The organism is Enterobacter sp. UPMP2052 (assembly GCF_053709675.1).
Genome location: NZ_JBSKJR010000002.1, coordinates 1 through 57,671, shown reverse-complemented (window position 1 = coordinate 57,671; position 57,671 = coordinate 1). Strand labels below are relative to the sequence as shown.

The 57,671-nt window shown below is 56.1% G+C and carries 50 protein-coding genes and 3 tRNA genes (1 of these 53 running past the window's edge); 17 read left to right on the top strand and 36 right to left on the bottom strand.

Features of this window, described 5'->3' with window-relative positions; genetic code table 11:
* A protein-coding gene (locus ACWKX3_RS10420) for a DUF1615 domain-containing protein (RefSeq protein WP_454541714.1) crosses the window boundary here: on the bottom strand, positions 1–248 show its beginning. 850 nt of this gene lie to the left of the window's left edge; only the first 248 of its 1,098 coding nucleotides appear in the window; its start codon is at positions 246–248; its stop codon lies off the left edge, out of view.
* A 14-nt stretch (positions 249–262) separates the two neighbouring features.
* Positions 263–1,483, bottom strand: coding sequence for a peptide antibiotic transporter SbmA (sbmA, locus tag ACWKX3_RS10415; protein WP_006176831.1), 1,221 nt, complete (start codon positions 1,481–1,483; stop codon positions 263–265).
* Positions 1,484–1,837: 354 nt separating this feature from the next.
* Between sbmA and ampH the strand changes: the two genes are divergently transcribed.
* Positions 1,838–3,004: a D-alanyl-D-alanine-carboxypeptidase/endopeptidase AmpH gene (gene ampH / locus ACWKX3_RS10410; protein ID WP_006176830.1), complete on the top strand. Its 1,167-nt coding sequence runs from the start codon at positions 1,838–1,840 to the stop codon at positions 3,002–3,004.
* A 1-nt stretch (position 3,005) separates the two neighbouring features.
* On the opposite strand, the gene ACWKX3_RS10405 is transcribed toward ampH, so the two are convergent.
* Both ACWKX3_RS10405 and ACWKX3_RS10400 read right to left on the bottom strand, forming a co-directional pair.
* Positions 3,006–3,632: a helix-turn-helix domain-containing protein gene (locus ACWKX3_RS10405; protein ID WP_006176829.1), complete on the bottom strand. Its 627-nt coding sequence runs from the start codon at positions 3,630–3,632 to the stop codon at positions 3,006–3,008.
* Between the two features lie 84 nt (positions 3,633–3,716).
* Positions 3,717–6,491 carry an autotransporter outer membrane beta-barrel domain-containing protein gene (locus ACWKX3_RS10400; protein ID WP_454541713.1) on the bottom strand — a complete coding sequence of 925 codons (2,775 nt, stop codon included), beginning with the start codon at positions 6,489–6,491 and terminating at the stop codon, positions 3,717–3,719.
* Between the two features lie 431 nt (positions 6,492–6,922).
* Between ACWKX3_RS10400 and hemB the strand changes: the two genes are divergently transcribed.
* On the top strand, positions 6,923–7,897 hold the full coding sequence (gene hemB / locus ACWKX3_RS10395; RefSeq protein WP_042320773.1) for a porphobilinogen synthase: 975 nt from the start codon (positions 6,923–6,925) through the stop codon (positions 7,895–7,897).
* 115 nt (positions 7,898–8,012) lie between these two features.
* Positions 8,013–9,713, top strand: a complete 1,701-nt coding sequence (locus ACWKX3_RS10390) for a lysophospholipid acyltransferase family protein (protein WP_454541712.1) — start codon at positions 8,013–8,015, stop codon at positions 9,711–9,713.
* A 101-nt stretch (positions 9,714–9,814) separates the two neighbouring features.
* Here the strand turns inward: ACWKX3_RS10390 and tauD are convergent, their stop codons facing one another.
* The 7 genes from tauD to ACWKX3_RS10355 form a co-directional block, all read right to left on the bottom strand.
* The gene (gene tauD, locus ACWKX3_RS10385; RefSeq protein WP_454541711.1) at positions 9,815–10,663 is read right to left on the bottom strand and encodes a taurine dioxygenase; all 849 of its coding nucleotides are present in this window, start codon (positions 10,661–10,663) and stop codon (positions 9,815–9,817) included.
* The gene (gene tauC / locus ACWKX3_RS10380; RefSeq protein ID WP_454541710.1) at positions 10,660–11,487 is read right to left on the bottom strand and encodes a taurine ABC transporter permease TauC; all 828 of its coding nucleotides are present in this window, start codon (positions 11,485–11,487) and stop codon (positions 10,660–10,662) included. The genes tauD and tauC overlap by 4 nt, the downstream gene beginning before the upstream one ends.
* Positions 11,484–12,251, bottom strand: a complete 768-nt coding sequence (tauB, locus tag ACWKX3_RS10375; RefSeq protein WP_454541709.1) for a taurine ABC transporter ATP-binding subunit — start codon at positions 12,249–12,251, stop codon at positions 11,484–11,486. Before tauB ends, tauC begins: the two co-directional genes overlap by 4 nt.
* A gap of 10 nt (positions 12,252–12,261) precedes the next feature.
* Positions 12,262–13,224 carry a taurine ABC transporter substrate-binding protein gene (gene tauA / locus ACWKX3_RS10370; RefSeq protein ID WP_454541708.1) on the bottom strand — a complete coding sequence of 321 codons (963 nt, stop codon included), beginning with the start codon at positions 13,222–13,224 and terminating at the stop codon, positions 12,262–12,264.
* A gap of 176 nt (positions 13,225–13,400) precedes the next feature.
* Positions 13,401–14,333: a homocysteine S-methyltransferase gene (mmuM, locus tag ACWKX3_RS10365; protein ID WP_454541707.1), complete on the bottom strand. Its 933-nt coding sequence runs from the start codon at positions 14,331–14,333 to the stop codon at positions 13,401–13,403.
* Positions 14,320–15,717: an S-methylmethionine permease gene (gene mmuP / locus ACWKX3_RS10360; RefSeq protein ID WP_006176816.1), complete on the bottom strand. Its 1,398-nt coding sequence runs from the start codon at positions 15,715–15,717 to the stop codon at positions 14,320–14,322. Before mmuP ends, mmuM begins: the two co-directional genes overlap by 14 nt.
* Before the next feature lie 237 nt (positions 15,718–15,954).
* Positions 15,955–16,863 carry a LysR substrate-binding domain-containing protein gene (locus ACWKX3_RS10355; RefSeq protein WP_006176815.1) on the bottom strand — a complete coding sequence of 303 codons (909 nt, stop codon included), beginning with the start codon at positions 16,861–16,863 and terminating at the stop codon, positions 15,955–15,957.
* A 127-nt stretch (positions 16,864–16,990) separates the two neighbouring features.
* Here ACWKX3_RS10355 and ACWKX3_RS10350 point away from each other — a divergent pair, with 127 nt between their 5' ends.
* The 4 genes from ACWKX3_RS10350 (at position 16,991) to ACWKX3_RS10335 (ending at position 22,518) form a co-directional block, all read left to right on the top strand.
* Positions 16,991–18,178: an MFS transporter gene (locus ACWKX3_RS10350; protein ID WP_454541706.1), complete on the top strand. Its 1,188-nt coding sequence runs from the start codon at positions 16,991–16,993 to the stop codon at positions 18,176–18,178.
* An 11-nt stretch (positions 18,179–18,189) separates the two neighbouring features.
* Positions 18,190–19,371 (top strand): amidohydrolase, encoded by a 1,182-nt coding sequence (locus ACWKX3_RS10345; protein WP_454541705.1) that lies wholly within the window; start codon positions 18,190–18,192, stop codon positions 19,369–19,371.
* Between the two features lie 140 nt (positions 19,372–19,511).
* Positions 19,512–20,621 (top strand): AI-2E family transporter, encoded by a 1,110-nt coding sequence (locus ACWKX3_RS10340; protein WP_058609331.1) that lies wholly within the window; start codon positions 19,512–19,514, stop codon positions 20,619–20,621.
* Positions 20,622–20,733: 112 nt separating this feature from the next.
* Positions 20,734–22,518 carry a diguanylate cyclase gene (locus ACWKX3_RS10335; RefSeq protein WP_454541704.1) on the top strand — a complete coding sequence of 595 codons (1,785 nt, stop codon included), beginning with the start codon at positions 20,734–20,736 and terminating at the stop codon, positions 22,516–22,518.
* On the opposite strand, the gene ACWKX3_RS10330 is transcribed toward ACWKX3_RS10335, so the two are convergent.
* Positions 22,515–22,811 (bottom strand): hypothetical protein, encoded by a 297-nt coding sequence (locus ACWKX3_RS10330; RefSeq protein ID WP_454541703.1) that lies wholly within the window; start codon positions 22,809–22,811, stop codon positions 22,515–22,517. The genes ACWKX3_RS10335 and ACWKX3_RS10330 overlap by 4 nt on opposite strands.
* A gap of 292 nt (positions 22,812–23,103) precedes the next feature.
* Positions 23,104–23,179, bottom strand: a tRNA-Thr gene (locus ACWKX3_RS10325).
* 722 nt (positions 23,180–23,901) lie between these two features.
* Here ACWKX3_RS10325 and ACWKX3_RS10320 point away from each other — a divergent pair.
* Positions 23,902–24,861: a hypothetical protein gene (locus ACWKX3_RS10320; RefSeq protein ID WP_454541702.1), complete on the top strand. Its 960-nt coding sequence runs from the start codon at positions 23,902–23,904 to the stop codon at positions 24,859–24,861.
* A gap of 199 nt (positions 24,862–25,060) precedes the next feature.
* Here ACWKX3_RS10320 and proA read toward each other — a convergent pair whose 3' ends face one another.
* Together proA and proB are read right to left on the bottom strand one after the other, a co-directional pair.
* Positions 25,061–26,314: a glutamate-5-semialdehyde dehydrogenase gene (proA, locus tag ACWKX3_RS10315; protein ID WP_153681473.1), complete on the bottom strand. Its 1,254-nt coding sequence runs from the start codon at positions 26,312–26,314 to the stop codon at positions 25,061–25,063.
* Between the two features lie 11 nt (positions 26,315–26,325).
* Entirely contained in the window at positions 26,326–27,429 is a 1,104-nt protein-coding gene (proB, locus tag ACWKX3_RS10310) for a glutamate 5-kinase (RefSeq protein ID WP_006176799.1), read from the bottom strand.
* 304 nt (positions 27,430–27,733) lie between these two features.
* Between proB and phoE the strand changes: the two genes are divergently transcribed.
* Positions 27,734–28,786 carry a phosphoporin PhoE gene (gene phoE / locus ACWKX3_RS10305; RefSeq protein ID WP_454541701.1) on the top strand — a complete coding sequence of 351 codons (1,053 nt, stop codon included), beginning with the start codon at positions 27,734–27,736 and terminating at the stop codon, positions 28,784–28,786.
* A gap of 84 nt (positions 28,787–28,870) precedes the next feature.
* Here the strand turns inward: phoE and crl are convergent, their stop codons facing one another.
* The 3 genes from crl to gpt all read right to left on the bottom strand — a co-directional run bounded on the left by crl (position 28,871) and on the right by gpt (position 31,137).
* Positions 28,871–29,272 carry a sigma factor-binding protein Crl gene (gene crl / locus ACWKX3_RS10300; protein ID WP_006176796.1) on the bottom strand — a complete coding sequence of 134 codons (402 nt, stop codon included), beginning with the start codon at positions 29,270–29,272 and terminating at the stop codon, positions 28,871–28,873.
* 57 nt (positions 29,273–29,329) lie between these two features.
* Positions 29,330–30,574, bottom strand: coding sequence for an esterase FrsA (gene frsA, locus ACWKX3_RS10295; protein WP_101738188.1), 1,245 nt, complete (start codon positions 30,572–30,574; stop codon positions 29,330–29,332).
* 104 nt (positions 30,575–30,678) lie between these two features.
* A complete protein-coding gene (gene gpt, locus ACWKX3_RS10290) occupies positions 30,679–31,137 on the bottom strand; it encodes a xanthine phosphoribosyltransferase (RefSeq protein WP_003863205.1) in 459 nt (152 codons plus the stop codon).
* A 260-nt stretch (positions 31,138–31,397) separates the two neighbouring features.
* Here gpt and pepD point away from each other — a divergent pair, with 260 nt between their 5' ends.
* The gene (gene pepD, locus ACWKX3_RS10285; protein ID WP_454541700.1) at positions 31,398–32,855 is read left to right on the top strand and encodes a cytosol nonspecific dipeptidase; all 1,458 of its coding nucleotides are present in this window, start codon (positions 31,398–31,400) and stop codon (positions 32,853–32,855) included.
* A gap of 55 nt (positions 32,856–32,910) precedes the next feature.
* Here the strand turns inward: pepD and dinB are convergent, their stop codons facing one another.
* Entirely contained in the window at positions 32,911–33,969 is a 1,059-nt protein-coding gene (dinB, locus tag ACWKX3_RS10280) for a DNA polymerase IV (protein ID WP_006176793.1), read from the bottom strand.
* 241 nt (positions 33,970–34,210) lie between these two features.
* Between dinB and dpaA the strand changes: the two genes are divergently transcribed.
* Positions 34,211–34,951 carry a peptidoglycan meso-diaminopimelic acid protein amidase gene (gene dpaA, locus ACWKX3_RS10275; protein ID WP_006176792.1) on the top strand — a complete coding sequence of 247 codons (741 nt, stop codon included), beginning with the start codon at positions 34,211–34,213 and terminating at the stop codon, positions 34,949–34,951.
* Here dpaA and ACWKX3_RS10270 read toward each other — a convergent pair.
* Together ACWKX3_RS10270 and lpcA are read right to left on the bottom strand one after the other, a co-directional pair.
* Positions 34,922–35,689, bottom strand: a complete 768-nt coding sequence (locus ACWKX3_RS10270) for a class II glutamine amidotransferase (RefSeq protein WP_006176791.1) — start codon at positions 35,687–35,689, stop codon at positions 34,922–34,924. The two genes, dpaA and ACWKX3_RS10270, sit on opposite strands and share 30 nt — an antisense overlap.
* A 57-nt stretch (positions 35,690–35,746) precedes the next feature.
* Positions 35,747–36,325, bottom strand: coding sequence for a D-sedoheptulose 7-phosphate isomerase (gene lpcA / locus ACWKX3_RS10265; RefSeq protein WP_003863232.1), 579 nt, complete (start codon positions 36,323–36,325; stop codon positions 35,747–35,749).
* Between the two features lie 239 nt (positions 36,326–36,564).
* Between lpcA and fadE the strand changes: the two genes are divergently transcribed.
* Both fadE and ACWKX3_RS10255 read left to right on the top strand, forming a co-directional pair.
* The gene (gene fadE, locus ACWKX3_RS10260) at positions 36,565–39,009 is read left to right on the top strand and encodes an acyl-CoA dehydrogenase FadE (RefSeq protein WP_454541699.1); all 2,445 of its coding nucleotides are present in this window, start codon (positions 36,565–36,567) and stop codon (positions 39,007–39,009) included.
* A gap of 108 nt (positions 39,010–39,117) precedes the next feature.
* The gene (locus ACWKX3_RS10255; RefSeq protein ID WP_102891389.1) at positions 39,118–39,888 is read left to right on the top strand and encodes an amidohydrolase; all 771 of its coding nucleotides are present in this window, start codon (positions 39,118–39,120) and stop codon (positions 39,886–39,888) included.
* 55 nt (positions 39,889–39,943) lie between these two features.
* On the opposite strand, the gene ACWKX3_RS10250 is transcribed toward ACWKX3_RS10255, so the two are convergent.
* The 9 genes from ACWKX3_RS10250 to dnaQ all read right to left on the bottom strand — a co-directional run bounded on the left by ACWKX3_RS10250 (position 39,944) and on the right by dnaQ (position 49,051).
* A complete protein-coding gene (locus ACWKX3_RS10250; RefSeq protein ID WP_042320753.1) occupies positions 39,944–41,545 on the bottom strand; it encodes a gamma-glutamyltransferase family protein in 1,602 nt (533 codons plus the stop codon).
* Between the two features lie 9 nt (positions 41,546–41,554).
* Positions 41,555–42,430: an ABC transporter permease gene (locus tag ACWKX3_RS10245; RefSeq protein WP_058609354.1), complete on the bottom strand. Its 876-nt coding sequence runs from the start codon at positions 42,428–42,430 to the stop codon at positions 41,555–41,557.
* A 2-nt stretch (positions 42,431–42,432) separates the two neighbouring features.
* A complete protein-coding gene (locus ACWKX3_RS10240; RefSeq protein ID WP_006176784.1) occupies positions 42,433–43,374 on the bottom strand; it encodes an ABC transporter permease in 942 nt (313 codons plus the stop codon).
* 18 nt (positions 43,375–43,392) lie between these two features.
* On the bottom strand, positions 43,393–44,907 hold the full coding sequence (locus ACWKX3_RS10235) for an ABC transporter substrate-binding protein (protein WP_400402332.1): 1,515 nt from the start codon (positions 44,905–44,907) through the stop codon (positions 43,393–43,395).
* 2 nt (positions 44,908–44,909) lie between these two features.
* Complete coding sequence (locus tag ACWKX3_RS10230; protein WP_454541698.1) at positions 44,910–45,992, bottom strand: ABC transporter ATP-binding protein; 1,083 nt, start codon at positions 45,990–45,992, stop codon at positions 44,910–44,912.
* On the bottom strand, positions 45,989–47,002 hold the full coding sequence (locus ACWKX3_RS10225) for an ABC transporter ATP-binding protein (RefSeq protein ID WP_202561713.1): 1,014 nt from the start codon (positions 47,000–47,002) through the stop codon (positions 45,989–45,991). The genes ACWKX3_RS10230 and ACWKX3_RS10225 overlap by 4 nt, the downstream gene beginning before the upstream one ends.
* Positions 46,999–47,718: a FadR/GntR family transcriptional regulator gene (locus ACWKX3_RS10220; RefSeq protein WP_454541697.1), complete on the bottom strand. Its 720-nt coding sequence runs from the start codon at positions 47,716–47,718 to the stop codon at positions 46,999–47,001. The genes ACWKX3_RS10225 and ACWKX3_RS10220 overlap by 4 nt, the downstream gene beginning before the upstream one ends.
* 395 nt (positions 47,719–48,113) lie before the next feature.
* Positions 48,114–48,190 (bottom strand) — tRNA-Asp (locus ACWKX3_RS10215).
* A 129-nt stretch (positions 48,191–48,319) separates the two neighbouring features.
* Positions 48,320–49,051 carry a DNA polymerase III subunit epsilon gene (gene dnaQ / locus ACWKX3_RS10210; protein ID WP_072208784.1) on the bottom strand — a complete coding sequence of 244 codons (732 nt, stop codon included), beginning with the start codon at positions 49,049–49,051 and terminating at the stop codon, positions 48,320–48,322.
* Positions 49,052–49,115: 64 nt separating this feature from the next.
* Between dnaQ and rnhA the strand changes: the two genes are divergently transcribed.
* Entirely contained in the window at positions 49,116–49,583 is a 468-nt protein-coding gene (gene rnhA / locus ACWKX3_RS10205) for a ribonuclease HI (protein ID WP_006176778.1), read from the top strand.
* Here rnhA and ACWKX3_RS10200 read toward each other — a convergent pair whose 3' ends face one another.
* Positions 49,584–50,300 carry a class I SAM-dependent methyltransferase gene (locus ACWKX3_RS10200; protein WP_006176777.1) on the bottom strand — a complete coding sequence of 239 codons (717 nt, stop codon included), beginning with the start codon at positions 50,298–50,300 and terminating at the stop codon, positions 49,584–49,586.
* Between the two features lie 32 nt (positions 50,301–50,332).
* On the opposite strand from ACWKX3_RS10200, the gene gloB reads away from it, so the two are divergent.
* The gene (gloB, locus tag ACWKX3_RS10195; protein ID WP_454541696.1) at positions 50,333–51,091 is read left to right on the top strand and encodes a hydroxyacylglutathione hydrolase; all 759 of its coding nucleotides are present in this window, start codon (positions 50,333–50,335) and stop codon (positions 51,089–51,091) included.
* Between the two features lie 68 nt (positions 51,092–51,159).
* On the top strand, positions 51,160–52,524 hold the full coding sequence (mltD, locus tag ACWKX3_RS10190) for a murein transglycosylase D (RefSeq protein WP_006176775.1): 1,365 nt from the start codon (positions 51,160–51,162) through the stop codon (positions 52,522–52,524).
* A gap of 52 nt (positions 52,525–52,576) precedes the next feature.
* On the opposite strand, the gene ACWKX3_RS10185 is transcribed toward mltD, so the two are convergent.
* From ACWKX3_RS10185 to ACWKX3_RS10175, 3 genes are all read right to left on the bottom strand, one after another.
* A complete protein-coding gene (locus tag ACWKX3_RS10185) occupies positions 52,577–53,350 on the bottom strand; it encodes a class I SAM-dependent methyltransferase (RefSeq protein ID WP_101738195.1) in 774 nt (257 codons plus the stop codon).
* Between the two features lie 77 nt (positions 53,351–53,427).
* The gene (locus ACWKX3_RS10180) at positions 53,428–54,228 is read right to left on the bottom strand and encodes an endonuclease/exonuclease/phosphatase family protein (protein ID WP_042320745.1); all 801 of its coding nucleotides are present in this window, start codon (positions 54,226–54,228) and stop codon (positions 53,428–53,430) included.
* Positions 54,229–54,365: 137 nt separating this feature from the next.
* Positions 54,366–55,541, bottom strand: a complete 1,176-nt coding sequence (locus ACWKX3_RS10175) for an MFS transporter (RefSeq protein WP_058609362.1) — start codon at positions 55,539–55,541, stop codon at positions 54,366–54,368.
* Positions 55,542–55,645: 104 nt separating this feature from the next.
* Between ACWKX3_RS10175 and yafC the strand changes: the two genes are divergently transcribed.
* Positions 55,646–56,551, top strand: coding sequence for a DNA-binding transcriptional regulator YafC (yafC, locus tag ACWKX3_RS10170; protein ID WP_058609363.1), 906 nt, complete (start codon positions 55,646–55,648; stop codon positions 56,549–56,551).
* 30 nt (positions 56,552–56,581) lie between these two features.
* Here yafC and dkgB read toward each other — a convergent pair whose 3' ends face one another.
* Together dkgB and ACWKX3_RS10160 are read right to left on the bottom strand one after the other, a co-directional pair.
* Complete coding sequence (gene dkgB / locus ACWKX3_RS10165; RefSeq protein ID WP_454541695.1) at positions 56,582–57,385, bottom strand: 2,5-didehydrogluconate reductase DkgB; 804 nt, start codon at positions 57,383–57,385, stop codon at positions 56,582–56,584.
* Positions 57,386–57,546: 161 nt separating this feature from the next.
* A tRNA-Asp gene (locus ACWKX3_RS10160) sits at positions 57,547–57,623 on the bottom strand.
* Between the last annotated feature and the right edge of the window lie 48 nt (positions 57,624–57,671).

Sequence of the window (57,671 nt, the reverse complement as noted above, 5' to 3'; positions counted from 1 at the left end):
ACCGCCAGCACCGAGCAGATATTCGCCTCGGTGGGGGCGATCTTCTGGCTCTCAAAGGTTTTTGCCAGCGCATCAGCCCACTGATTGCGATCCTTCACGCTGGCAGGCATTTTTTGCCGCACCACGCTCGCCACATCCACGGGCTTCTCGCCTTTCTTGAGCGGCTCGGCCCCTTTCTCAGCACAACCCGCCAGCACGAAGGCAGCGAGTAAGGACAGCGGTAACGCACGCGATACGGCAAATGGCATAGCAACTTCCTGTATTAACCTAAAGTAGGGGTAACGTCCTGCAGTTCTTTATCGTCCAGCTCGCGTTCGAAGCTGCGTAAACGTTTATAAATGGACATCAGCTCCACCAGCGTAGTCCATGAGCTGATCAAATACTGGAACGAACCGCGTACCTGACCGAAAACGTTGGTGATCTGCGTCATCAGACCGAGCGTTATCGTACCCGCTACGATTGACGGGAACAGCAGGAACAAACCGAAAACATTATCGACCTGCAGGTAAAGAATACGGGCGATATTGAAATACATATAGTGGAAATAGAGGCGGAAGTAGTTTCTGCGCACCGCACCAAAAAGCTCGCGCACGGTAGGCGGCGACGCGCGATTGGCATCATCTTCGCCATACACCAGCTCTTTACGGTAGGCCGCTTCTACGCGCTGGTTTTTAAACTCCAGGCCCGGCAGCTTGATCCCGACGACCGCCAGCAGGCCCGTTCCCATCAGCGACCAGACGATCGCCGCAATCACCAGCCCGTACGGCAGATGGCCGACAATCGGCAGGTCCGGAACGTGCGCCGAGAGGGTGACCAGCACCGGCAGGAAGGCAATCAGGGTCATAATGGCGTTGATAAAGCTCACGCCCATATCTTCCAGCGTAGAGGCAAAACGCATGGTGTCTTCCTGCACACGCTGCGCGGCACCTTCGATATGGCGCAGGTGCTGCCAGTGCGCCATATAGTGTTCGTTCATCGCGGTACGCCAGCGGAAAACGTAGTGGCTGACGAAGAAGTTGTTCATGACGCCAATAATGACCGCAATCAGGGCAATGCCGAGGAAGATCCCCACCTCGTGATAGAACTGGTTTATCGAGACCTTGTGCGGCGAGCTGAGCGCGGTCTGGATGAGATCGTAGAACGGGGCATACCAGGCGTTAACCGCCACGCCCACCTCAACCAGAAACCAGGTCACAAAGATGATGAGCGCGGTGCCGAGAATCGACCAGTACTGCCAGCGGTGCGGCGAATAGATAAACCAGAACAGCGCGAAAATGCCGACGCAGAGCGCGTAATAGGCATAAAAAAGCAGATAGCTCAGCGACCAGAATCGCGCGGCGCTAATCGGCACGTCCTTCGTTGCGCCGATCAGATGCGACAGCCATGCGCCGCCGCCTGCCTGCCAAAAAATGACGGCAAGAATTGCCCAAATAAATGCCGACAAAAAAAACGGCCCCGGCTTTGGGAAAAAAGACTTAAACATGATGCTTCCTTCTTGTTGTTATGGCTGTTGCTACGTTCAGTAAATCACCACACGAAAACCTTGCCTGCGCCCATCTCATAGCGGAGGCAAAATGGTCAGACCCAACGGGTGAATATTAGTTCGCATCGGCGTTGACGAGAATTGTTTCGGTGCGTTTCAAACCCCGCCCCCTCTGACCGGCCACTATCATAAGCCTGACGTCACAAAATGGGAGACGCGCCGCAGTAAAATTGCGCTTATTTACCCATGGTTACGTTTTTCTCGCTATGGTTATGCTATTCGGGTCATTGCGCCGTGTCGTTTAGTAGTATAAATACCCATTACCGTATTAATTCACTTCATGGATGCTTTTCGTTGAAACGTTGTCTGCTTACTCTTGCCGCGCTGTGTGCGCTAACGCTGTCCACCGCTCACGCTCAGGCAGTCCAGCCGCTGACGGCGCCTGTTCTGGCCTCTGATATTGCCGATCGCTATGCGAATCTGATCTACTACGGCAGCGGTGCAACGGGTATGGCGATGGTGGTTATCGACGGTAACCAGCGCGTGTTTCGCAGCTTTGGCGAAACGCGTCCGGGCAATAACGTCCACCCGCAACTCGATTCCGTGATCCGCATTGCATCCCTGACCAAGCTGATGACCAGCGAATTGCTGGTGAAACTGCTCGATCAGGGCGTGGTGAAGCTCGACGATCCGCTCAGCAAATATGCGCCACCCGGCGCGCGCGTGCCGACGTATCAGGGTGCGCCGATTACGCTGGTCAACCTGGCTACCCATACCAGTGCGCTTCCGCGTGAACAGCCGGGCGGTGCCCCCCATCGTCCTGTATTCGTCTGGCCTACCCGTGAACAACGCTGGAATTACCTGAGCACCGCGACGCTGAAAGCCGCGCCGGGGTCACAGGCGTCTTATTCTAACCTTGCGTTTGATCTTCTTGCCGATGCGTTATCCACGGCCTCGGGCAAACCGTATACGCAGCTGTTTGAAGAGCAGATAACGCGTCCGTTGGGCATGAAGGACACCACCTTTACCCCCTCTCCTGACCAGTGCGGTCGCCTGATGGTCGCCGAGAAAGGTGCCAGTCCGTGTAATAACACGCTGGCGGCAATCGGTAGCGGCGGGGTTTATTCCACACCGGGGGACATGATGCGCTGGATGCAGCAGTTCCTCTCTTCTGATTTCTACTCGCGCAGCAGCCAGGCTGACCGTATGCAGACGCTGATGTATAAGCGTGCACAGCTGCACCGCGTGATCGGTATGGACGTGCCGGGTAAAGCCGATGCGCTTGGAATGGGTTGGGTCTATATGGCGCCGAAAGACGGTCGTCCCGGTATTATTCAAAAAACGGGCGGCGGTGGCGGGTTCATTACCTATATGGCGATGATCCCGCAATCCAACGTTGGCGCTTTTGTGGTGGTCACCCGCTCTCCGAACACGCGGTTCGTCAATATGAGTGATGGTATCAATAATTTAGTGGCTGAATTGAGCGCCAACAAAGCGCAGGTACTTACTGCGTCTAACTGATTTAATATTCCGTGGGCAAACGGTTGACGCTAACCAGTTTGCCCCGGCTCATATTAATATAATTTCCCCGGCGTAGCGCGGCGAGTATTTCCGCAACAACGGAACGGGAAATTCGGGTACTTCGCTGAATATGATTCATTACGCCTATTTTTGAACGCAGGGTTTCATCCCATTCGGCCATTTCCATGAGCATGGCGCGGATCTGGCTATACGAATTATTACCAACCAGCTGCATATCGCGTTTTGCAAGAATATAATTCACCCAGGATAACCAGCCGAATGCTTCACGCCAAAGATATTCTTGCTGAATACGTTGGCGGGCCGTGACGGCGGGTAAATAAAATCCTGAACACGGCGTCTGTGTGACCATTATATATTCTTTTAGGTTATCATTCATTCCAGCGGTCAAACCAAAAATAAACGGTGCCCTTGCAATGCCAATCAGTAATTCATCTGACTGACGGTAAATTTCTATAATGCCGCTTTGTATTACGAAGGTGTAGGGTTCTTCGCCAGAGACATTCTGTGAAATGCGTTGCTGCTTCGCAGTTTTAAAAGGCGTTCCATCGACTTTCAGGCACTGTTCGAGCCGGCTTAATTCAGAAAGTGGTTTAGCATCAACGTTCATGCAGACCTCAAGTCATCTGTATATGTCGGTTCTGTGATTTTTTCTGAAGAAAAAGCGGGGAAAGAAATCCCCGCTTTTCAGATGTTACCAGGTATATTTCACACCCAGGTTAGCGCCCCAATTCTGGTCAACGTCGCCGCCGCCCAGATAGGTTGCATCAGTATAGGTACTGAAGTTTTTGGTGAAGCTGAACTGCGTGCCTAAACCAACGCGGACGGCAGAGCCCTTCACACCATTGTCGATGTTGTCGTTATTAACATCGGCACTGTTGTTGGCATCGTCGTAGACGTACGCCAGTTTGAAGTAAGGCGTCAGCGCCTGCTCACCACCGTAATTGAAGGTGTAACCCGCATCAATACCCGCTTCGTAGCGCAGGCTATCGTAGGATTGACCATCGATACGCATATCGTTGCTCAGCTGGTAATCATCGCCAGACTGGAACAGGCCAGACACGGCCGCATACGGCGTGACGTAACCAGACAGGTTTGGTTTCCAGTCATAACCCAGCTTCAGGCCAAAGCCTACGGCATCGGTCGTGGTATTCCCGTCAACGTACTGACCATTGCTCATGTTAGCAGAGAGGTCGCTATTGAAGCGGGTATAGTTCAGGGAGCTGTCGAGGAACACATCGTTAGCAAATTTCGCCGATGCGTAGATCATCGCAGTCTGGCTATCCTGATCAACCTGACCGGTACGATCGCTAATGTCACCCTTCGCGAAACCAGCCGCGCCGCCGACAATCCACTTGGCATTATTGCCATCAATCTGGGTATCCAGACCGACCATAATGCCGCTGACGTCCTGATCGTAGCTGATGTCGCCATTATCCCCGTCAAAGTTCCCGCCGAAGTAGCTCACCCAGGCACCGCCGTTATCGGCCAGGCCATGACGGCTGTTGGTCAGACGCGTGCCTACGGTGTCCTGCTGCAGGTTCCAGATATTGGTGTTCGCAGAAGGAATGCTCAGCGCCATGTTAGCGGAGTCGGTCAGCTCTTTCTGCTGCAGAACCACGGTGTCGCCTTTCTGCTGTGCCTGGTAAGTATAAGCCCCCAGATCGGCTTTGTTTGCCGCCGTAAAGCTTGCGCTGGTCCCCGCGTTATTGTCGTAAACGCGAATAATTTCTTTGTTTTTGTAGTCCGCAACGGAACCTGCACCGGTCGCATCGTCGATACGCACGCTGTAGTTACCTGCGACATCTCCGTTCACGGCTAAGTGGCCGTCAGAGTTCATCGCCACGACGCCGTGGTCGTATTCCGCTTTGCTCTTATCGTTAGTGATATAGCGAGCGTTGTTCAGATCGGAATTCAGCACGTAATCACGGCTGGCCACGTTCAGCACACCGCCATCGGTCAGCACCATGTTATGGGTATCAACCTGGCCCAGACCCAGCGCCAGCTCAGCGCCGTTATCCACGGTGATGGTGTTGGCGTAGAGTTCTGCCGTTTCTTCCGTCAGCGCTGCACGGCTATCGCTGTCCAGATACAGGCTATCGGTTGCCACCGCACCGCTATCGCCCACGTTCAGGGTAGACGCGTTAGTCAGGGTGATGGAGTCGGCCAGCAGGCCGGAGTTTTCAACGTTAACCTGAGAGTGATTATTCACCGCCAGCTTGTCGATGTTAGAGACCTTGCGGGTATCCCACTCGGAACCGTTGTCCAGCGTCACGTTGAACAGACCGCTCTGATACACCTCTTCACCCGCAACGTGGCCGTTGCTGTCGAAGGTAGAGTCAGGCCAGATGCTGTTCGGGGAGAGCGCTTTCCAGTCAACGTTGTTATAACCCTGACCGTACATCTCAGAGGTGCCGATAGCCTCAACGCTGGATTGCGCTGCACCTACCCACTTGCTGCCGTTCGTCAGCGTGACGTCCAGTTTATCGGTACCATCCCAGCCGTTGGTGGTTGGGTTATACACACCGTCTTCGGTGGTATCGGTTGCCGGATCGCCGTTGTCGTAGAAGTTGTTATCAAAGGTACTGGAGAAGAGGATATCGCCAGTAATGGTGGAGCGATCGAACGTCGCCGTGGTCTGCATGGCGTTGTCAGACGCGCCAGCGGCCACAATCAGCGCTGCATCATCAGCACCGGTCGCGTTAGTTTCGCCGTAATCGCTCGGCTTCGCGGTCTGACCGTAAAAGCCGCTGGTGCCCAGGTCGCTGTAGGCACCAGAGGTCAGAACAGAGTCTTTCACCACCAGCGTATCGGTGAACACATTGCTGTTGTTCGCCACGCCCGTTTCATTGTCGTAAGGCGTGTTATCCAGGTTTTGATAACCCTGCGTCAGGGTAATACCTGCAACGTGAGAATTATTCTGGATAACAATATCTGACTCCACGTCCAGGGTAATTGCATTACCCATATCGTAAGTGTTCAGATAATGCGTTTCGCTGGTCTCTCCGTTCACCACATCATAAGCGTAGTGTTCGTAGGTATCATTGATCGTGGAATTATCGACGGTCAGACTGAAACGGTCATATTGCGCATGCGCCGTGCCGTCCGTATCCACACCGTCAGCGCAGGTGGAGGTCATGCACTTCGAGGTGATCATACCGTTAATGGTACTGTTAGAAATGCTCAGCGCATTCGCACGGCCATTCGCACCATCATCCAGGTAATAGGTTGAAATAACGCCGTTGACCGTCGATTTTTTGATAACAGGATAGATGTCGCCATCGTGTGCCGCCCCGGAGTAATCCCAGTCGGCATAGCCATAATACCATGGCGTCGTGGCCGTATTATCATATCCAAACGTATTAAACGTTGTGCCGGAAATATCTTTCGCATTTGCCTGAGAAGCGATCGCCACGGTGCAGGCTAATGCCAGTTGAGATACAACCAGTTTCTTTTTCCATGTTTGCATTGGGTCATCCCTCCTCAGGGACGTAAGCAAGTTTTTCCATCAAACCATATAGCAATATTTTATTGCGGAGGGAATTATGCAGTTGCACTTCGAAAAGGTTCAATGAATGATTCCATTAAGTCCGTATACAGACAAATAACGAAGAGAATAACCTTGAGAGGCCAAATACTCTAGATAAATATTATAAAAACAGCGCGTTAGAGATAAATCCCATAAATATTGAAAATATAAAAAATTAAAATAGATCATTATTAATTATATAATTTATCTAATATAGATATAATACAAATTATTCAGACTTTCTTTTATCCCTCGCCCATGTTCTCCACCGCGCGGTCGGGCGCTAAAAACAAAAAGCCCACTTTAGTAAAACGCCCCTCCTCACTTTCAGGTAAACTGATCCTCTTTGTTCCACAAACGTCAGGCATATCATGACCGATTTAATTGCTCGTCCCCGTCGCCTGCGCAAGTCACCTGCACTGCGCGCTATGTTTGAAGAGACAACACTGACCTTAAACGATCTGGTGTTGCCGATTTTTGTTGAAGAAGAGATCGATGACTACAAAGCCATCGACGCTATGCCGGGCGTGATGCGCATTCCCGAAAAACATCTGGCACGCGAAATCGAACGCATTGCCCGGGCGGGGATCCGCTCGGTCATGACCTTTGGGATCTCCCACCACACCGATGCCACCGGCAGCGATGCCTGGAAAGAAGATGGCTTGGTTGCCCGTATGTCCCGCATCTGTAAGGACGCCGTGCCGGAGATGATCGTCATGTCCGACACCTGTTTCTGTGAATACACCTCTCACGGCCACTGCGGCGTGCTGTGCGACCACGGCGTGGATAACGATGCAACCCTGTTGAACCTCGGTAAACAGGCGGTAGTGGCAGCCGCTGCGGGTGCAGACTTCATCGCGCCTTCCGCTGCGATGGACGGCCAGGTGCAGGCTATCCGCCAGGCGCTTGATGCCGCGGGCTTTACCGACACCGCCATCATGTCCTACTCCACCAAATTTGCCTCGTCTTTCTATGGCCCGTTCCGTGAAGCAGCCGGTACCGCCCTGAAAGGCGATCGTAAAACCTACCAGATGAACCCGCTCAACCGTCGCGAAGCGATCCGTGAATCGCTGCTCGACGAAGCGCAGGGCGCGGACTGCCTGATGGTCAAACCTGCTGGCGCGTACCTTGATATCCTGCGCGATATCCGCGAGCGCACCGAGCTGCCGCTGGGTGCCTACCAGGTCAGCGGCGAATACGCGATGATCAAGTTTGCCGCCCAGGCGGGTGCCATAGATGAAGAGAAAGTGATCCTGGAAAGCCTCGGCGCGATCAAACGCGCGGGCGCGGATCTGATCTTCAGCTACTTCGCGCTGGATCTGGCCGAGAAGAACATTCTGCGTTAATCCTCATCCCCTCTCCCTTCGGGGGGAGGGGGTGCTCGTCATAACGTCACCAAACTGCAATACCACCGACATCTCCCCCTTCTACTGTCTTCGCAAGACGGCAGGAGGAGTGACCATGTTTAGTCTCGATAGCGTTCTCGATGACCTTTGGCCTCAGGCGAGGCCCGCACCCTGGCAAAAAAATCTCTTAAAAAAGCTGCTCTACGAAGAAGAATTCCAGCAATTTGCCGCCGCCCATCGCCACCTGAAAGGGCTGGATATGGTGGAGCAGGTTCTGGAGCATCTCGATATTCACTGCACCGTTTCAGCCCGCGACCTCGAACAGATCCTCGACCACGGTCCGCTCGTCATTATTGCAAATCACCCTACAGGCACCCTCGACGGGCTGGCGCTCATGTACGCCGTCTCCCGCGTGCGTCGTGATGTGAAAGTGGTAACCAACCGGCTGCTTACCCACCTTGAGCCGCTCGGCTCACTGTTCATCCCGGTCGATAACATCAACGGCAGAACGTCAAAGTCCTCGCTGATGCAGATGGAGCAGCATCTGCACAACGGCGGCGTACTGATTTTCTTCCCGGCAGGTGAAGTGTCGCGACCAACGCGCAAAGGCATTCGCGATAAACAATGGCACTCAGGCTTTATCAAACTGGCCGGTAAGCTGCGCGCCCCGCTGTTGCCGATGCATATCCAGGCGCGCAACGGCCTTTTCTTCTATGCCAGCACGCTGGTCTCGCCCACCCTGTCGATGCTTTTGCTGATGCAGCAGATGTTCCGCCGCCGCCACAGCACGTTGCCAATCACAATCGGCCAGCAGATTGCCTGGAGCCAGTGGTTTAGTGCCGGTCTTTCATCGCGTGAGATGGCCGAGCGATGCCGTCAGCACGTGATGCGTCTTGGCAAGGGCGTGCCGGGCGTTTTCAAAACCCAATGCGCCATCGCCCGAGCGGAAGACCGGGCCACCCTGAAGCGCGCGCTGGCGCAGGCCGAGTGTCTGGGGGAAACCAGCGATGGCAAAACCGTCTACCTGTGGCAGCGCAACGGCCAGGAGGAGGCGCCAGTATTGCGTGAGCTGGGTCGTTTGCGGGAGATTGCGTTTCGCGCGGTCGACGAAGGCAGCGGTAAACGCCGCGACACCGACCGCTACGACGATGACTATCTGCATCTGATCCTCTGGGATGACGACGATCTTGAGATCGTCGGGGCGTACCGCTTTATGCCCACGGCGATGCAAATCGCTCAGCGCGGCGTGGAGGGACTCTACAGCCACAGCCTGTTCCACTATGACCAGCAGATGGAAGAGGTGCTGGAACACGGCATCGAACTGGGGCGCAGCTTTATCCAGCCGCGCTACTGGGGACGGCGTGGCCTGGATTACCTGTGGTCGGGCATTGGTGCCTATCTGGCACGTTATCCGCACTACCGCTATCTTTTCGGGCCGGTCTCTATTTCTGGCGGGCTGCCGCCCGCCGCGCGGGATCTGTTGGTGGCGTTTTACCGGCTCTGGTTTCCGGCAAGCCACCCGCTCGCCGCCTCGCGCCAGCCTTATCCGGCATCGCTCCCGGACGTGCTCGCCCAGTTTGGCGGCGTGGATTACGCCGAGGATCTGACCAGGCTGAAATCCCTGCTGGGTAACCTCGGGTGCGGCATTCCCCCGCTCTACAAACAGTATTCAGAGCTGTGCGAGCCCGGCGGCGTGCAGTTTATCGATTTCGGCAGCGATCCGGCGTTCAGTCACTGCGTTGACGGGCTGGTGCTGGTGGATTTGTGCTATCTGAAGGCGAACCGTTATCAGCGCTATATCGCGGTACACCTTTAGCCCTGTTGCCCGGTGGCGCTACGCATACCGGGCCTGCAAGGAAACCCAGGCCGGGTAAGGCAACGCCGCCACCCGGCAAGAACGGTGTACAAGCGGCGGGGTCAAGGACGATAAAACGGCTTATCCCCCAGAATCGTCGCCCGGTGCATAATCCGCCGCTGTGGCAGATAATCCGCATTTGCATAGTGCTGGGTGACGCGGTTATCCCAGATTGCGAGGTCATTCTCTTGCCAGCGCCAGCGCACCTGAAACTCTGGTTTGGTGATGTGCGCGAACAGGAAGCCCAGCAGCGCCTCACTCTCCTTTTCGCTCACGTCAACGATGCGGGTGGTAAACCCTTCGTTCACGAACAGCGCCTGTTTGCCCGTTACCGGATGCGTGCGCACCACCGGATGCAGCAGCGGCGGATGCTTCGCCACCGCCTCCTGCCAGCGCCGATGCTCCTCGTCGCTGTTCCGGTACTTGAACTCCTGGAAGGATTTTTTAAAGTCATGTTCCGCCCGCAGCCCGCTCAGTAGCGCCCTGAACGGTGCTGAAAGCGCTTCAAAGGCGGCAATCCCGCTGGCCCACAGCGTATCGCCCCCCGTTTCGGGCAGCTGCTTCGCCGCCAGAATCGCCCCGGCGGGCGGCGTCTCAATAAAGGTGACGTCGGTATGCCAGTTGTCGTTATCCGGCGGATTATTGTTGTGGGTGTCCAGGACAATAATCTCCTCGACGCCTTCCGCATGCGGGTAAACCGGGTGGATATGCAGATCGCCGAAGCGCTGAGCCAGCCCCCGCTGCTGCTGGGGTGAGATCGCCTGCTCGCGCAGGAACACCACCTGATGGCGCAGCACCGCGTGGTAGAGCTGTTCAAACTGGTTATCGCTCAGCGGACGGGCCACGTCCAGGCCAGCGACCTGCGCGCCGATGTTTGGCCCCAGCGGGGTAATGATCAAACGTTCACTCATTGTATTTCTCCATGCCAGGGCGTCAGGCGGCGCTGTAACGCGCGCAGCCCCAGTTCTAATCCAAAGGCGATCGCGGCGATGACCGCAATCCCTGCCAGTACGACGTCAGTCGCCAGAAATTCACCCGCCGACTGCACCATAAACCCAAGCCCGCGCGTGGCCGCGATAAGCTCTGCCGCCACCAGCGTGGACCAGCCGACGCCAAGACCAATGCGTAGCCCGGTTAATATCTCCGGCAGCGCGCCGGGTAAAATCACGAACAGCAGCACCTGGACGCGGCTGGCCCCGAGCGATTGCGCCGCGCGGATCCGCACCTGCTGGGCACTCTTCACTCCTGCCAGCGCCGACAGGGCAACCGGCGCAAAGATGGCGAGATAAATCAGCAGGATTTTGGACGTTTCACCAATGCCAAACCAAATCACCATCAGCGGCAAATAGGCCAGGGGCGGAACCGGGCGATAAAGCTCAATCAGCGGGTCGAGAATGCCGCGCACCGTCGGGCTTAGCCCCATGGCGATACCCACCGGCACGCCGATCAGCACCGCCGCCTGCAGCGCGACCAGAATGCGTGCCAGGCTGGCCCCTAAGTGTTGCCAGAGCGTCGCATCCATAAACCCCTGCGGCCCGGCGATGGTGATCAGTTTTTCCAGCACCTGTCCCGGCGGCGGCAGGAACAGCGGGCTGATCCACTGCTGCGCCGCCACGGCCCACCACGCCACCAGCAGCACCAGCAGCGTGCCGACGCTCAGGGTGAGCTGATGTGAAAACGGCCAGCGCAACGCGAGGCGCGTGCGGCGCGCTTTTTCACTGAAAACGATGCTCATGAGAACGCCTCCCGCTGTTCAAACACGCGGCTCAGCACGTATTCACGTTTTTCGATAAACCGCAGATCGGACTTGATGCTGCGCACCGACTCCCCCGCCACGAAGCGGCGGGCAAAGTCGAGCGACAGGCGCTCCACCACTCGCCCCGGCCCCGGCGACAGCAGCACGAGGTGGGTCGCCATAAACACCGCTTCTTCGATATCGTGGGTGATCAGCAGGACCTGCTTACCGGTTTCATGCCACAGGCGTAAAAGCAGGGTCTGCATCTGCTCGCGGGTAAAGGCATCCAGCGCCCCGAACGGCTCGTCGAGCAGGAGCAGTTGTGGGCTGGCGGCTAAGGCTCTGGCAATGCCGACGCGCTGACGCTGGCCGCCAGACAGCTGCCAGATAAAGCGTTTTTCAGCGCCCTCAAGCCCGACTTTTTTCAGCATCTCCCGCGCGGTGGCAAGGCGCTGTTCGCGCCCGACTCCCGCCAGCTGTAAACCGAACGCCACGTTTTCCTGAACGTTGCGCCAGGGAAGCAGGCCTTCATTCTGAAAGACCACGCCGCGCTCGGCGCCCGGCCCGTCAACCTTTTTCCCTTCCAGGTGAATGCTGCCGCGCTGATAAGGGACAAATCCGGCGATCAGGTTGAGCAGCGTGGTTTTCCCGCAGCCGGAGGGGCCGAGTACCACCAGCAGCTCACCGCCATCCAGCGTCAGGTTAATCTCTTCCAGCGCCGGTTTGCCGCCGTAATCCGCAGACAGGTTCGTTATCGTCAGCATGGCAGCCCCCTTATTTCACAAAGCGATCGGTCACGTACTGGCTGTAATCCGCGGCCACCGCAGGCACTTTGCCCTGCTCTTTCAGGAACGTTGCCGTGTCGACGATGGCTTTGTTCACCGGCCCGGTTAACTGCTGTACCTGCTGAGCGGGCGTGAGATAGGTATTGCCCTTCACCAGCCCCGGCACGTCAGCCTCCGGAACGCCGCTCAGACGCGACAGTTTTTCCAGGTTAGCAGGCTCGCTCAGCCACGCATCGGGATTGCTGATATAGGGCTGCTGCGCGTCGAGGGCGCTTTTAGCAAAGGCTTTCACCACCTCCGGGTGTTTTTCGGCGAAATCCTTACGCACTACCCACACGTCGAGCGTGGGCGCGCCCCACTCACCGCCTTTTGCGGAGTCAGTCAGAACGGTGCCGTCTTTTTCCAGCTCGTTCACGGCGGGCGCCCAGACGTAGGCGCCGTCAATATCACCGCGCTGCCAGGCTGCAATAATGGCCGGCGGCTGGAGGTTGAGAATTTGCACCTGTCCCGGCTTAATGCCCCAGTGTTTAAGCGCCGCCAGCAGGCTGTAGTGGGTGGTGGAGATAAACGGCACGGCGATGCGTTTGCCAATCAGATCCTCGGGTTTGGTGATGGTTTTTTTCACCACCAGCGCTTCGGAGTTCCCGAGCTGCGAGGCCAGCAGGAAGACCTCAATCGGCACCTGCTGGCTGGCGGCCACGGCCAGCGGGCTGGAGCCGAGATTGCCAATCTGCACGTCGCCGGAGGCTAACGCCCGGACGATGGCCGCTCCGCTGTCGAACTTGCGCCAGTCGACTTTCGCCCCGCTCTCTTTGGCAAAGGTGTTATCGGCCTGCGCGACTTTCGCCGGCTCGGCAGAGGTTTGATACGCAACGGTGACCTCCACCGCCTGCGCCTGAAATGCCCACAGCGCCAGCGCGCCGAGTAGTGTGATCCGCGATGAAACTGCCATAGTGCCTGCTCCCCTTGTTGTTATGGAGGCAGTATTTCCGGCGCAGGAATTTTGATAAAGGAATAAAAAAGAATCGCTAATGACGATTCGTTTTTAGATAAAAAGCGGGAAAGGATAGTTGGTTTTGTGCGGTTGTTTTGTGCCGGGTGGCGGCTACGCCTTACCCGGCAAAGCACTCAGCGCTGCGCGTTCAGCTCAGCAATGTCTTTCGGCGTGGTGCGGCAGCAGCCGCCAATCAGCTTCGCGCCAGCTTCCAGCCACTGCGGCAGATACCCCGCCAGCGTCTCGCAGGCTTCACCGTGGTGATGCCAGGTTTTCGTCACCGCATCATAATGCTCCCCCGAGTTCGGGTAGACCACCAGCGGCAGCGCCGTCAGGCTGTTCAGGTGTTTCAGGGCCGCCGTGGTGTTTTCCAGCGCGATACAGTTAATCCCCAGCGCCACAATCTGCGGGTAATGACTCAGTGCAGAGACCACCTCGCGCAGCGCCGTACCGTCGCTCAGATGCTCGCTGTCACGCAGCGTAAACGAGAACCACGCCCGGGCGCGGGGATACTCTGCCAACAGTGATGCCAGGGCTTTAATCTCCGCAAACGATGGCAGCGTTTCGCAGGCCAGCAAATCGGCACCCGCATCCAGCAAGGCTTCCACGCGCGGACGGTGGAACCGGGTAAATTCCTCAGCGCTACGCACGTAGTCACCGCGATACTCAGAACCATCCGCCAGGTATGCGCCGTACGGCCCCACGGACCCCGCCACCAGCAGCGTGCCCGCGTTTGCGTTTTCGGCGAGATACGCTTCCCGCGCCTTACGCGCCAGCTCCACGCTTTTGCCGACCAGCGCACGCGATTGCGCCTCGTCCAGCCCACGCGCGGCAAAGCCCGCTGGCGTGGCCTGGTAGCTGGCGGTGATCGCCACCTGGGCACCGGCACGGTAGTAATCCAGATGCACCTCGCGGATAAGCTCCGGGTTTTCCACCAGGACTTTGGCAGACCAGAGGCTGTCAGCCAGGTTACAACCGCGCGCTTCCAGCTCCGTTGCCATCGCGCCATCGAGCACCACGTAAGGCTGCGTTTCAAGGAGGGCGGTGAGCGGATTATTCTGCGACATGTTCAGGCTCCTGCGTCGTCGTTTTTTGGGTCAGATAGTACGCACCATAACACAGGGCGACGAACGGCAGCCCGCAGTAAAGGGCAATTCTCTGGCTCGCGTCAAACGCCAGGCCGATACAGGCCACCACGCACAGAATAAAGCCCAGCACCGGCACCAGCGGATACCACGGCGCGCGGTACTGCAACGCCGAGAGCGGCTGGCCGGACTGCAGGTGACGACGACGAAAGACGAAGTGCGAGGCGCAGATGCTGATCCACACCGCCACCACCGCAAACCCGGAAATTGCCGAGAGTGCGACAAACACCGTGTCCGGGGCCACCACGCTTGAAAAGAGCGCCAGCACGCCGCCGAGCATCGACACGGAGAGCGCCGTCAGCGGCACGCCGTTTTTATTAACGCGGGCAAAGCAGCGCGGCAGGGTTTTCTCGTTGGACAGCGACCACAGCATGCGCCCGGATGCATACAGCCCCGAGTTGGCCGCTGAGAGGATCGCCGTCAGGATCACAAAGTTAAAGATATCCGCAGCATATGGAATACCAACTTTTTCAAACACCAGCACGAACGGGCTTTTTTCCACGCCGGCCTGCTGCATCGGGATCAGCGCTGCCAGTACAAATACGGTGCCGATAAAGAAAATGATCAGCCGGGCGATGGTGGTACGGATCGCCACCGGAATGACCCGGTGCGGATCCTCGGTCTCCCCTGCCGCAATGCCGATCAGCTCCGTTCCCGAGAAGGCAAAATTCACCGCCACCATGGTCATCAGGATCGGCAGGCCGCCGTGCGGGAACCAGCCTTCAGCGGTGATGTTGCTCAGGCCCGGCGCGGGTGAGCCGTCCTGCATCGGGATAAACCCGAAGATGGCCGCGCCGCCGAGGATAATAAAGGCGATGATGGTGATGACTTTAACCAGCGAGAACCAGAACTCCCCTTCGGCAAAGAAGCGCGTCGAAATAACGTTGAGGCCGAAAATCACCGCGCAGAACACCACGCACCACGCCCAGACGGGAACCTGCGGGAACCAGTACTGCATGCAGAATCCGGCGGCGGTAAAGCTCGATCCGAGCGCCACCGTCCAGGTGAGCCAGTAGAGCCACGCCACGGTATACCCCGTCGCCGGGCCAAGATAGCGGGCGGCATAGACGTGAAACGCGCCGGTTTCCGGCATCGCCACCGAGAGTTCGCCGAGGCACTGCATCACCAGCCAGACCACCAGCGCGCCGATCAGGTACGCCAGCAGCGTGCCCGCCGCCCCGGTTGTAGAAATGATGTAGCCCGTATTGAAAAATAACCCTGTACCAATCACGCCGCCCAGCGAGAGCATAATCAGGTGGCGCGTTTTCATGGTGCGCTTAAGCTGTCCGTTTTGTTCTGTTTGCATATTACCTTCTAAACGTATGGACATCTAAACATCCAAAGAAGGTGTGTTATACCGCGATTGTTAACAAAAAGCTAGACGACACGCCGCAACCGGGCGCGCCGGGCGCTGAGTCGGGGATGGGTGGTGAGGATCACGTAAAGGATGGGACGCCAGGCCATAAGCACCTCCGCAGGCAGTTACTGACAGTATGGCGCGGCTGGCTGGCAGCTGCGGTCAGGCGAAAGTGCGAGAACGTCTCTACCAGCTAAACCCCCTGCACGCCTCGCGCAAGCGGATCAAAAACTGTCGGGCGTTGGTGGTCATCGCCGATTTCTGCGACCACACCGCGCAATACTGTGCCGACGGCAGCTGGGTGATCGGCAGCGCCACCAGCTTATCTTCAAGCTGCAGCGGCTGACACATCGCCCGGGCCACGACCGTCAGATAGTCTGCGTTGATGACCATATTTAACCCGGTGATGACGGAATCCGTGCGCAGCGGGGTAACATCGACCTGACGATAAAAATGGCTAAGTTCATTTTGCAGCTGCTGATAGTAGCCCATGGTCGATTCCGGTAGCAGCCATTTAGCCTGACGTAGCGCCATCAACTCGCGAGCCTCCGCCAGCGGATGCCCCTTGCGCGCGACGATGCAAAACGGTGAGGTAAACAGCGGCTCGATCATCACCCCTTCCGGCGGTGCCATCGGATCGACTGAGCCAATAGCGATATCAATTTCACCGCTGCGCACGCCGGGCAGCAGCGAGGACAACTGCCCCTCTTTGGCCGTCAGTAACACCTGGGGCAGCGTCTCCTTAAAAGCATCGGCCACGCCCGGAAACACCGTCAGAGCAATGAGTGACGAGAACCCCACGGTCAGCCGCCCGTGAGTGAAATGGTTGATCTGTTCCACCTCATCGGCCGCGCGGCGCAACTCTTCCAGCACCCACTCCGCGCGCCGGGAAAACGCCATTCCCGCCTCGGTAAGCGTGATGCCCTCTTTGCTGCGCAATAAAAGTTGTGTGCCTAAAGTTTGCTCAAGCTCACGCAATGTTCGGCTCAATCCGGGCTGAGAGACGCCCAGCTCCCGCGCCGCCGAACGAATACTGCCGCTGCGCGCGACCTGACGGAAGGCCAGAAGATGGCCGAGTTTTGGCAGATAGTTCATCCCTCACCCTATAACAAAAAAGCATCACCTATAGAAAAATTATATCTTCCCGCCCCTCCGGTAAACCCCTAGATTCAGGGTGCACACAACACCTTTCATCGCACTCTGACGCCAGGCGGAAAAAAATATGAAAAGCCAGTCACAGATGATTTTTTTGCTCTTTATCGGGTATGTCGTGGTCTATATCGATAAAACCGTGATGGGCTTTGCGCTGCTGCCCATCGAAAAAGAGTTTGGATTGAGCACCGCGCAGCTGGGGTATATCACCGGGATCTTCTTCCTGGCCTACTCCCTGTTTCAGATACCGGCGGGCTGGCTGAACGATAAAATCGGCTACAAAACCATGCTGATCCTCTCCCTGTGCGCGCTGGGGATCTTCGCCCTCTGCTTTGGCGCGCTGGGCATGAGCTTTGGCCTGCTGCTGGTGTTTCGCTTTCTCTCCGGCGTGGGGCATTCGGGCTATCCCTGCTCCTGCGCCAAAGCGGTGGTCAGTAACTTCGCGCTGGAAAAGCGTACCTTTGCCCAATCCGTTCTGCTCTCTTCCGCCGGACTGGCGATGACCGTAGGGCCGATTGTCGCCGTCTGGGCGCTGGAACACCTCGGCTGGCACGCGTCGTTTGTCTCGCTGGGGATCATTGCCTGCGCCATTGCGGTGCTGATCGCCGTGCGCGTGCCGTACCAGAAACCCGCCGCCCGCCAGCACGCGCAGGGCCAGAGCGGCGCATTGTGGCGCAACCCAACGGTCGTGCTGCTGTTTATCTCCGTCTTCTGCGTCAATATTCCCAGCTACGGCCTGCTGGCGTGGCTGCCAAAATTTTTCGTCCAGAGCATGGGCATGCCGCTGGAGATTTCCGGTTATATCGTGGCGGCCGGTGGCGCGGGGATTTGGCTATCCTCATTAGGGACCGGCTGGCTGGTCGGGAAATATTTTCACAACCGCGAGCCGCAGGTGATCCTGACCTGCGCGCTGGTGAGTGCCGCCGCCATTTTTGGCATCTTCCACACGTCCACGGCGCTGACCGCCAGCGCCCTGCTGTTCGTCGGGGAGATCTTCCTGATGGCGACCTTTGTCACCGCCTTTACCCTGCCGATGAAGCGCCTGCCGGAAAACATCATGGGCTCGGCCATCGGACTGATTAACACCGGCGGGACCCTGGGCGGCTTCGTTTCGCCTGTTGTCATTGGTTATCTGGTTGGGCAAAGCCACAGCTATGAGAGCGCATTTATTTTCCTGTCACTGGCAATGGTGTGCGCAGGCGTGGCGATTGCGCCACTGATAAAAAAACCTGCCGCGCCGCTGCCGGTCACTGACTGAAGGAGAGTGTCATGAAAAGTACCCTTGAAAACCTTATCCGCGACGTACACGACGATGTGATCCGCTGGCGCAGGCATATTCACGCCAATCCGGACCTGTCGTTTCAGGAGAAGCCGACCGCTGATTTTATCGCGCGGGAACTGGCAGCCCTGCCCGAGCTGGTACTGAGCCGCCCGGTAGAGAACAGCGTCATCGCGGTATTACAGGGCGAGAAGCCCGGCCCGATGTGGGCGCTGCGTGCGGACATTGACGCCCTGCCGCTACAGGAAGAGAGCGGTGAAGCGTTCAGCTCCACCAAAGCCGGGGTAATGCACGCCTGCGGACACGATGCCCACACCGCGATGTTGATGGGTGCCGCCAAAGTGCTCTGCCGCCTGCGCCATCAGCTGCATGGCAGCATTAAGTTTATCTTTCAGCCTGCAGAGGAAGTGCCGCCGGGCGGCGCGCGCGAACTGGTGGAAAAAGGGGTGGTTGACGACGTCGAGAAGATCTTCGGGCTGCACGTTTTCCCCACCAGCCCGACCGGCAAAATCACCCTGAAAGAGGGAGTGTACGTCGCCTCCAGCGACAACTTCGACATTACCCTTTTCGGCCAGGGCGGTCACGGCTCTATGCCGCAGTTCTGTATCGATCCGGTCGTGATTGGCGCGGAAGTGGTTACCGCCCTGCAAAACGTGGTGGCGCGGAATCTTGACCCGATCAACGCCCCGGTGCTGACCATCACCACCTTCCAGGCAGGCGACAGCTATAACGTCATTCCGGACAGCGCACGTCTGGCAGGCACGGTACGCACGCATAATCAGCAGGTACGTGAGCAGGTGCCGCAGCTGATGCAGCGGATTGTCGAGGGGGTTGTCAGCGCCCACGGTGCCCGCTGTGAGATCCGCTGGCAGCAGGGTTATGTCGTCGGGAACAACCATGCCGATACCAACGCCATCGCCAAAGCCGCCATCGCCGAACACTTTGCTGAAGGAACGCTACAGTTGGCCGATCGCGCGCTGTTCGGCAGCGAAGACTTCTCCTCCTATCAGGAGAAAATCCCCGGCACTTTCCTGTTCATTGGCTGCGGTAACGAGGAAAAAGGCGCGGTATGGAACGTCCATAACCCGCACTTTCGCATCGACGAAGCCGCGCTGGCCGTGGGCGTGAAGACGCATATTGCATTAGTGAGCGCGCTGTTTGAGGAGATGTGAGGCTCTCTTTTCACTGAGGGAGCGATAACGCATGCGGCCTGCCGGTGACACGCAACTGGCAGGCCGCCGCCGCACAATTATTGGTAAATCCTTAAATCAGTTCTATAGTCGACACAGTTTCTTCGTTACCAGGACTTACTATGCGCTTTAATGGACTGACCAAAGGTTTCTTCCTTCTCATTCTCGCCCTCGTTACCTGGGCTTTTTTCGATGTGCTCTCGCCCTACTTCTCCGCGATACTGTGGGCCGCGATCCTGACCATCATCTTTAACCCGGTAAAAAACAAGCTGCGCACTGCGCTTGGTGAACGCAACGGGCTGGCGTCGTTCCTGACCCTGTGCATTATCTGCCTGATCGTCTTTATTCCGTTAACGGTGATCCTCTCCTCGCTCGCCATTGAGCTGAACGTGGTTTACACCAAGCTGCAGCAAAACAATACCCAGTTCCCGGAGGTGGTTGCCGGGGTCTTTAACCGTCTGCCGGACTGGGCCAGCGGATTCCTGGCGGATCATGACCTGACGAACGCCGCCGAGATCCAGAAAAAACTCTCGGACGCGGCGCTTAAAGGCGGGCAATACCTCGCAGGCAGCGCGTTCCTGATCGGTAAGGGAACGTTCGGGTTCGCCATCAGCTTCGGCATCATGCTCTATCTGCTGTTCTTCCTGCTGAAAGATGGGCCGTATCTGGTGCGCCAGATCCTCGACTCTCTGCCGCTGTCTGATTTTGCCAAACAGCACCTGTTTGCCAAGTTCGTTGGGGTCTCCCGCGCGACGGTAAAAGGGACGGCCGTTGTGGCCGTGGTTCAGGGTACGCTCGGCGGGATCGCGTTTGCGATTGTGGGCATCGACGGCAGTATCCTTTGGGGCGCGCTGATGGCGTTCTTGTCACTGGTGCCCGCCGTCGGCTCGGCGATTGTCTGGGTTCCGGCGGCAATTTACCTGTTTGCCACCCATCAAATCTGGCAAGGGCTGTTCATCGTCGGTTTCTTTGTCATCATTGTCGGCCTGGTGGACAACATCCTGCGCCCGCTGCTGGTGGGCAAAGACACCAAAATGCCGGACTACCTGATCCTGATCTCCACGCTGGGCGGCATGGAACTTTATGGCATTAACGGCTTCGTCATTGGTCCGTTGATTGCCGCGCTGTTCATCGCCTGTTGGAACCTGTTCTCCGGTCGCGACCATGAAGGCAACGCCGAAGAGCTGGATGCCGAGTTTATCGAAGAAGGGCGAAACCCGCCGGATTTATAACCCTATCGTTAAAACGAGGCGGCCCCGTGCCGCCTTTTTTTTCACCATAAATCAAACGTTTTCTATAATTTGAAAGAACGCCATCCCACTCTTGTCGCAGAAGGATTAACAGGTGCGAATCGCCACAATCACAAACTGGGCCTACGGCGCCACGGTGTGTCTGACCCTCGCCTCCGGCGTCGTCATGCTGATGGCGTCCCATGCCGACAGCGTTGAGCGCGAGGCCGTTAAGCAGCGGCAGCAGTTCGATCAGCTGACCGAAAATGTGGAGACCGACGCCTGGATGCTCTCCGACCTGGCGCGCCTGTTCGTCATCAAAAAAGAGCCGTATGTCCTCGAAGAGTATCGGGCGAAAGAGCGCGAGCTGAAGGGCATTGAGCATCGGCTCGAAGCGCTCAAAGATACGGGAGCCTCGGTCGAAGAGCTTGCCCTGCTGCAGGAGGGGCTGAAAATCATCGACGAGCTGCAGGATGAACAGCAGGTGGCGCTCGCCAGCATGGCGCAAGGTAACGAGCAGCAGGCCGTTGCGCTGCTGTATGGCAAAAACTATGAGCAGGAGCTGGAGCGCGCGCAGAGCCAGATTGACCATTTTCGCCAGCTTCTGGATAAACGCATCATTGCCGACGTGCAGGCGGCCACAAAAACATCGAAAACGCTGCGTACCGCCTCCGAGGTGATGGTCGGGCTGACTGCCCTGCTCTTTTTGTTCGTGATGGGCTTTATTCTTAAACGCCGTGTTCTGCATCCGGTCGTGCGGCTGAGCGATGTGGTACACCGCCTGGCGTCGCAGGACTATGCGGTTGAGACGCCGAACTTCACCCAAATCGATGAGATTGGCGATATGGCGCAGGCTATCCGTATTTTCCGCGAAAATGGCCTGGCGCGGCAGCGGTTGGAGAAAGAGCGCGACGCCGACTGGGCGATCCGCGAGCTGCTGGCGCGCATGACCCAACGATTTCAAGGCTGCGAGAGTTTCGCGGACGTGATTAACGTGGCGGAGCTGTTCGCCCCCAATATTGCGCCCGGGGTGTCGGGACGCTTGTATATCGTCGATCGCGCGTCGTGGGAGATGCGCTGCGCGGCCGAATGGCTGTCGCCTGAAGGAGAGAAAAAACCGTTCCACCCGGATGCGTGCTGGGCCATTCGACGCGGGCAGAGCCATCCACCGGTAAACGGCGAGCCGGATATCACCTGCTCGCATCTGCCAGCCTCGCAAATGCATCAGTCGCTGTGCGTGCCGCTCATTGCGCAGGGCGAAGCCATCGGCCTGCTCTCTTTCCAGAACATCACCCCGGACACTGCGCCCTCCCGCGCGTATCTGGAGCTGATGGCGGAGGCGCTCGGGCTGGCGCTGGCCAACCAGCGGTTGCGCGATGCTCTGCTGGAAAAAGCCTTGTTTGATCCCCTCACCGGATTACGCAATCGCCATCATCTGGAGGATACCTTACGCACGCAGATGACCCAGGCCATGCGCAATAAAGAGCCGATAAGCTGCCTGATGATCGATATCGATCACTTCAAAAGCATTAACGATCGCTTTGGTCATGAAGCCGGTGACCAGGTGATCAAAAGCGTGGCAACCATTATTCAGCGCGCGGTACACGATACCGGCCTGGCCTTCCGCTACGGCGGTGAAGAGTTCCTGGCGCTTCTCACCGGTGCGGACGAGGAGGCAGCGCATGCCTGCGCAACGAAGATTTACGACGGCGTGCAGGCCCTCTCCCCCCATTACGGGCTGACAGAAATTGGTCCGGTTGATGTCTCTATCGGGATCGCCAGCTATCCGCAGCACGCCCAGAGCGATAACCTGCTGCGCGCCGCGGATGTCGCCCTGTATCGGGCAAAAGAGCTGGGCCGCTCGCGAATTGTGAGCTTTGGAATGCTGGAGGCGGGCTAACCGTTATTTTGCGCGCGCCACACCCTCACCATCTCGTCTGTGACTTCGTTTTTATAGCAAATGGGAGCATAGCCGCCCGCTTTGCTCCAGGCACTGCGTCTTCCACAGGCGCTGCCGTTTCTCGCACGGTTAAAAGGACAGGCGCAAACGCCCGGATACGAAGCGATCGATTCGGTAATAACGTTCTCTTTTACCTGTTCATCGGATACTGAATGACCTTTTGCCGTGGCGTTTCCCGCCAGAAAAAGGCCGCACGCAGCCAAAAGTACCATCCATGATGATTTACCGTTCATTTTAATGACTCGTTTTAACAGAAGGGAGAGGTCCAGAATAAGTATTGAAAACGCGGAATGTACTGATATAGAACAAAGTTATTATGGGAGGGGGTGTGGGATGTTGGCGGGGTATTGGTGGTGTGAAAACTATCAGTTGCCATTATTCACCTGGAATATGTTTTTGCCGTTATTTGGGGATGGAGAGGGAAATACACTCGTGTATTCATTCAGGCATGTCTGTTCTGAAACAGGGATAAATGCTTTTTGATGTTTGTTACGGGGGGTTGAAGTAAGGATTTATCATTGAGAGTGGTGCCGATAATAGGAGTCGAACCTACGACCTTCGCATTACGAATGCGCTGCTCTACCAACTGAGCTATATCGGCCCTGAGAGGCCGGTTACGAGCGTAACCACGGGGCAAAAGAGTAGATCTAACCGGGGGATGCGTCAATGCCCTTTTGAATCGAACGTCTATTTTTGCATCACACGGGTTTTCCTTACGCACAAAAAGTACATTTGCCTCCGGCTTCACCTATCCGGTGGCACGTCTTTGCGTCAGGATCAGGAACAGCCTCACCAGACCACAGCCAACCCAAGTATGTTTTGGGACGCATACTTAAAAAGGGATCAATTGTCGGTCACCCTTTTGCAGATGCCTCTTATCTACAAGGTAAATGTCCAGCCGAGGATGGGAGAGAAGAAATAATATTAATCCCTATATTGCGTTTTCTTAGATCCAAATATCAATAATAGCTGGGGTCGCGGATTATGCAAATGCGTTGTTTCTGATTTTATTGGTGTTTCTATTTTATTGCTGAGTATACCTTTTCGCTCAGGATGATTGATTACAAATATTTACAATTCCATGTGATATTTTTTATGCGCATTTATAGCTAACTGGCAAATTACGACTAGTATCATATAGACAGTAGGAATTATATCTTTTACTGGATATAGACGTTTACTCCACGGTTTTATATTTATCAGGTTTGGCCATTATTATCACGCTATGTTAATTCATGGTGCAAAGGCGTTTGTTTTCGCTCAATTAATTCCCCCTCTCAGCGCGAAGCGTCAGGATTAGCGTTAATTTAAAGGACAACAGATATGAATCAAATTTACGACCAACCCACAACCCTCCGTCGGGATCCCGAGACATATTCATCCCTGCCCGCCGCCAGCAACAGCGCGGTATCATGGGGGGCCATATTTGCAGGTGCAGTCGCTGCGGCCTCTCTTTCCATGATTCTACTTATGCTGGGCGCAGGATTAGGCCTGACGTCTATTTCTCCCTGGGAAAATGATGGTCTGGATGCCTCTACGGTAGGTATCGCTGCCATCGTATGGCTTGCCTTCACCCAAATAGCAGCATCGGGAATGGGTGGCTATCTTGCCGGGCGTTTACGCACTAAATGGGTGGCGACTCACTCAAACGAAGTTTATTTCCGCGATACAGCACATGGCTTTTTGACCTGGGCCGTGGCTTCACTTATCTCGGCAATATTATTAACGACCACCGCTGGCTCTATTATCGGCGGGAGTGCCAAAGCAATTGGTGCGGTAGCAGGTGGCGCAGCCACGGCCACGATGGGTGGCGTTGCAAATGCGACCTCTGGCTCGGATCCCTCTACGCAATATTTTATCCAGTCTTTATTCAGAACAATGAATACTGACACCGCGAATACGTCGGCAGTATCGACAAATACCCAGACACCTGGACCTGCACCGCAACAAGAAGTGTCCCCTGCGGAGTTAGGTGAAGTCACCGGTATTTTCGCCCACAGTATTACGACAGGTTCTCTGCCAAAAGAAGACCAGCAATATGTTGCCCAGCTGATTTCTCAGAAAACGGGCATTAGCCAGAGTGAAGCTGAACAGCGAGTGACTGCTACTTACGAAAAAGCGCAGAACGCGCTGAAAGAGGCCAAAACCAAGGCCCAGCAGGCCGCTGACGAAGCGCGGAAAACCACCAGCTACATCACTCTCTGGACATTCATCTCACTGCTGATTGGTGCTTTCGTCGCCAGCCTGTGTGCGACCTTCGGTGGTCGTCAGCGTGACTTATAATTATTGATAATTTGGGAGGTTCACATGCGTTCGATATTGCTGTTCTTTTTAGGCGTTCCTATTCCAATCATTATTCTGATTGCCTTGTTTATGCACTGATACCCGGCTTTTGATGGGGTAAAACAGAGTGAAGGGATGGCGCGGGTGATGCATTAAGGCCTTTGGAATCCGTTGGCTACTTGCATCGCCCGCCCGTTATTTACGCACGGATGGTATCATCGCCGAAGCCAATCCACTTATACGTGGTCAGTGCTTCCAGCCCCATCGGGCCGCGCGCATGCAGTTTTTGAGTGCTCACGGCCACTTCCGCGCCCAGGCCAAACTGGCCGCCGTCGGTGAATCGCGTAGAGGCGTTCACATACACGGCTGAAGAATCCACTTCGTTCACAAAGCGATTCGCGTTGCGCAGCGTGCGGGTCAGGATCGCATCAGAGTGTTGCGTCCCGTGTTCACGGATGTGCGCAATGGCGTCGTCGAGATCGGCGACCACCTTCACGTTCAGATCCAGCGACAGAAACTCATCATCGTATTGCTCCGCTTTCACGGGAACCACGTTCGCCGGGCCGTCCTTCAGCAGCGCCAGCGCACTGGCATCGGCGTGCAGCGTCACACCGCTTTGCGCCATCTGCTGGCTCAGCGCAGGCAGGAAAGTGTGTGCAATGCCCTGGTGCACCAACAGCGTCTCTACGGTATTGCAGGTGCTCGGACGCTGAGTTTTAGCATTAACGATAATTTTTAGCGCAGGGTCAATTTCTGCGGTGTCATCCACCAGAATATGACACACGCCGATACCGCCGGTGATCACCGGGATGGTTGACTGCTCGCGACACAGCTTGTGCAGCCCTGCGCCACCGCGTGGGATCAGCATGTCGATGTATTTATCCATGCGCAGCATCTCGTTCACCAGCGCGCGGTCCGGGCTTTCAATGGCCTGCACGGCACCCGCCGGTAAGCCGCACTCTTCCAGCGCCTGCTGGATGACCTTTACCGTTGCCGCGTTGGTGCGCCAGGTCTCTTTCCCGCCGCGCAGAATGGCGGCGTTACCGGTTTTAAGACACAAAGAGGCCACGTCAACGGTGACGTTCGGACGGGCTTCGTAAATCACGCCGATGACGCCGAGCGGCACGCGGCGGCGTTCAAGACGCAAACCGCTGTCGAGCAGCCCACCGTCAATCACCTGCCCGACCGGATCGGCCAGATTACAGACCTGACGAACATCGTCGGCAATGCTTTTCAGGCGCGCAGGATTGAGCGCCAGGCGGTCGAGCATCGCCTCGCTCAGGCCATTGCGACGCGCTTCCAGCAAATCCTGTTCGTTAGCGAGCAGGATCTCGGATGCCTGGGATTCCAGGTAATCAGCGATTTTTTCCAGCACGCGGTTTTTCTCACGGCTGGAAAGGAGCGCCAGTTTATAAGAGGCGGCCTTCGCGGCGGCCCCCATTTGTTCCAACATGTTCTGGCTCCTTAACGAATGATCATGTCATCGCGATGCACGGCTACCGGGCCATATTCATAGCCCAGAATAGCGTCGATCTGCTGCGAATGGTGGCCCGCAATACGGCGCAATGCGTCGCTGTTGTAGCGGCTTACGCCGTGGGCGATGTCGCGACCCTCGAGGTTACGGATGCGGATCACTTCACCACGCGAGAAGTTGCCTGTCACGCTTTTAATTCCTTTTGGAAGTAATGAACTCCCCCTTTCCAGAATAGCGGCAGTGGCCCCTTCATCAACGGTCAGCTCACCTGCTGGCGGCGCGCCGAAAATCCAGCGTTTACGGTTTTCCAGCGGTGACGCCTGCGCATGGAAGCGCGTCCCAACGGAGATCCCTTCCATGACGTCGCCAATAACGCCCGGGCGGCTACCCGCAGCGATGATAGTGTCGATACCCGCGCGACAGGCAACGTCAGCCGCCTGAAGTTTGGTGCCCATTCCGCCGGTTCCGAGGCCGGAAACGCTGTCACCGGCAATGGCGCGTAAAGCATCGTCGATGCCGTGAACGTCTTTAATCAGCTCCGCTTCCGGGTTGGAACGGGGATCGGCAGTAAACAGGCCCTGCTGGTCAGTCAGAAGCAGGAGCTTATCGGCACCCGCCAGGATTGCGGCCAGCGCGGAAAGGTTATCGTTATCGCCCACTTTGATTTCAGCAGTCGCCACGGCGTCGTTTTCGTTAATAACCGGAACAATATTGTTGTCCAGCAGCGCGCGCAGTGTGTCGCGCGCGTTCAGAAAGCGTTCTCTGTCTTCCATGTCGGCACGCGTCAGCAGCATCTGCCCGACGTGAATACCGTAGATGGAGAACAGCTGTTCCCAGAGTTGAATGAGTCGGCTTTGTCCCACGGCGGCCAGCAGCTGTTTAGAGGCGATCGTCGCGGGGAGTTCGGGGTAGCCCAGGTGTTCACGCCCGGCGGCAATCGCCCCGGAAGTCACAATAACAATACGATGCCCTGCGGCATGCAGCTGAGCGCACTGACGTACAAGCTCAACAATGTGGGCGCGATTAAGGCGGCGCGATCCGCCTGTTAAAACACTGGTACCGAGTTTTACCACCAGCGTCTGGCTGTCACTCATGATTATCTGCCGTTCAACAATAAGGGGAAATGAAGTCAAACGAACGTTTTAACAGGACTCAGGCCCGTTGCCAACCGCCTTAGCATAAAGCAGAACACTTTGTTGCGCGGGATCAGGAAGCCTAACGGCAGATTTTGACGCTTATATGACAGAAAAAATAAAACTGACTTTTTTAAACATATTCTTACTTTGTCATAAAACGTTCATTCGAGAACGATAAAACCCTTCCTGTTTTTTCACGGGACTTAAGCAAGCGCTTATCGTCCAGCGAATTTTAGCGCGTATATAACACTCAGGATTGAAAATGAACAAGAGTACTCTGGCATTAGTGGTAATGGGCGTTGTTGCTTCCGCATCGGTTCACGCAGCAGAAGTTTATAATAAGAACGGAAATAAACTGGATGTGTACGGCAAAGTAAAAGCAATGCATTACCTCAGCGATGATGATGCAAAAGACGGCGACCAGACCTACGTCCGTTTCGGTTTTAAAGGCGAAACGCAGATTAACGACCAGCTGACCGGCTATGGCCGCTGGGAAGCAGAATTTTCTGGCAACAAAGCAGAAAGCGATTCTTCTCAGAAAACCCGTCTTGCTTTCGCGGGGATTAAAATTAAAGACTTCGGTTCTTTCGACTACGGTCGTAACCTGGGCGCGCTGTACGACGTCGCAGCCCTGACCGATATGTTCCCGGAGTTCGGCGGTGACGGCCTGGCGCAGACTGATAACTTCATGACTAAACGCTCCAGCGGCCTTGCAACATACCGTAATACCGACTTTTTCGGTCTGGTCGATGGTCTTGATATGACCCTGCAGTACCAGGGCAAAAACGAAAACCGCGACGTTAAAAAACAGAACGGCGACGGCTTCGGCACCTCTCTGGGCTATGACTTCGGCGGCAGCGATTTCTCCATCATCGGCGCTTACGCTAGCTCTGATCGTACCAACGAGCAAAACCTACAGGCGCGCGGCGAAGGTAAAAAAGCGGAAGGCTGGGCAACAGGCCTGAAGTACGACGGTAACGATATTTACCTGGCGACCATCTATTCTGAAACGCGTAATATGGCCCCGATTTCAGGCGGCTTTGCCAATAAAGCGCAAAACTTCGAAGCCGTGGCGCAATACCAGTTTGATTTTGGTCTGCGTCCATCCATTGGTTATGTTCAGTCTAAAGGCAAAGATATCGAAGGGATCGGTGACGAAGATATCGTGAAATATATCGACGTGGGCGCGACCTATTATTTCAACAAAAATATGTCCGCTTTTGTTGATTATAAAATCAACCAGATTGACGACGATAATAAACTGGGCGTGAGCAGCGATGATATCGTTGCCCTGGGGATGACGTACCAGTTTTGATTTTGCAGTAATAAAAAACCGGCGTAATGCCGGTTTTTTATTGTCCGGTGGCGGCTTCGCCTTACCCGGATGACCAACCTGACCTTATGCCGTCAGCTTAACCGCTTCGCTTGAGAAATCATCGGCGGGTTCCAGCTTCAGGTCCAGCGTTGCCAGCAGCGCCGTTGCTTTGGCAAGGTACTCTTTCAGTGTGTGCTCCAGACGATCGATCACTTCCTGATCTTTGATAGGCGCAGGCTGCCAGTTCCCTTCTTTATTAAACAGACCAAACTGGTAGCTGTAGGTGAAACGTTTTTCCTCTGCTTCCATTTCCATCCACCAGCCCCAGAATTCACGGCTTTCAGGCGCAGGCTTCACGTTGACGCATACGGCCAGGCAGTCGAAAAAAAAGCGATTCTCTTCACACTGCTCTTCTCGAATGTACGGGCCAAGAGCCATGAACTTCTTAATCAGTCTACTTTTCGGGTGTCCACTCGGTAACGTCATTACGATCTCCTTTTGTGAAGCCACTGTTTTACCAAACCGTCAAAATTTAGCAATCTATTAACACACTCTCTGAGCGATCCAGCGCGTGATCTCTTTCAACGCTTTGTCAAAATTCTGGTACACCGGGCTGAATGGCACTTCAAGCAGTTTGCCATCGGAAGATGACGAGGTGATTAAACGCGACTCTTCCTCCGGGCTGAACGGATCGTTTTTCCAGAATCCGGAGAGCATCGGCGTAGGACACCGCCGCCCCAGTAACCCCTGCGTTTTAAGGGAGTAACGATTAAGCTCCACGCGCAACGCTTCGTCTGATGCATCATGCATGCCAAGACGGCTCGCCAGCACGTCCAGATACATCTCAGGCACGCTGCCCTGCCGCACGGGATCGCTGAGCAGGGCATGGACGACCGGGCCAAGACAGGCGACCGCTTTCAGGCGGGAGGATTCAAGGTAGGCCAGACGCACCGCGACGTTGGCCCCGAACCGGAAACCAAAGGCTGCCACGCGGGTATGATCAACCCATGGAATATTTTCCAGCGCTTTCAGCGCATGCTGGTGCAGCAGGCTCGAGTCCTGCGTCAGTTTCCACTTGGTTGAGAAACCGATTGAGGGCATATCCAGCGTCAGCATGGCGATCCCTTTTGGTGCAAAGTAGCGCTCAAACAGGCTGAAGTAATCAATCTGAAGCGAATCGAGGCCGCCACACATCAGCACCGTCGGGAATGGTCCCTCGCCTTCCGGCATATGCAGGAAGCCGGTTACGGACGCTCCCCCGGGGATGGTAAATTCAAGCTCGCGCATGCGGCATGACAGCCGCTGAGCCGCTTCTTCGTAGGCGCGATTGGCCAGCGCCTGAGCCTGCTCGGCCAGTTCATCCCCCTTGAGATGGGGATAGGCGGCAATGCTGTAGAGGTTTGAGGCGTGCAGCCAGTGCTGGCCGCTGAGCGTGGCATCCTCTTCCTGGCTGGCTTTTTGCTGCCAGAGCATCGCCTGTTTAGACCACTCATAGATCCAGTTGCCGCCGCGATAGCCAACGACCGTATCGTACAGTTCGCTGTCGGTGCGTTCGGCCTCGCTCATCACGATGCGCGCCTGCACTTCGAGGATTTCACGGGGATCGATACCGCGCCAAATCCACATCAGACGGTTGATCATGCGATACCAGTGGGGGACATTTTTGCCGTCTAACGCAGACTGCACTGAAGGCATGGTGCCAGGGTTAAACCGGCGCACCAGCGTCGACGTCTCAGGATGTTTGAAACGGGGTTTGAAAAGAGTCTCAGTGAGATTCGCCTGCGTCATTGCGTTGCCTCCATGGATACGTCATTAAGAGACCATTGTAACGCGGCAGAGGCTAAAAAGAACAACGCCCGGCATGGCCGGGCGTGTAAAGTTACGTACTGGAATTAGCGGCCTGAAATAGGCGGTACAAAGACCACACCCATATCCCATGGCTGTTCAATCCAGGTATCCTGCGGGATATCAATCACGTAATCATCCACCAGCGGGCGACCAGCCGGCTTCGCGAAGATGGTCACGAAGTGAGCTTTCGGATACATTTCGCGGATAGCCACCGCGGTACCACCGGTATCCACCAGGTCATCAATAACGATGAAGCCTTCACCGTCGCCTTCTGCGCGTTTCAGCACTTTCAGCTCGCGCTGGTTGTCGTGGTCATAGCTGGAGATGCAAACGGTATCGACATGACGAATACCCAGCTCACGTGCCAGCAGCGCCCCCGGTACCAGACCGCCACGGCTGACGGCAATAATGCCTTTCCACTGTTCGGAAGGCATCAGACGCGCAGCCAGCTTGCGTGCGTGAATCTGCAACATGTCCCAGGTGACGACGTATTTTTCGCTCATGTGAAGTGTCCCAGCCTGTTTATCTACGGCTTAAAAAGTGTTCAAGGGGGAAATAGGTTGCGCGAGATTATAGAGATCTGACGCACTAAAAACCAGTGTTTAGCGCCCTGAGCCTGAGTTTTTACATGCTTAATGCTACCAGCAACCAGAGAAAGTGGTATTCTCAGTTTCATCTCGCAAGCCCGACTTGTGGTAACTATTAACCTGCTAACCCTGTGTCCTGCATCATTGTTTGCAGCGCACCGACAAGGAGACTTATCGTGTCTGAACTGTCTCAATTATCGCCACAGCCGCTGTGGGATATTTTTGCCAAAATCTGCTCCATTCCGCACCCGTCCTACCATGAAGAACAATTAGCCGAACACATTATGGGCTGGGCGAAGGAAAAAGGCCTGCACGCCGAGCGTGACCAGGTGGGCAACATCCTGATCCGTAAACCTGCAACCGCAGGGATGGAAAACCGTAAACCGGTTGTGCTGCAGGCGCACCTGGATATGGTTCCACAGAAAAACAACGATACCGTTCACGACTTCACCAAAGATCCTATTCAGCCGTACATTGATGGCGACTGGGTGAAAGCGCGCGGCACCACCCTTGGCGCGGACAACGGTATTGGCATGGCCTCTGCGCTGGCCGTGCTGGCAGACGACAGCGTTGAGCACGGCCCGCTGGAAGTGCTGCTGACCATGACCGAAGAAGCGGGCATGGACGGTGCGTTTGGCTTACAGGCGAACTGGCTGCAGGCTGACATCCTGATCAACACCGACTCCGAAGAAGAAGGTGAGATCTACATGGGCTGTGCGGGCGGGATTGATTTCATCTCTACCCTCCCGCTCTCCCGCGAAGCCGTTCCTGCGGGCTTCGAGACCTTCAAGCTGACGCTGAAGGGGCTGAAAGGCGGCCACTCCGGCGGCGATATTCATTTAGGCCTCGGCAACGCCAACAAACTGCTGGCGCGCTTCCTGGCAGACCATGCGGCTGACCTGGATCTGCGTCTGGTGGATTTCAACGGCGGTACGCTGCGTAACGCGATCCCACGTGAAGCCTTCGCCACCGTGGCCGTGCCTGCGGCAAAAGCAGACGAGCTGAAAAAACTCGCCAGCGTTTATCTGGATATCCTGAAAAACGAACTGTCTGAGAAAGAGAAAAACCTAAACGTGGTGCTGGAATCTGTCTCTACAGATAAAGCCGCGCTGACCGCACAGTCACGCGACAGCTTCATTCAACTGCTGAACGCCACGCCAAACGGCGTGATCCGCAACTCCGACGTCGCGAAAGGCGTGGTAGAAACCTCTCTGAACGTGGGCGTGGTCACCATGAGCGACGAGAGCGCAGAGATCATCTGCCTGATCCGCTCGCTGATCGACAGCGGTAAAGAGTATGTGGTGAGCATGCTGGAATCTCTGGGTAAACTGGCTGGCGCGAACACCTCCGCGAAAGGCAGCTACCCGGGCTGGCAGCCGGATGCCACCTCTCCGGTGATGGCGCTGGTACGTGAAACCTATCAGCGTCTGTTCAACAGCACGCCGAATATCCAGGTGATCCACGCGGGTCTGGAGTGCGGTCTGTTCAAAAAACCGTACCCGAACATGGACATGGTTTCCATTGGGCCAACCATCACCGGGCCACACTCCCCGGATGAGCAGGTTCATATCGAAAGCGTGGGCCACTACTGGACGCTGCTGACGGAACTGCTGAAGGCGATCCCTGCGAAGTAATTAGTCGTTTGATGCCCGGTGGCGCTTCGCTTGCCGGGCCTACGATTGATACACGCTACAACCCTAATACCAACTGCCGCTCCAGCTGCGGATCCAGCAGCGTAACGTGCACCCCCACCAGCCGAACCCCTCGCCCTGCCCGCCGCTCTTCCCACGCTTTTTTTGCCGTAGCGATAAGATCGTCTTTATTCAGCCGGGGCCAGACGTGTTCCTGGGTGGTCTGCTGGAAATCGTTGAACTTGAGCTTGATGCCCTGACGGGCAATCAGCAGATCCGGTTTTACCTTCGCCAGACGTCGTTCCAGCTCGGGATAGAGCTGATCGGTAATAATGGCTTCGCAATCTGACCAGTCGTGAATATCTTCTATCAGCGTGCGCTCGACCCCGACGGATTTACGCAGCCGTTCGCTGTTCACGTCGCGATCGTCAATCCCCTGGCTGCGCTCCCACAGCACGCGGCCAAATTTGCCAAAACGCTTGAGCAGCATCGCCAGATCGCTGCGCTGCACGTCTTCACAGGTCCGTAATCCCATGCTTTCAAGCTTGGCGGCAGAGACTTTCCCCACGCCGGGAATTTTACCGAGCGGCAGGGTTTTCAAAAACGCCGGGACCTCTTCAGGGGTGATGACGTACTGACCGTTGGGCTTATTGAGATCGGACGCGATTTTCGCCAGGAACTTCACCGGCGCGATGCCTGCCGATGCGGTCAGGTTTAGCTCGTCTGAGATGGTCTGGCGGATCTCCTGCGCCATCAGCGTGGCTGAGCCGTGGCAATGCAGGCTGTCAGTGACATCAAGATAAGCTTCGTCCAGCGAAAGCGGCTCAATCAGCGAGGTATAGCGGGAAAAAATTTCCCGTATGTGGGCGGAGGCTTCTTTATAGGCGTCGAAACGCCCCGGTAAAAGGGTGAGATGAGGGCACAGCTTCAGCGCCATTGCCGTAGGCATTGCGCTGCGTACGCCAAATTTGCGCGCAGGATAGTTGGCGGTACTGATGACGCCACGCTGGACGCGGCTTCCGCCTATCGCGATAGGGATATCCCGTAGCGCCGGATTATCACGCATCTCTACCGCAGCGAAAAAGCAGTCCATATCGACATGGATTATTTTGCGCATAGTAAACCCTCACTCATCACTGGATAAGTATACAGTAAACATAAGCAAATTGAGAAGCGTCCGTGACGCGAGCAGCGTCTGCACACTTTATAAAGGAAAACTAATGTGTAAACTAACAGCTTCGCTATTGCGAAAATCTATAGCGATGATAATGTGAGCGCTCCTGTCCAGAATAATCTGATTTCGGGTCTCTTTTGCCGTCCTGGCAAGTTGGTCATGGTTTTATCAAGGAACAAGTAGTATGCGTAAAATCGCATTATTCATTGCGATGCTTCTGATTCCGTGTGTGTCGTTTGCCGGGCTGCTCAGCAGCAACAGTTCAACCACACCCATCAGCAAAGAATATAAACAGCAGTTAATGGGATCCCCGGTTTATATTCAAATCTTCAAGGAAGAGCGCACTCTCGACCTGTATGTCAAAATGGGCGAGACGTATCAGCTGCTTGATAGTTATAAGATTTGTAACTATTCAGGGGGCCTTGGACCAAAACAACGTCAGGGCGACTTCAAGAGTCCGGAAGGGTTTTACAATGTTCAGCGTAGCCAGCTAAAACCTGACAGCCGTTTCTATAAAGCGATTAACATCGGTTTCCCGAACGCCTTCGACCGTGCCCACGGTTATGAGGGTAAATACCTGATGATCCACGGTGCCTGCGTGTCTGTCGGCTGTTACGCGATGACCGATACGGGCATTGATGAGATTTTCCAGTTCGTGACCGGCGCACTGGTCTTTGGTCAGCCGAACGTGCAGGTGAGCATTTATCCGTTCCGCATGACCGATGCCAACATGGCACGTCACAAATACTCTTACTACGCGGATTTCTGGAAACAGCTGAAGCCGGGTTACGACTACTTTGAGCAGACCCATAAGCCGCCGGTTGTTTCGGTTGTGGATGGGCGTTATCTGGTCAGCAAACCGCTGAGCCACGAAGTCGTCCACCCACAACTGGCGTCAAACTACACGGTCCCCGAGGCAAAATAACGCCCACTCGCCTGGCATAATCTTTTGCCAGGCTTCGTTGCCCGTCAGCGGCTGCGTCGCGATCACGGTGACCACATCGTTCGGCGTGGTCTCCTTCTGAAAATCTATCTCCACATCCTGATCGAGCAGCGTGGCTACGCCAAACGGCGCACGGCGGGTGATCCAGAACAGGTTCGTCGAACAGTACGCCATCACGTAGCGCCCGTCAGACAACAGCATGTTGAATACCCCTTTCTCGCGCAATTCTGTCGCCAGTAACGCAATGTATTTGAACACCGCGGCCATGTTGCCCGGCGTGCGGGGATAGCGTTCCGTCAGCTTGTGCAGCAGCCAGCAAAACGCTTTTTCGCTGTCGGTTTCTCCGACCGGGCGGAAATTGCCCGTTTCAAGCGATTTATAGCCCGTCAGTTGGCCGTTGTGCGCGTAGGTCCAGTTGCGGCCCCACAGCTCGCGGGTAAAGGGATGCGTGTTTTCCAGCGCCACTTCGCCGCGATTTGCCTGACGAATGTGGGCGATAACCGAGTGGGATTTTATCGGGTAATCCTGCACCAGTTTGGCAATGGGCGAGTTGAAGCTGGGTTGTGGATCTTTAAACGTGCGACAGCCTTTGCCTTCGTAGAAGGTAATGCCCCAGCCGTCTTTATGCGGCCCGGTTCCCCCACCGCGCTGTACCAGCCCGGTGAAGCTAAAGCAGATATCGGTTGGCACATTGGCGCTCATCCCGAGCAGTTCGCACATACATCACCTCCACAACAGCGGGGGCAGCGCCCCAATGGATATGCCCCCCGCGAAGTCTTACTTAACCATCTCTTTTTCGATCAGCTGGATCAGGATGTGGATCACTTTGATGTGAATTTCCTGAACGCGATCTGCATAGCCGAAGTGCGGAACACGAATTTCGATATCGGCCGTACCGTCCATCTTACCGCCATCTTTACCGGTCAGGGTGATGACTTTCATCCCTTTTTCACGCGCGGCGGCGATCGCTTTGATCACGTTTGCGGAGTTACCGGAGGTCGAAATCCCCAGCAGCACGTCGCCTTCACGGCCTACCGCCTCAACGTAGCGGGAAAAGATGTGGTCGTAACCGAAGTCATTGCCTACGCAGGAGATGTGGCTCACGTCGGAAATCGCAATCGCCGGGTAGCCCGGACGGTTTTCACGATAGCGCCCGGTCAGCTCTTCTGCGAAGTGCATGGCATCACAGTGGGAACCACCGTTACCGCAGGAGAGCACTTTACCACCGGCTTTGAAGCTGTCGGCCAGCAGGACCGCAGCGCGCTGAATCGCGTGAATATTGGCATCATCTTTCAGAAAATTAGCCAGCGTTTCCGCCGCTTCGTTCAGTTCGTTACGAATAAGATCCTGGTACATGAGGATAATCCTTCAGTATTGATGAGATAACAGGATGGAGTGTACCGGATACCACTAAAAGCGAGAAGCTAAAGCCTTGCGAAACATCCGGCGTTTTGCTTTTTCGTGCCGGCTTAACCGCGAACAATGTGAACCAGGTTGTAATTATTTTGTAAACACATTGCTAAAGGAATTCACATCAACTACAACCATATCATCACAAGTGGTCAGACCTCCTACAAGCAAGGGAGCTTTTCGTTATGATGATTTTGAGCATTATCGCAACCGTTGTTCTGCTCGGTGTGTTGTTCTATCACCGCGTCAGTCTCTTCCTCAGCAGCCTGATCCTGCTGGCCTGGACGGCAGCGCTTGCCGTAGCAGGGCTTTGGAATATCTGGCTTTTAGTTCCGTTGGCCCTCATCCTTCTGCCGCTTAACCTGGTGCCGATGCGTAAGTCGATGATCTCCGCGCCGGTATTCAAAGGCTTCCGCAAGGTGATGCCACCGATGTCGCGTACAGAGAAAGAGGCGATCGACGCGGGCACCACCTGGTGGGAAGGCGATCTGTTCCAGGGCAATCCAGACTGGAAAAAGCTGCACAACTATCCGCAGCCGCGCCTGACCGCAGAAGAGCAGGCCTTTATCGATGGTCCGGTGGAAGAAGCGTGCCGTATGGCGAACGACTTCGCTATCACCCATGAGATGGCCGACCTGCCTCCTGAACTGTGGGCTTACCTGAAAGAGCATCGCTTCTTCGCGATGATCATCAAGAAAGAGTACGGCGGTCTGGAATTCTCCGCTTACGCTCAGGCGCGCGTGCTGCAGAAGCTGGCGGGCGTCTCCGGGATCCTGGCGATCACCGTGGGTGTGCCAAACTCTCTCGGCCCGGGCGAACTGCTGCAGCATTACGGTACTGAAGAACAGAAAGATCACTATCTGCCGCGTCTGGCACGCGGTCAGGAGATCCCGTGCTTCGCCCTGACCAGCCCGGAAGCGGGTTCCGACGCCGGTGCGATCCCGGATACCGGCGTGGTGTGTATGGGCGAGTGGCAGGGCGAGCAGGTGCTGGGCATGCGCCTCACCTGGAACAAGCGTTACATCACCCTGGCCCCTATCGCTACCGTGCTGGGCCTGGCGTTTAAGCTCTCCAACCCGGAAAAACTGCTGGGCGGCGAGGAAGATCTGGGCATTACCTGTGCGCTGATCCCGACCTCTACCCCGGGCGTTGAAATTGGCCGTCGCCACTTCCCGTTGAACGTACCGTTCCAGAACGGTCCAACCCGTGGACAGGATATCTTTGTGCCGATTGATTACATCATCGGTGGCCCGAAAATGGCCGGTCAGGGCTGGCGTATGCTGGTGGAGTGTCTGTCCGTCGGTCGCGGTATTACCCTGCCGTCAAACTCAACCGGTGGCCTAAAATCCGTGGCGATGGGGATTGGTGCTTACGCGCATATCCGCCGTCAGTTCAAAATTTCCATCGGCAAGATGGAAGGTATCGAAGAGCCGCTGGCGCGTATCGCAGGCAATGCCTACGTAATGGACGCCGCCGCATCGTTGATTACCTACGGCATTATGCTCGGCGAAAAACCGGCCGTGCTGTCGGCGATTGTGAAGTACCACTGTACCCACCGCGCGCAGCAGTCAATCATCGACGCGATGGATATTGCGGGCGGTAAAGGCATTATGCTCGGCGAAGGCAACTTCCTGGCGCGCGGCTATCAGGGCTCACCGATTGCGATTACCGTGGAAGGGGCAAACATCCTGACCCGCAGCATGATGATCTTCGGCCAAGGGGCGATCCGCTGCCATCCTTACGTGCTGGAAGAGATGGCTGCTGCGCAGAATAACGACGTGGATGCCTTTGATAAGCTGCTGTTCAAACATATTGGCCATGTGGGCAGTAACGAGGTTCGCAGCTTCTGGCTGGGCCTGACGCGCGGCCTCACCAGCGCCACGCCAACCGGTGACGCAACAAAACGCTACTATCAGCACCTGAACCGCCTGAGCGCGAACCTCGCCCTGCTGTCGGATGTGTCGATGGCGGTGCTGGGCGGTAGCCTGAAACGTCGCGAGCGCATCTCTGCCCGTCTGGGTGATGTGCTGAGTCAGGTATTCCTGGCCTCTGCGGTCCTGAAACGTTACGACGATGAAGGTCGTCATGAAGCGGATCTGCCGCTGGTACACTGGGGCGTACAGGATGCGCTTTATCAGGCTGAACAGGCGATTGACGATCTGCTGGCAAACTTCCCGAACCGCTTCGTGGCGGGCGCGCTGCGGGTGGCTATCTTCCCGACCGGTCGCCATCATCTTGCGCCATCCGACCTGCTGGACCACAAAGTGGCGAAGATCCTGCAAATACCGAGCGCGACCCGCTCCCGTATTGGCCGCGGTCAGTATCTGGCACCCACGCCGCATAACCCGGTCGGTCTGCTTGAAGAAGCGCTACTCGACGTGATGGCCGCCGACCCGATTCACCAGAAGATCTGCAAACAGCTGGGCAAAAACCTGCCGTTCACGCGTCTGGATGAGCTGGCGAAACAGGCCCTGGCCGGCGGCATTATTGATAACAATGAAGCCGCCCTGCTGGTGAAAGCCGAAGAGAGCCGTCTGCGCAGCATCAACGTGGATGATTTCGAGCCGGACGAGCTGGCGACGCAGCCGGTAAAGCTGCCGGAGAAGGTCCGCAAACCTGAAGCCGCTTAACGCGTTTCGCTTCCCTAAACCCCGCCTCGCGCGGGGTTTTTTATTGCCACATTTTCCCGTAATGACGTGCTACAGTGTCAAAAAGCGGTCTTGTGAGGAGTCTGAATCGTGCCAGGTTTGAAGCTTTCTATTTTGCAGCAACCTTTAGTGTGGATGGATGGCCCTGCCAACCTGCGCCACTTCGATCGTCAACTGGAAGAGATTACCGGGCGCGATGTGATTGTCCTGCCAGAGATGTTCACCACAGGCTTTGCGATGGAAGCGGCGAAACAGTCGATGCCGCAGGATGACGTCATGGCCTGGATGCACGCCAAAGCCCGTCAGACCAACGCCCTGATTGCCGGTAGCGCCGCACTGCAAACCGAGCGTGGGGCGGTTAACCGCTTCCTGCTGGTTGAGCCAGAGGGGAACGTGCATTTCTACGATAAGCGCCATCTGTTCCGCATGGCGGATGAGCACCATCATTACGAGGCGGGTAACGAGCGCGTGGTGTTCGAGTGGCGCGGGTGGCGCATCCTGCCGCTGGTCTGCTACGACCTGCGCTTCCCGGTCTGGTCGCGCAACCGCGACGATTACGATCTGGCGCTGTACGTCGCTAACTGGCCTGCCCCGCGTTCCCTGCACTGGCAGGCGCTGCTGACGGCGCGCGCCATTGAGAACCAGGCCTATGTGGCGGGCTGTAACCGTGTGGGTACCGATGGCAACGGGCATCATTATCGCGGCGACAGCCGGGTGGTTAACCCGCAGGGTGAGATTATTGCGACCGCCGAGCCGCATCAGGCGACGCGCATTGATGCGGAGTTGTCGCTGACGGCGCTGAAGGAGTATCGGGAGAAGTTTCCTGCGTGGCAGGATGCGGATCCGTTTAGCATCGGGTAAAAAAAAGCCGGGTGGCGGCTACGCCTTACCCGGCCTACAAATGCTGCTCGCGCGTTTAACTCACCAACGCCTGTCCGTCTTTACGGCTCTCCGTTGCCGCCACGTAATGCCCCTCCGGCATCCGGTAAATCACCTGCGCACCGCCAAAGTTATAATCCTGCAGCGGATCTTCCACCACAATCTGATGCCCCCGCTCGCGCAGGGCGGCAATGGTATTGCGGTCGAACGTCGACTCGACGATCACTTCCCTGCCCTGCACTACGCGCCACCGCGGGGCATCAATTGCCGCCTGCGGGTTTTGGCCGTGCAGCATAATGCGCAGCGCCATCTGCATGTGTCCCTGCGCCTGCATCGGCCCGCCCATCACGCCGAATGACATCAGCGGTTTGCCGTTTCCGTCCATCGCAAAACCGGGAATGATGGTATGGAACGGACGCTTGCTGCCGGCCAGCGCATTGGGGTGTTTTGGATCCAGCACAAACCCACAGCCCCGGTTTTGCAGGCTGATCCCCGTGTCCGGCACGACGATCCCCGAGCCAAAGCCCATAAAGTTTGACTGAATAAATGAGACCATCATGCCGCTGGCATCAGCCGTACTCAGGTAAACCGTGCCGCTCTGGGTCGGTGAACCGTAGACAAAATCAGAGGCCTTATCCTGATCGATAAGCGCCGCGCGCGCCTTGAGATAATGGTCGCTCAGCAGTTCTTTCGCCGCGAACTCCATATGGTCTTCATCGGCAACGTAGCGATCGAGATCCGCCAGCGCCAGCTTCATCGCCTCAATGGCGAGGTGCAGCCCCTGCACAGAATCCGGGTGATGCTGCTCAATACCGCACTGCTCCAGAATGCCGAGCGCAATCAGCGTGGCGATCCCCTGGCCGTTCGGCGGCAGCTCCTGTACCGAGCCACCGGCAAAATCGCGCGATAGCAGGTCCACCCAGTCCACGCGATGGTTTGCCAGATCTTCGGTTGTCAGGTGTGCGCCATGCTCTTTGGCGAAAGCGGCGATTTTTTGTGCCAGCTCGCCATGGTAAAACGCTTCGCCGTTGGTTTTGGCAATCAGTTCCAGCGAGTTCGCCTGGGCCGGGTTACGGAAGATTTCCCCCACGCGCGGCGCGCGGCCTTGCGGCGCAAAACAGGCGCTGAAACCCGGCTGGTCTTTCAGCTTGTTGTAGCCACGCTGCCAGAGATGGCCAATCAGCGGGGAGACGGGAAAACCGTTGCGCGCATACTCAATTGCCGGCTGCGCCAGCGTGGTGAGCGGCAATGTACCAAAACGTTCCGCCAGGGCAACCCAGCCCGATACCGCGCCCGGCACCGTAACGGCGTCCCAGCCAATTTCCGGCACGGCGGTTTTCCCGGCAAACAGATCGGCATGCCAGCTGGCAGGCGAGCGGCCCGACGCATTCAAACCGTGAAGCTTTTCTCCGTCCCAGACGATAGCAAACGCATCGCTGCCGATGCCGTTGCCGGTTGGCTCGACGACAGTTAACGCCATGGCCGTTGCCACCGCAGCATCCACGGCGTTACCGCCCAGCTGGAGCATACGCATACCCGCCTGCGCCGCCAGCGGCTGCGAGGTTGCAACGGCATTGTGGCCCAGCATCGGCGGGCGGCGTGAAGCGTAACCGGACGTAAAATCAAGCGCTTTGGTCATCATGACTCCTTAGTCGTGGCGCGGATCGAGCGCATCGCGCAGCCCGTCGCCGAGTAAATTAAAGCCCTGCACGGCAAGAAAAATCGCCACGCCGGGAAAAATAGACATCCACGGCGCTTGCTCAAGGAAACCTTTGGCGGTGTTGAGCATCGAGCCCCAGGACGGGTTCGGCGGCTGCTGTCCCAGCCCCAGAAACGACAGGCTGGCTTCGGCGATGATCGCCGAGGCAATCGCCAGCGTGGCCTGCACCAGAATCGGCGACATGACGTTGGGCAGTACGTATTTGATGATGATCCAGCGATCCGGCAGACCAATCGCCCGTGCACCGTCGATGTACTCTTCGTTGCGAATGGCGATCACCTGGCCGCGCGTCAGGCGGGCGAAGATCGGCATCGCCGAGAGGCCAATAGCGATCATCGCGTTGGTCAGGCTCGGGCCTAAAAATGCCCCGAGCGCGATCGCCATGATCAGAAACGGACAGGCCAGCAGCGCTTCAATAAAGCGTGAGATCACGCCATCCCACATCTTCTGGAAGTAGCCTGCCACCAGCCCCAGCGGCACGCCGATAACCACAGCGATGACCACCGACATACAGCCGGCCATCAGCGAGGTTCGCGCTCCCCAGATAATGCGCGATAAGATGTCGCGCCCCAGCTCGTCGGTGCCAAACCAGTACATCGCCGACGGCGCTTTGCGCACCGCCAGGAAGTTGGCTTTCACCGGGTCGAACGGGGCGATCCACGGCGCCAGCAGCGCCACCAGCACGAAGAAGCCCACCACGACCGCGCCGATCACCGCGCTTTTATTGGCAAGGAATTTTGTTAACACCCGGCTCTTCGCGCGTGGCAGCGCAGGCGCAACGGTTTGAGTTGTCAGTTCCGCCATCGTTAACCTCGCATTTTCGGGTTGATAAGCACGTAGAGCACGTCGGCCAGAAGATTGAGCATCAGGAAGCCGATCGCCACGATCAGCACCACGCCCTGCACCACCGCATAGTCGCGGTTGAATACCGAGTCGACGATCATCTTGCCAAAGCCCGGAATGGTGAAGACCTGCTCGGTCAACACCGCACCGCCCAGTAATTCACCGAACAGCAGCGTGGTCAGGGTGATCACCGGCACCAGCGCATTGCGAAAGGCATGCTTTAAGATCACGGCGTTTGGCAATAGCCCCTTTGCCCGTGCGGTGCGGATATAGTCCGCTTTCAATACCGCGATCATAGAGGCGCGGGTATGGCGCATCAGCGTGGCGGCCAGCCCCGTACCGAGCACGGAGGCAGGCAGCAGCAGCGTGCGCAGGTTCTGGATCGGATCTTCACTGAACGGCACATAGCCGGACGCAGGCAGCCACTGCAGGTTGACCGAGAAAACCAGAATCAGCAGGATACCCAGCCAGAAGTGCGGGATCGAGATCCCCGAGATCGCCACGAAATTCGCCCCGTGATCGACCCAACTGTTTTTGTTTACCGCCGCGAGGATCCCCATGCTGATGCCAAACACCAGCGCGATGATCATCGCCAGCAGCGACAGCTCCAGCGTCACCGGCAGCTTGCTGGCGATCAGCTGCGTCACAGGCTCGTGAGTGCGCAGGGAGACGCCAAGGTCGCCCTGCAGCGCACGCGTCAGCCAGTTGAAGTACTGCACGGGGATCGGCGCATCCAGGTTAAGCTCGGCGCGCAGCTGGGCGATCACCGCCGGGTCGCGCTCCTCCCCGGCCATGGCGATCAGCGGGTCGCCGGGCAGCAGCTTTTGCAGCCCGAACACCATCATGCTCACCAGCAGCAGAGTGGGGATCGCCAGCAGCAGACGTTTGCAAATCAGTTCCAGCATGGGTTCTCCTCAGGGCGTTTATTTTGCCAGCGTCAAACCGGCCAGACGCACGATGCCGTCCGGGTAAGGTTTAAAGCCCTGCACGCGCTTGTTCAGACCAAAAATGCGCGGTTCGAAGTAGAGGTAAGCGATCGGCATGTCGGTCTGAAGCTGCTTGACCACATTGTTGTACAGCGGCTGGCGCGCGGCCTGATCGGTGCTCTGGCGCGCCTGGGTCAGCCATTCATCCACTTGTGCATTGCTGTAACGCCCGTCGTTAAGCGTGCCTTTGCTGTGAACAAAGCCGTAGATGCTGCCATCCGGATCCGGACGTCCCGACCAACCGGAGAAGCTCAGCTGATAATCACCGCTCTGCTGACGGTCAAGCAGCGTGGCGAACTCGGTCATTTGCAGATTGAGGGTAAAGCCCGCCTCCGCCACCATCGCCTGTAAAACCTGGCCGACCTGCTGGGAAATCGGGTTATTTGGCACCAGCAGATTGACGGTCAGCGGCGTGGTAACGCCTGCGGCTTTCAGTAACGCTTTGGCTTTATCGACGTCGCGCGGCGGCACCGGCAGGTTGACGTGATACGGGCTTACCGGCGAAAACGCCTGGTTGGACGGGGTGTAAAGACCTTCAAAGACCACCTGGTTTAACGCATCGCGGTCAATGGCCTGAGAGAAGGCTTCGCGCACGCGCGCATCCTTGAACGGATCGTTGGCCGGCACCTTGCCATTGTTAATGTTGAAGGTAATGCCCTGATAACCCAGACCGGTCACCTTCGCCAGCGCCAGCTTGCTGTCGGCCTCAACGGTTTTAACGTCGCTTGCGGCAATCCCTTCGGTCAGGTCAAGATCACCCGCGCGCAGGTTGGCCAGGCGCACGGAGGCATCCGGGATCGGCAGATAGATGATTTTGTCGAAGTGGTAGGCGTCTTTATTCCAGTAGTTGTCGAAACGCGTCAGAACAATACGATCCTGGGACACGCGGCTGTCGAATTTATACGGCCCCGAGCAGACGGGATGCGCGGCAAAATCCGGTTTTTTCGCCGCGTCTGGCGCCATCATCGCTCCGGCGCGATCGGTCAACTGCATCAGCAAAGCGGCATCAGGGGTTTTCAGGTGCAGGGCAATCTGCAGTGGACCCGTCACCTCAACCGACTCCACGGAGGAGATTTCACTTTTACGCAGCGAGCCTTTTAACGTCAGGGCGCGGTCGAGGTTGTATTTAGCGGCTGCCGCGTCGAATTTTTCCCCGTCGTGGAAAGTCACCCCTTCACGCAGATTCAGGGTCAAGGTTTTACCGTCATCGCTCCAGGCCCAGTCTTTCGCCAGCCCCGGTACCACTTTCAGATGCTCATCGACGTCCACCAGCCTGTCGCACAGGGAAGCAAAAACAAAACGACCGTAATAGGTGCGCGCCAGATGCGGATCGAGCATGTCCGGATCGGCACCCAGACCAATTCGCAGCACGCTTTCAGACTGGGCGGGCAACGCCGCGCCTAACAACATGACACTTCCCAGTACGGTCAAAAAAGAGTTACGCATTGTCATTATCATGAGTTCCTTGAAGAAAGGGAGGAGTGAGTGGCCGCGTGTTCAAACAGCGCGCGGCGGCGCAGAAAGGCTGCGGATGGCGGTGCTATCTGGATAACGCTGCGATCGCGATTAATGTCCTGCCAGCGGTGACAGGCCACCTGACGCCCACCGTCAAGGAGCTGATTGATCGGTTCGACCTGGCGGCATTCGTCGGTGACGTACGGGCAGCGGGTGTGGAACCGACAGCCGGACGGCGGGTTGGCCGGGTTCGGTAAATCCCCCTGCAGCAGCGGCGCGTCTCGCTCAACGCCCGGCTGCATTTGCGGCGCAGACGCCATTAACGCCTGGGTATAGGGGTGCAGCGGTGCGTCAAAGATTTCATCTACCGTGGCAAGCTCGACAATTTGCCCGAGATACATCACCGCCACGCGGTCGCTCATATGGCGGATGACCGCCAGACCGTGGGCGACAATCACCATCGTCAGGCCCAGCTGATGCTTCAGGCTTTCCAGCAGATTCACCACCTGAGCCTGGACGGACACGTCCAGCGCCGAAACCGGCTCATCGCCCAGCAACAGTTTTGGACCGGATGCCAGGGCGCGCGCAATGCCGATACGCTGACGCTGTCCGCCGGAAAACTCATGCGGATAACGCCCGGCCCAGGCGGCGGGCAGCCCCACGGTGTTGAGCAACTCAGCCACGCGGTACTGGCGATCGTTTTTGTTCATTTTCTGGTGCAGCCACAGCGGCTCGCCGACGATTTGCTCGACGGTCATGCGCGGGTTCAGCGAGGCGAAGGGATCCTGAAAGATGATTTGCAGTTCCCGACGGAGCTGGTTCAGACGGGCACCGGATGCTTCGGTGATCTCCTCTCCCTGATAAAACACGCGTCCTTCGCTGGCACCCAGTAACCGCAGAAGCAGGCGACCAAGGGTAGATTTACCGGAACCGGATTCGCCAACAATCGCCAGCGTTTCACCGGGCATCACCGCGAGGGAGACGCGATCGACCGCCGTAACGAACCGTGCCGGGGCGAACAGTTTTTTAGGACCGGGAAAGCGCTTGCTCAGGTCACGCGCTTCCAGAATGGGTGTAGTCATGCGATTTCTCCCAGCGCAATGTGATGTTCCAGTGGTACGCGGAAACAGGCAACCTCGTGGCCCGCACCGAGGGCGTTGAGCGGCGGTTTTTCATCGTGGCAGCGCGTCTGCGCAAACGGGCAACGGGTAGCAAAACGGCAGCCTTTCGGCATGGCTCCCGGCAGAGGGACAGACCCCGGGATAGTGGAGAGCTGACCTTTACGTGCGCCAAGAGAGGGAATCGACCCCATCAGTCCGATGGTGTACGGGTGCTGCGGGTCGGCAAAGATAGCCTCCACGCTCCCCTGCTCTACCACCTGCCCGGCATACATCACCGCGACCTGCTGAGCCACCTCGGCCACCACGCCCAGATCGTGGGTAATCATAAGCACCGCCGTGCCCGTTTCTTCTTTTAAGGTGTTGAGCAGCGTAAGGATTTGCGCCTGAATGGTGACGTCCAGCGCGGTGGTAGGTTCATCGGCAATCAGTAAACGGGGATGGTTAATCAGCGCCATAGCGATCATCACGCGCTGGCGCATCCCGCCAGAGAGCTGGTGGGGATAGGCTTTCAGACGCATCTCAGCGGCCGGTATCTGGACTTTTTCGAGGATGCGCAGCGCCACGTTCATCGCCTCTGCGCGTGAGACATTCTGATGGCGCATGACCGCCTCGCTGAGCTGGTCGCCCAGGGTAAAGGCCGGGTTCAGTGAGGTCATGGGTTCCTGGAAAATCATCGCCAGCTCGCTGCCGCGCAGGTCAGCATATTCCCGCGGTGAGAGCTTACGCAGATCGTGGCGGCGGAAGTGCATCTCACCGCTGACGATTTGCGCGCTGGCGGGCAACAGCCCCATCAACGCCAGCGAGGTGATGCTTTTTCCGCAGCCGGATTCCCCCACCAGCGCCAGCGTTTCACCCGCCTTCACACAGAGCGAGATGCCGTCCAGCACGCTAACCGGAGAGCCAGCAAACCTGACGTTGAGGTTTTCCAGCCGCAGTACGGGGGCGGTTTCCTTAAAAGGGATTGTCGTCATAGCGTGGCGTCGTCCTCATTGTGAATGGCCTGAATCAGCGCGGTTTGCAGGCTGAGCAGATGTTCGCGCATCGCGCCGGCAGCCTCGTTCGGCTGGCGATGGATAATCGCTGACATGATTTTATGATGGTGGTCGTTGTAGCTATCGACACGTTCAGGGGTGCGGGCAAGCTCGCGCAGATGCTGCCAGCCGGGTTCGCGCCGGACGGCATCAATCACATCGAACAGGCCGAGCATCAGGCGGTTGCCGGCAGCCTCTGCAATCGCACGGTGAAATGCGCTGTCCCACAGCTCATTCAGATCGCGGTCATCCGGGCTGACCTTATCGATGCGCTCCAGCATGCGCTGCATCAGCGCGAGGTTTTCCCTGGTGGCACGCAGTGCCGCAAGTCGGGCTAAGCCGGGTTCGAGCTGCAGACGAGCTTCCATGACTTCCAGTAGGTTGGTTTGCTGAACCAATCCCTGAAGGGCCAGGGGTTCAACGGGGGCAGCCGGACCGATAAAGGTGCCTTTCCCCTGTTTACGCCAGATCCGCCCTTCTTCTTCCAGCACGTCCAGCGCACGACGGACTTCACGCCGTCCTACGCCGAGTGTGTCCGACAGCTCACGTTCGGTGGGCAGCGGAATGCCTGGTGTTGACTCATGCTGGTGGATTAGCCCGCGCAACTGCTCAAGCGCGGTGCTGGAATTTGCCAGAAACCGTGACGCTTTTTCCATATTGGTTCGCTCGCTGTCATCATTGCTCTGTTTTTATTAACGATAAGTTATTGATATGACGTGCTACTTATCGTGCTAAGGATTAAGCAATTAGCGAACCAATAGCGCATTGGTTCAGGAAGTTTTTGGAAAACAAAAGGTAACCGAATGATTTCTTATGAATTATTTTTACATAATTATTACATTCGGATGTATGACTTACGAACGGATGAGAGTATATCGCACAATAAAAGTGCAATTAATGCACTAAAATCGTGCAATTGTTAATAAATTGCACTGCATATATTAACTTTTTGTTAACCACGCCAGGGGGGGGGGGAGTGATACGTAAATAGCGTGAGGGGAGAGAAAACGACGAAGGCCTGAATCATTTCTGATTCAGGCCTTCTGAATAGTGGCGGAACGGACGGGACTCGAACCCGCGACCCCCTGCGTGACAGGCAGGTATTCTAACCGACTGAACTACCGCTCCACTGTTCCCGTTGGGGAACGAGGCGCATATTACGGTTTGCCTCTGAACTCGTCAACGCTTTTTCTCACGTTTTGAATCGTTTGCTGCAAAAATCACCCGGACGGCGATTTTACGCGCATTTATCGGTGATTAACCCCGCCACATACAGCTTCCGCCCTTCTTCTGGACCAGGTCCAGGCGGGATTCATGGTTAAGCAGCTCTTCATCGCTGGCGTGGACAACCCGCAACCGGCTGGCCTGGCGAACAAGGCGCTGAATTCCCGCCTCGCCCTGCGACTGCTGGGATTCGTTTTCCATACTGAATTTCATCGACGTCTGCCCGCCGGTCATGGTCAGATAAACGTCGGCCAGGATCTGGGCATCGAGCAGTGCGCCGTGCAGCGTTCGCTTGGTGTTGTCTATCTCGTAGCGTGAGCAGAGCGCATCAAGGCTGTTACGCTTGCCCGGAAACATTCTCCTTGCCAGCGCCAGGCTGTCGGTGACTTTACAGAACGTGTTGGTTTTCGGTATATCGCGGTTCAGCTTGCTGAATTCATAATCCATAAAGCCGATATCAAACGACGCGTTATGGATGACCAGCTCAGCGCCTTTGATGTATTCCAGGAACTCGTCCGCCACGTCCGCAAAGGTTGGCTTATCCAGCAAGAACTCATCGGCAATGCCGTGAACGCCAAACGCTTCGGGATCGACCAGCCTGTCGGGCTTAAGATAGACGTGGAAGTTGTTCCCCGTGAGGCGACGGTTTACCACCTCAACGGCACCGATCTCGATGATTTTGTGCCCTTCGTAGTGGGCGCCAATCTGGTTCATACCGGTGGTTTCGGTATCGAGGACAATCTGGCGAGTAATTGCAGTGCTCATAGCGGTCATTTATGTCAGACTTATCGTTTAACTGAACGTTTCAAATACAGGAAGTCTACCAGAGATGCGTAAACAGGTAGAAATTTTCACCGATGGATCGTGTCTGGGCAACCCAGGGCCAGGTGGCTATGGCGCCATTATGCGCTATCGCGAACATGAAAAAACTTTTAGCGAAGGCTATTTTCTGACAACCAACAACCGCATGGAGTTGATGGCTGCCATCGTGGCGCTGGAAGCGCTGAAGGAGCATTGCGACGTGACGCTGAGCACCGACAGCCAGTACGTGCGTCAGGGCATTACCCAGTGGATCCATAACTGGAAAAAACGCGGCTGGAAAACCGCAGAGAAGAAGCCGGTCAAAAACGTGGATCTCTGGAAGCGTCTTGATGCCGCCCTGGGGCAGCACGTTATTAAGTGGGAGTGGGTCAAAGGGCATGCCGGGCATCCCGAAAACGAACGCTGCGACGAGCTCGCCCGCGCGGCCGCAACCAACCCTGCGCATGAGGATGTTGGCTATCAGGCCGAAGCCTGATCAGGGCTTTTTGTACTGCCGTGTTGCGCCGACGGTCTGGCGGATCCGGGCTTTTGATTTGCTCTGCTTCATCGGGTTAAGCGTAAGGGGGATGGTCCGCTTACGCGCCACGATAAACTGCATACAGCCTAACGCTGGCAGATGGGTGCTTAACACCACGCCCCCTTTGCGCGTCCAGGGCAGTACCTGAAAACCGCCATAGCCGAGCACTTCAAAATTCAACAGTGAAAGCCAGTCCAGCTGGCGCGTCATTGTGAACATGCGGCTATTATACGGCGGCGTGCGGCGCAGTACGGGAACCAGCTTACGCAGCCCCATCAGGCTAAGCGGGTTAAAGCCACTGATGACCAGCCAGCCGTCATCTATAAGCACGCGATCCGCCTCACGCAGCAGACGGTGCGGGTCACTGCACCAGGGCAACGTGTGTGCCAGCATACAGGCATCAACGGACTTTTCAGCAAACGGCAGGTGCAGCGGGTCTGCCTTCACCTGCACGGGAGAACCGTTAAGAGAAACATTCACCTGATGAGAGATAGCGCAACTTTCGGTATTGATTTCAGCACTGAGATTGCCAATCTTAAGCAGGTGAAAACCGTACATTTTCGCGAGCCAGGGCTTAAGCTGGCGTTCTAACGCCTCGCGATAATAGTCACCCCAGGGCAATTCCGCCCAACGTTCAGGTGCTGCGACAGTTCGAGGTATCCTTGCCTGTTTCATCAACACATCCGCCACGCCGTAAGAGGTAATGTATGAATCTTATCAGTATTCCCGCCTTTCAGGACAATTACATCTGGGTAATCGTTGACGACGCTCGTCGGTGCATCATTGTCGATCCGGGTGAGGCTGCGCCGATTTTGCAGGCCATCAACGACAATAACTGGCAGCCCGAAGCCATACTCCTTACCCATCACCATAACGACCATGTGGGCGGCGTACCGGCTCTGCTGGCGCAGTTCCCGGACCTGGCGGTGTACGGCCCGGTGGAGACGCGCGATAAAGGCGTCACGCAGGTAGTCAATGAGGGCGAAAAGGTGATCATACTCGGGTTGGCGTTTTCCGTATTTGCTACGCCAGGTCACACTTCAGGACATATTTGTTTCTACAGCGCGCCTTATCTTTTTTGCGGGGATACGCTGTTTTCCGGCGGTTGCGGAAGGTTGTTCGAAGGAACGCCAGCGCAGATGTACCAGTCCTTACAGAAGATTAACGCCCTCCCGGACGACACCGTAATATGTTGCGCACATGAGTATACATTAGGGAATATGAAGTTTGCGGCCAGCATTCTACCGTACGATCGTGCTATTCAGGATTATTACCAGAAAGTGAAGGAGTTACGTGCAAAAAACCAAAAAACACTACCCGTAATTCTGAAAAAAGAGCGAGAAATAAATTTATTTTTACGCACAAATGATATTGATTTAATTAATAAAATTCCTAAAGAAACAAATTTGCAACACCCAGAAGCGCGATTTGCATGGTTAAGGTCAAAGAAAGATAACTTCAGATAAATGCGGGTTGCCTTTTCAAAATTTCACCGTTATCATCGCTCGTCTTTTAAGCAACTATTGACACACACATGAAGGCAAAAGCGATATTACTCGCCTCTGTCCTGCTTGTCGGTTGCCAGTCGCAGACTGGCAATAACGTACAACAGCACGCACAGAGCCTTTCTGCAGCTGGTCAAGGGGAAGCAGGGAAGTTTACAAGTTCGGCGCGTTGGATGGACGATGGGACATCATTTGCGCAGGAACAGAACTTGTGGGCCTCTATTGGCGACGAGCTAAAGATGGGAATTCCGGAAAACAGCCGGATTCGCGAACAGAAACAGAAGTATTTGAGAAATAAGAGCTATCTCCACGATGTAACGTTACGGGCAGAGCCGTATATGTACTGGATAGCCGGGCAGGTTAAGAAACGTAACATGCCTATGGAGCTGGTACTCCTACCCATAGTGGAGAGCGCTTTTGACCCACACGCAACGTCTGGCGCCAATGCCGCAGGTATTTGGCAGATCATTCCGAGCACCGGGCGCAATTATGGTTTGAAACAGACCCGCAACTACGATGCGCGTCGTGATGTTGTCGCTTCCACGACAGCCGCTCTCGACATGATGCAACGTCTGAACAAGATGTTTGACGGCGACTGGTTATTAACGGTCGCAGCGTATAATAGCGGCGAAGGTCGTGTACTTAAGGCGATGAAATCGAACAGAGCGCGTGGTAAATCCACTGACTTCTGGTCGCTTTCGCTGCCTCAGGAAACGAAGATTTACGTACCGAAAATGCTGGCTCTGAGTGATATTCTTAAGAACAGCAAGCGTTACGGTGTATCACTGCCAACACCAGACGAAAGTCGTGCACTGGCGCGTGTCCGTCTCAGCAGCCCGGTTGATATTCAACAGGTTGCCGATATGACGGGCATGTCGGTAAGTAAATTGAAAACCTTTAATGCAGGCGTTAAAGGCTCAACGCTGGGGGCAAGTGGCCCGCAGTATGTGATGGTTCCGCAGAAGCATGCTGAACAACTTCGCGAGTCTTTAGCTTCGGGTGAGATTGCAGCCGTTCAGTCAACGCTGATTGCGGATACCTCGCCGGTAAGCAGCCGTAGTTATAAGGTTCGTTCAGGCGATACGCTTTCAGGCATTGCATCACGTCTTGGCGTGAATACGAAAGATCTGCAGCAGTGGAATAACCTGCGCAGTTCAGGCCTGAAAGTGGGTCAGACTCTGACGGTCGGCGCGGGTAGCAGCGCACAGCGTCTTGCCAGAAACAGCGATAGCATTACCTATCGCGTGCGTAAGGGTGATTCGCTGTCCAGTATCGCAAAACGTCACGGCGTGAACATCAAAGATGTGATGCGCTGGAATAATGATACTGACAATCTGCAGCCAGGTGACCAGCTGACGTTGTTTGTGAAAAACAGCGCCACACCAGACTCCTGATTACACGACGAAACGTAAGAAAGGCACCGATTCCCCCGGTGCCTTTTTTGTTTTATCCCGCTTTTTGCGCTTCAGCCATAATGGTGTCGCTGGTAAACGAGCCATCTTCCTGCAGTTCAAAGTACCTCTTCACATCAGCGGACGCACTCTCCTGATATAAACGAATAGCCTGGCTTAACGCGTCCGGCGTGCGCATACGTGCGATCCAGGAGCTGAACTCCAGCGGTAACCGATCGGTTATCAACGAGCGTGAAATTAAGCCGGACTCGGTGATTAACGATAACCACTCGCCGCTGGAGTAGTTCTGTACATGCGACGTGTCGCGCAGCGCCTCGACCGTTTGCAGCCAGATATTGCGCACAGGATGGCCGGGTGACATCACATCCATGATGATGAAAACGCCGCCGGGTTTCAGGACGCGCTTGACTTCCCGTAATGCCTGGCCGACATCATGCCAGTGGTGAGCCGAGTAACGGCTGATGACAACATCAAATGTTTCATCCTCGAAGGGTAAGGATTCGGCATACCCCTGGCGCGTAGCAACGTTGTTCAGCCCTTTCGCCCTTGCGGCTTCCGCGACCACCTCCAGCATCTGGCTGGATAAATCGTACGCCACCACCTGTGCCACCTTCTGCGCGGCGGTAAAGCTGGCGTGCCCTGCTCCACAGCCTAAATCAAGCACGTGAGCCTGTGGGAAAGCAGCCAGACGTTCCCCCAGCCGGACCAAATCCCGCCCGGAAGCGTGTACGGCGCTACTCAGATAAGCGCTCGCCTGTGAACCAAACTGTTTTTCTACGTTGTCATGATGGGATTGCGTTGTTGTCATCTTACTGTCCTTTGGTTGGTTACAAAATAAAGGGCAGTACCCGTACAGGCCTGCCCCATGGCAGACCTGACACACCATTATTTATCAGGTTTGCCGGGACTGAATTCAACGAGTAGAGGATTATGATCGGAGGCGCGCGTCACCAGAACAGAGGCGTCATGCACGCTTAAACCACGATAGAAGACAAAATCGAGTGGACGACCAAACGCTTTTTTGCGCTGGTCATCGCTGAAACGAACTTCCCGGAGCGACATTTCACGCGCGAAGCGGTACAGCGCGTTCATGCGCGGGCGACTCCAGGCGTTGAAATCACCGGCCATGATGATCGGTCCACTGTGGTGAGCAATCTGATCGCCGATTGGAAGTAACTGCTTACTATAGACATCCACACCCAGGCTGAAGTTGACTGCATGGATATTCACTACCATCAGCAAGCGGGTGTCCGGCAGCGGATAGACCGTTACCAGCGCTGATTTTGCCAGGCGCAGGATGGGCTCGCGTTCACGTAACGGGCAGCAGTACACTGGATGCGCGGCCGACAGAGTCATGACGCCCGAGGGATGTTGCGGCAGGACAAACGCAGGCACCTGATCGGCGGCGAGGTAGTTAGTGGTAGCAAACCTCACCAGCTCAGGCGTGGTTTGCGCCTCCTGCAGCAGAACCAGATGCGCGTCCTTTCCAAAATTTTTGAGCACGGATAACCACTCCGCACGCTGCTGCTTAAAAATATTCCACACCAGTACCCGGATTTTTTCATCGCTGCTTAACGGGGTGCCAGCGGGCAATGCCTGGCTAAGGCTCGCAAACGACCCCGGAGGTAAGATTCTCTCCGCGGGCATTCCGGCAACATAACGCATGGCATAGGTATTTTTTCGCACTTTTGGAAACGACCTCTGTAACGTGAACCAGCCCGGAAAACGGACTGGTTCTACTGTTATAGGGACTTTAGGTTACACTTTCAACGCAATTTCTGAGAAACCGCTTTCCAGTTTTGTAAGCAAGCACTTACACAGGTTCAACCCATCACCACGCGCGCGGGTTTATCCAGGCGTCCGCTCAGGCCAATCAGCAGGAATGCCACGAGTACAATCGCCGCACCAATCCACGGCGTTTGCGCCAGGCCAAAATGCTCCACGGTCTGCCCGCCAATTATCGAGCCGAGCGCGATGCCGATATTAAACGCCGCAATGTTCAGGCCGGATGCCACGTCCACCGCGTTAGGGGTATAAAGCTCAGCCTTCTGAACCACGTATACCTGCAAGCCCGGCACATTACCGAAAGCAAAGATCCCCATCACCAGAACCGTGACCAGCGCGGCGTACTGCATCGATGCGGTGAACTGGAAAACCAGCAGCAGAACGACCAGCGCAGCAAAGATGAACTTCAGCGCCGGGACCGCGCCGTGCTTATCGGCCAGTTTGCCACCCCAGATATTGCCAATCGCCACGGAGATACCGTACCCCAGTAGGATCCAGCTCACTGCACCCGGTGTAAAGCCCGCGAGATCCTGCATCATTGGCGCAAGGAAGGTGAAAGCGGTGAAGACGCCGCCGTAACCCAGAGCCGTTACCGCATAGATGAGCAGTAATCGTGGGTGAGTGAGCACCTTGAGCTGTTCGCTCAGGCTGGCGCTGGCACGACCGGGGATCGTCGACGGGACTAATAACAGGCTAGCCACCAGGGCAATGACACCCAGCAGGGATACCGCAAGGAACGTTTCGCGCCAGCCGAAATGCTGGCCGATAAAGGTCCCTAACGGCACGCCGGTTACCAGCGCGACGGTCAGGCCGCCAAACATAATCGCAATGGCGGATGCGGCTTTCTCTTTCGGGACCAGGCTGGTTGCGATGGTCGAGCCGATGGAGAAAAACACCCCATGCGCAAGGCCGGTCAGCAGGCGGGCTATCACCAGCGTGGTGTAATCGGGTGCCTGCCAGGCCAGGATATTCCCGGCAGTAAACAGCACCATCAGGGCCATAAGCAGCTGCTTACGTGGAAACCGTCCAGTGAGCGCCGTCAGCACGGGCGCGCCGATGGCAACACCAAGAGCGTATATAGAAACCAGCAACCCGGCTGAGGGCAGCGAAATAGAAAGTTGGTCAGCAATCGTTGGAACCAGTCCAACAATCACGAATTCGGTCGTGCCAATTGCAAAAGCACTGATCGTCAGGGCAAGTAGCGCCAGTGGCATAAAATACTCCGTCTCTTCAGGATTAAGATGACACGAAGTATGCGCCGGTGTTTAAATAACAAAAATGGTCAAAATATCAATTGAATTTTGCGGATGGTGCAACAATGAAAGCAACGTCGGAAGAGCTAACAATCTTTGTCGCCGTGGTAGAGAGCGGCAGCTTTAGCCGTGCTGCGGAACAACTGGGTCAGGCTAACTCGGCCATCAGTCGCTCGGTGAAGAAGTTAGAGATGAAGCTCGGGGTGAGCCTGCTCAACCGAACGACGCGGCAGCTCAGCCTGACGGAAGAAGGTGAACGCTACTTCCGTCGCGTCCAGTCTGTTTTGCAGGAGATGGCGGCAGCAGAGACGGAAATCATTGAATCACGTAATACGCCGCGCGGACTGTTGCGTATTGATGCCGCGACCCCTGTCGTCCTGCATTTCCTTATGCCGCTGATTAAACCCTTCCGCGAGCGTTATCCGGAGATGACGCTTTCACTGGTGTCGTCAGAGACGTTTATCAACCTGATTGAACGTAAGGTCGACGTGGCGATCCGGGCGGGAAACTTAACGGACTCGAGTCTGCGCGCCCGTCCCCTGTTTACCAGCTATCGTAAAATTATTGCTTCGCCACAGTATATCGCGCAGTTCGGCAAGCCTGAGACGGTCGAAGACTTAAAGCAGCATACCTGCCTGGGATTTACAGAACCTTTATCGCTCAATACCTGGCCTGTAGCCTGTCATGACGGGCAACTTTACGAAGTCAGCTGCGGTTTATCGTCTAATAGCGGTGAGACGCTGAAACAACTTTGTCTGGAGGGAAACGGCATCGCCTGTTTGTCTGACTATATGATTGATAAGGAAATTGCGCGCGGCGAACTCGTAGAACTGATGGCAGATAAGCGTTTGCCCGTTGAGATGCCTTTTAGTGCGGTGTATTACAGCGACAGGGCGGTAAGTACGCGTATACGCGCCTTTATCGACTTCCTGAGTGAGCATGTAAAAACAGCTCCAGGAGGAGCTGTGTGAGGGTTTAAGGCATCGGGTGAGGGGTTAATCTCAGTCCCAGTCTGGGGCTAACCCTTCCGGGCTGACCAGGCGATCGTTGCAATCCAGGGCGGCGATCGCTTTTTTATCGTCCTCATCCAGCTTGAGATCCAACGCCAAAAAGTTGCTGGCCAGGTTTTCACGTTTGGTTGATGACGGGATCACGGCATAACCTTCGCCTGTCGCCCATGCCAGAATCACCTGCGCGGCAGTGGCGTTATGCTTCTGCGCGATACGTCCGATCGTTTCGTCTTTCAGCGCCTTACCGTAAGCCAGCGTCATGTAGGAGGTAATATGGATCCCGTGCTGTTTCGCCCATGCCACAACTTTACGGTTTTGCAGGTAGGGAGAGAGTTCAATCTGGTTGGTGGCGATGTTCGTGGCACCTACCGCCGCAATGGCTTTTTCCATCAGCGGGATCGTGAAGTTAGAAATACCGATCTCCCGGGTTAAGCCCTGCTCTTTCGCTTCCAGCAGTGCCTGCATGAACTCCTCTACAGGAACAGCATCGTTCGGTGACGGCCAGTGGATCAACGTCAGATCGACATACTCCGTACGCAGTTTTTTCAGACTCTCTTTGAGGCTTGGGATCAACTTATCTTTGCTGAGATTTTCGATCCAGATTTTAGTGGTGATGAAAAGTGCATCACGCGGTACGCCGCTCTCTTCAATGGCCTGACCAACGGCTGCTTCATTTTCATAAATCTGTGCCGTATCAATGGTGCGGTAGCCCAGTTCAAGTGCAGTTTTTACCGATGCGATAACAACGTCGTCTTTCAGGCGGAAAGTGCCGAGACCAAGTGCAGGGATAGTCATGTCATTCCTCATAAATCATTATGTTATTAAGTGAGGAAGATTATCGCTGTTGCCGTTATGCAGAAAAAGATCGTGAAACGCAGAGGATTTTTGCTGTTTAAGCAATAATTATAACGCGGACAAGAAAAAGCCCTGAGCAAATGCTCAGGGCTTTCAATAAGTGGCGGAACGGACGGGACTCGAACCCGCGACCCCCTGCGTGACAGGCAGGTATTCTAACCGACTGAACTACCGCTCCACCGAAGACTTCTGTAACCACCGGATTTATGCACCGGCTTACTACTTA

Excerpts from the sequence above, each read along its gene's own strand:
- sbmA (WP_006176831.1), bottom strand. The coding sequence starts at position 1,483 with ATGTTTAAGTCTTTTTTCCCAAAGCCGGGGCCGTTTTTTTTGTCGGCA.
- ACWKX3_RS10405 (WP_006176829.1), bottom strand. The coding sequence starts at position 3,632 with ATGAACGTTGATGCTAAACCACTTTCTGAATTAAGCCGGCTCGAACAG.
- ACWKX3_RS10400 (WP_454541713.1), bottom strand. The coding sequence starts at position 6,491 with ATGCAAACATGGAAAAAGAAACTGGTTGTATCTCAACTGGCATTAGCC.
- hemB (WP_042320773.1), top strand. The coding sequence starts at position 6,923 with ATGACCGATTTAATTGCTCGTCCCCGTCGCCTGCGCAAGTCACCTGCA.
- ACWKX3_RS10390 (WP_454541712.1), top strand. The coding sequence starts at position 8,013 with ATGTTTAGTCTCGATAGCGTTCTCGATGACCTTTGGCCTCAGGCGAGG.
- tauD (WP_454541711.1), bottom strand. The coding sequence starts at position 10,663 with ATGAGTGAACGTTTGATCATTACCCCGCTGGGGCCAAACATCGGCGCG.
- tauC (WP_454541710.1), bottom strand. The coding sequence starts at position 11,487 with ATGAGCATCGTTTTCAGTGAAAAAGCGCGCCGCACGCGCCTCGCGTTG.
- tauB (WP_454541709.1), bottom strand. The coding sequence starts at position 12,251 with ATGCTGACGATAACGAACCTGTCTGCGGATTACGGCGGCAAACCGGCG.
- tauA (WP_454541708.1), bottom strand. The coding sequence starts at position 13,224 with ATGGCAGTTTCATCGCGGATCACACTACTCGGCGCGCTGGCGCTGTGG.
- mmuM (WP_454541707.1), bottom strand. The coding sequence starts at position 14,333 with ATGTCGCAGAATAATCCGCTCACCGCCCTCCTTGAAACGCAGCCTTAC.
- mmuP (WP_006176816.1), bottom strand. The coding sequence starts at position 15,717 with ATGCAAACAGAACAAAACGGACAGCTTAAGCGCACCATGAAAACGCGC.
- ACWKX3_RS10355 (WP_006176815.1), bottom strand. The coding sequence starts at position 16,863 with ATGAACTATCTGCCAAAACTCGGCCATCTTCTGGCCTTCCGTCAGGTC.
- ACWKX3_RS10350 (WP_454541706.1), top strand. The coding sequence starts at position 16,991 with ATGAAAAGCCAGTCACAGATGATTTTTTTGCTCTTTATCGGGTATGTC.
- ACWKX3_RS10345 (WP_454541705.1), top strand. The coding sequence starts at position 18,190 with ATGAAAAGTACCCTTGAAAACCTTATCCGCGACGTACACGACGATGTG.
- ACWKX3_RS10340 (WP_058609331.1), top strand. The coding sequence starts at position 19,512 with ATGCGCTTTAATGGACTGACCAAAGGTTTCTTCCTTCTCATTCTCGCC.
- ACWKX3_RS10330 (WP_454541703.1), bottom strand. The coding sequence starts at position 22,811 with ATGAACGGTAAATCATCATGGATGGTACTTTTGGCTGCGTGCGGCCTT.
- ACWKX3_RS10320 (WP_454541702.1), top strand. The coding sequence starts at position 23,902 with ATGAATCAAATTTACGACCAACCCACAACCCTCCGTCGGGATCCCGAG.
- proA (WP_153681473.1), bottom strand. The coding sequence starts at position 26,314 with ATGTTGGAACAAATGGGGGCCGCCGCGAAGGCCGCCTCTTATAAACTG.
- proB (WP_006176799.1), bottom strand. The coding sequence starts at position 27,429 with ATGAGTGACAGCCAGACGCTGGTGGTAAAACTCGGTACCAGTGTTTTA.
- phoE (WP_454541701.1), top strand. The coding sequence starts at position 27,734 with ATGAACAAGAGTACTCTGGCATTAGTGGTAATGGGCGTTGTTGCTTCC.
- crl (WP_006176796.1), bottom strand. The coding sequence starts at position 29,272 with ATGACGTTACCGAGTGGACACCCGAAAAGTAGACTGATTAAGAAGTTC.
- frsA (WP_101738188.1), bottom strand. The coding sequence starts at position 30,574 with ATGACGCAGGCGAATCTCACTGAGACTCTTTTCAAACCCCGTTTCAAA.
- gpt (WP_003863205.1), bottom strand. The coding sequence starts at position 31,137 with ATGAGCGAAAAATACGTCGTCACCTGGGACATGTTGCAGATTCACGCA.
- dinB (WP_006176793.1), bottom strand. The coding sequence starts at position 33,969 with ATGCGCAAAATAATCCATGTCGATATGGACTGCTTTTTCGCTGCGGTA.
- dpaA (WP_006176792.1), top strand. The coding sequence starts at position 34,211 with ATGCGTAAAATCGCATTATTCATTGCGATGCTTCTGATTCCGTGTGTG.
- ACWKX3_RS10270 (WP_006176791.1), bottom strand. The coding sequence starts at position 35,689 with ATGTGCGAACTGCTCGGGATGAGCGCCAATGTGCCAACCGATATCTGC.
- lpcA (WP_003863232.1), bottom strand. The coding sequence starts at position 36,325 with ATGTACCAGGATCTTATTCGTAACGAACTGAACGAAGCGGCGGAAACG.
- fadE (WP_454541699.1), top strand. The coding sequence starts at position 36,565 with ATGATGATTTTGAGCATTATCGCAACCGTTGTTCTGCTCGGTGTGTTG.
- ACWKX3_RS10250 (WP_042320753.1), bottom strand. The coding sequence starts at position 41,545 with ATGACCAAAGCGCTTGATTTTACGTCCGGTTACGCTTCACGCCGCCCG.
- ACWKX3_RS10245 (WP_058609354.1), bottom strand. The coding sequence starts at position 42,430 with ATGGCGGAACTGACAACTCAAACCGTTGCGCCTGCGCTGCCACGCGCG.
- ACWKX3_RS10240 (WP_006176784.1), bottom strand. The coding sequence starts at position 43,374 with ATGCTGGAACTGATTTGCAAACGTCTGCTGCTGGCGATCCCCACTCTG.
- ACWKX3_RS10235 (WP_400402332.1), bottom strand. The coding sequence starts at position 44,907 with ATGACAATGCGTAACTCTTTTTTGACCGTACTGGGAAGTGTCATGTTG.
- ACWKX3_RS10230 (WP_454541698.1), bottom strand. The coding sequence starts at position 45,992 with ATGACTACACCCATTCTGGAAGCGCGTGACCTGAGCAAGCGCTTTCCC.
- ACWKX3_RS10225 (WP_202561713.1), bottom strand. The coding sequence starts at position 47,002 with ATGACGACAATCCCTTTTAAGGAAACCGCCCCCGTACTGCGGCTGGAA.
- ACWKX3_RS10220 (WP_454541697.1), bottom strand. The coding sequence starts at position 47,718 with ATGGAAAAAGCGTCACGGTTTCTGGCAAATTCCAGCACCGCGCTTGAG.
- dnaQ (WP_072208784.1), bottom strand. The coding sequence starts at position 49,051 with ATGAGCACTGCAATTACTCGCCAGATTGTCCTCGATACCGAAACCACC.
- rnhA (WP_006176778.1), top strand. The coding sequence starts at position 49,116 with ATGCGTAAACAGGTAGAAATTTTCACCGATGGATCGTGTCTGGGCAAC.
- ACWKX3_RS10200 (WP_006176777.1), bottom strand. The coding sequence starts at position 50,300 with ATGAAACAGGCAAGGATACCTCGAACTGTCGCAGCACCTGAACGTTGG.
- gloB (WP_454541696.1), top strand. The coding sequence starts at position 50,333 with ATGAATCTTATCAGTATTCCCGCCTTTCAGGACAATTACATCTGGGTA.
- mltD (WP_006176775.1), top strand. The coding sequence starts at position 51,160 with ATGAAGGCAAAAGCGATATTACTCGCCTCTGTCCTGCTTGTCGGTTGC.
- ACWKX3_RS10185 (WP_101738195.1), bottom strand. The coding sequence starts at position 53,350 with ATGACAACAACGCAATCCCATCATGACAACGTAGAAAAACAGTTTGGT.
- ACWKX3_RS10175 (WP_058609362.1), bottom strand. The coding sequence starts at position 55,541 with ATGCCACTGGCGCTACTTGCCCTGACGATCAGTGCTTTTGCAATTGGC.
- yafC (WP_058609363.1), top strand. The coding sequence starts at position 55,646 with ATGAAAGCAACGTCGGAAGAGCTAACAATCTTTGTCGCCGTGGTAGAG.
- dkgB (WP_454541695.1), bottom strand. The coding sequence starts at position 57,385 with ATGACTATCCCTGCACTTGGTCTCGGCACTTTCCGCCTGAAAGACGAC.